At 71.3% G+C, this 43,001-nt stretch carries 37 protein-coding genes, 1 tRNA gene, 2 pseudogenes and 1 riboswitch; of the genes and pseudogenes, 10 read left to right on the top strand and 30 right to left on the bottom strand.

Translation table 11 applies throughout. From position 1 onward, the window contains the following. Positions 1 to 7: 7 nt before the first annotated feature. On the bottom strand, positions 8 to 1,189 hold the full coding sequence (locus GTR02_RS03160) for an acetate kinase (RefSeq protein WP_420814684.1): 1,182 nt from the start codon (positions 1,187 to 1,189) through the stop codon (positions 8 to 10). 104 nt (positions 1,190 to 1,293) lie between these two features. Here GTR02_RS03160 and GTR02_RS03155 point away from each other — a divergent pair, with 104 nt between their 5' ends. Continuing rightward, complete coding sequence (locus GTR02_RS03155; RefSeq protein WP_166606027.1) at positions 1,294 to 3,171, top strand: cation:proton antiporter domain-containing protein; 1,878 nt, start codon at positions 1,294 to 1,296, stop codon at positions 3,169 to 3,171. Positions 3,172 to 3,183: 12 nt separating this feature from the next. Here GTR02_RS03155 and thiD read toward each other — a convergent pair whose 3' ends face one another. The 7 genes from thiD to GTR02_RS03120 form a co-directional block, all read right to left on the bottom strand. Further along, complete coding sequence (gene thiD / locus GTR02_RS03150) at positions 3,184 to 4,011, bottom strand: bifunctional hydroxymethylpyrimidine kinase/phosphomethylpyrimidine kinase (protein WP_166606026.1); 828 nt, start codon at positions 4,009 to 4,011, stop codon at positions 3,184 to 3,186. Then, on the bottom strand, positions 4,008 to 4,640 hold the full coding sequence (gene thiE, locus GTR02_RS03145) for a thiamine phosphate synthase (protein WP_205708539.1): 633 nt from the start codon (positions 4,638 to 4,640) through the stop codon (positions 4,008 to 4,010). Before thiE ends, thiD begins: the two co-directional genes overlap by 4 nt. Further along, positions 4,640 to 5,467 carry a hydroxyethylthiazole kinase gene (gene thiM / locus GTR02_RS03140; protein WP_166606025.1) on the bottom strand — a complete coding sequence of 276 codons (828 nt, stop codon included), beginning with the start codon at positions 5,465 to 5,467 and terminating at the stop codon, positions 4,640 to 4,642. The genes thiE and thiM overlap by 1 nt, the downstream gene beginning before the upstream one ends. Next, positions 5,460 to 5,557: riboswitch (TPP riboswitch) on the bottom strand. Its footprint overlaps the gene before it by 8 nt. 20 nt (positions 5,558 to 5,577) lie before the next feature. Beyond that, a complete protein-coding gene (locus GTR02_RS03135; protein WP_166606024.1) occupies positions 5,578 to 6,552 on the bottom strand; it encodes an NAD-dependent epimerase/dehydratase family protein in 975 nt (324 codons plus the stop codon). A gap of 1 nt (position 6,553) precedes the next feature. Continuing rightward, entirely contained in the window at positions 6,554 to 7,603 is a 1,050-nt protein-coding gene (gene mgrA / locus GTR02_RS03130) for an L-glyceraldehyde 3-phosphate reductase (RefSeq protein WP_166606023.1), read from the bottom strand. Next, positions 7,587 to 8,666 (bottom strand): glycoside hydrolase family 88 protein, encoded by a 1,080-nt coding sequence (locus GTR02_RS03125; protein ID WP_166606022.1) that lies wholly within the window; start codon positions 8,664 to 8,666, stop codon positions 7,587 to 7,589. Before GTR02_RS03125 ends, mgrA begins: the two co-directional genes overlap by 17 nt. Positions 8,667 to 8,748: 82 nt before the next feature. Next, a complete protein-coding gene (locus GTR02_RS03120) occupies positions 8,749 to 9,468 on the bottom strand; it encodes an LmeA family phospholipid-binding protein (protein WP_166606021.1) in 720 nt (239 codons plus the stop codon). Between the two features lie 103 nt (positions 9,469 to 9,571). Between GTR02_RS03120 and trxA the strand changes: the two genes are divergently transcribed. Further along, a complete protein-coding gene (gene trxA / locus GTR02_RS03115; protein WP_166606020.1) occupies positions 9,572 to 10,021 on the top strand; it encodes a thioredoxin in 450 nt (149 codons plus the stop codon). Positions 10,022 to 10,054: 33 nt separating this feature from the next. Here trxA and GTR02_RS03110 read toward each other — a convergent pair whose 3' ends face one another. Next, the gene (locus GTR02_RS03110; protein WP_166606019.1) at positions 10,055 to 10,993 is read right to left on the bottom strand and encodes an NAD(P)-dependent oxidoreductase; all 939 of its coding nucleotides are present in this window, start codon (positions 10,991 to 10,993) and stop codon (positions 10,055 to 10,057) included. Between the two features lie 127 nt (positions 10,994 to 11,120). Here GTR02_RS03110 and GTR02_RS03105 point away from each other — a divergent pair, with 127 nt between their 5' ends. The 4 genes from GTR02_RS03105 (at position 11,121) to GTR02_RS03090 (ending at position 14,814) form a co-directional block, all read left to right on the top strand. Then, entirely contained in the window at positions 11,121 to 11,915 is a 795-nt protein-coding gene (locus tag GTR02_RS03105; RefSeq protein ID WP_205708538.1) for an IclR family transcriptional regulator domain-containing protein, read from the top strand. A gap of 123 nt (positions 11,916 to 12,038) precedes the next feature. Further along, positions 12,039 to 13,409, top strand: a complete 1,371-nt coding sequence (locus tag GTR02_RS03100) for an MFS transporter (protein ID WP_166606017.1) — start codon at positions 12,039 to 12,041, stop codon at positions 13,407 to 13,409. A 63-nt stretch (positions 13,410 to 13,472) separates the two neighbouring features. Continuing rightward, a tRNA-Lys gene (locus GTR02_RS03095) sits at positions 13,473 to 13,545 on the top strand. A gap of 300 nt (positions 13,546 to 13,845) precedes the next feature. After that, positions 13,846 to 14,814 (top strand): PDDEXK family nuclease, encoded by a 969-nt coding sequence (locus GTR02_RS03090; RefSeq protein WP_166606016.1) that lies wholly within the window; start codon positions 13,846 to 13,848, stop codon positions 14,812 to 14,814. Positions 14,815 to 14,899: 85 nt separating this feature from the next. Here the strand turns inward: GTR02_RS03090 and GTR02_RS03085 are convergent, their stop codons facing one another. The 7 genes from GTR02_RS03085 to GTR02_RS03055 all read right to left on the bottom strand — a co-directional run bounded on the left by GTR02_RS03085 (position 14,900) and on the right by GTR02_RS03055 (position 21,752). Continuing rightward, the gene (locus GTR02_RS03085) at positions 14,900 to 16,378 is read right to left on the bottom strand and encodes a P-loop ATPase, Sll1717 family (RefSeq protein ID WP_166606015.1); all 1,479 of its coding nucleotides are present in this window, start codon (positions 16,376 to 16,378) and stop codon (positions 14,900 to 14,902) included. Positions 16,379 to 16,516: 138 nt separating this feature from the next. Next, complete coding sequence (locus GTR02_RS03080; protein ID WP_166606014.1) at positions 16,517 to 17,650, bottom strand: site-specific integrase; 1,134 nt, start codon at positions 17,648 to 17,650, stop codon at positions 16,517 to 16,519. Next, positions 17,647 to 17,829 (bottom strand): helix-turn-helix domain-containing protein, encoded by a 183-nt coding sequence (locus GTR02_RS03075; RefSeq protein WP_240894974.1) that lies wholly within the window; start codon positions 17,827 to 17,829, stop codon positions 17,647 to 17,649. The genes GTR02_RS03080 and GTR02_RS03075 overlap by 4 nt, the downstream gene beginning before the upstream one ends. Before the next feature lie 242 nt (positions 17,830 to 18,071). After that, the gene (locus tag GTR02_RS03070) at positions 18,072 to 19,577 is read right to left on the bottom strand and encodes a replication initiator (RefSeq protein WP_166606012.1); all 1,506 of its coding nucleotides are present in this window, start codon (positions 19,575 to 19,577) and stop codon (positions 18,072 to 18,074) included. Beyond that, the gene (locus GTR02_RS03065; protein WP_166606011.1) at positions 19,574 to 21,034 is read right to left on the bottom strand and encodes a cell division protein FtsK; all 1,461 of its coding nucleotides are present in this window, start codon (positions 21,032 to 21,034) and stop codon (positions 19,574 to 19,576) included. Before GTR02_RS03065 ends, GTR02_RS03070 begins: the two co-directional genes overlap by 4 nt. A 20-nt stretch (positions 21,035 to 21,054) precedes the next feature. Further along, positions 21,055 to 21,318: a hypothetical protein gene (locus GTR02_RS03060; protein WP_166606010.1), complete on the bottom strand. Its 264-nt coding sequence runs from the start codon at positions 21,316 to 21,318 to the stop codon at positions 21,055 to 21,057. Continuing rightward, positions 21,318 to 21,752 carry a plasmid replication, integration and excision activator gene (locus tag GTR02_RS03055; protein WP_166606009.1) on the bottom strand — a complete coding sequence of 145 codons (435 nt, stop codon included), beginning with the start codon at positions 21,750 to 21,752 and terminating at the stop codon, positions 21,318 to 21,320. Before GTR02_RS03055 ends, GTR02_RS03060 begins: the two co-directional genes overlap by 1 nt. 161 nt (positions 21,753 to 21,913) lie before the next feature. Between GTR02_RS03055 and GTR02_RS03050 the strand changes: the two genes are divergently transcribed. Continuing rightward, positions 21,914 to 22,480 (top strand): XRE family transcriptional regulator, encoded by a 567-nt coding sequence (locus GTR02_RS03050; RefSeq protein WP_166606008.1) that lies wholly within the window; start codon positions 21,914 to 21,916, stop codon positions 22,478 to 22,480. A gap of 26 nt (positions 22,481 to 22,506) precedes the next feature. Here GTR02_RS03050 and GTR02_RS03045 read toward each other — a convergent pair whose 3' ends face one another. From GTR02_RS03045 to GTR02_RS03020, 8 genes and pseudogenes are all read right to left on the bottom strand, one after another. Beyond that, positions 22,507 to 23,892: an RNA-directed DNA polymerase gene (locus GTR02_RS03045; protein WP_166606007.1), complete on the bottom strand. Its 1,386-nt coding sequence runs from the start codon at positions 23,890 to 23,892 to the stop codon at positions 22,507 to 22,509. Continuing rightward, the gene (locus tag GTR02_RS24865; protein WP_420814683.1) at positions 23,885 to 24,175 is read right to left on the bottom strand and encodes a hypothetical protein; all 291 of its coding nucleotides are present in this window, start codon (positions 24,173 to 24,175) and stop codon (positions 23,885 to 23,887) included. The genes GTR02_RS03045 and GTR02_RS24865 overlap by 8 nt, the downstream gene beginning before the upstream one ends. Next, positions 24,163 to 24,459 (bottom strand): annotated as a pseudogene (locus tag GTR02_RS24860) (SLATT domain-containing protein); the annotation flags it as partial. The pseudogene GTR02_RS24860 and the gene GTR02_RS24865, both read right to left, overlap by 13 nt. Positions 24,460 to 25,186: 727 nt before the next feature. Next, positions 25,187 to 26,857: a DUF262 domain-containing protein gene (locus tag GTR02_RS03035; protein ID WP_166606005.1), complete on the bottom strand. Its 1,671-nt coding sequence runs from the start codon at positions 26,855 to 26,857 to the stop codon at positions 25,187 to 25,189. A 148-nt stretch (positions 26,858 to 27,005) separates the two neighbouring features. Beyond that, positions 27,006 to 27,818, bottom strand: a complete 813-nt coding sequence (locus GTR02_RS03030; protein WP_338073545.1) for an ImmA/IrrE family metallo-endopeptidase — start codon at positions 27,816 to 27,818, stop codon at positions 27,006 to 27,008. 144 nt (positions 27,819 to 27,962) lie between these two features. Beyond that, a pseudogene (locus GTR02_RS24855) lies at positions 27,963 to 28,133 on the bottom strand (helix-turn-helix transcriptional regulator); the annotation flags it as partial. A 7-nt stretch (positions 28,134 to 28,140) separates the two neighbouring features. Continuing rightward, positions 28,141 to 28,863, bottom strand: coding sequence for a hypothetical protein (locus GTR02_RS03025; RefSeq protein WP_166606003.1), 723 nt, complete (start codon positions 28,861 to 28,863; stop codon positions 28,141 to 28,143). Positions 28,864 to 29,146: 283 nt separating this feature from the next. Next, positions 29,147 to 30,373 carry an FAD-dependent monooxygenase gene (locus GTR02_RS03020; RefSeq protein WP_166606002.1) on the bottom strand — a complete coding sequence of 409 codons (1,227 nt, stop codon included), beginning with the start codon at positions 30,371 to 30,373 and terminating at the stop codon, positions 29,147 to 29,149. A gap of 121 nt (positions 30,374 to 30,494) precedes the next feature. Here GTR02_RS03020 and GTR02_RS03015 point away from each other — a divergent pair, with 121 nt between their 5' ends. Further along, complete coding sequence (locus tag GTR02_RS03015) at positions 30,495 to 30,965, top strand: MarR family transcriptional regulator (protein ID WP_166606001.1); 471 nt, start codon at positions 30,495 to 30,497, stop codon at positions 30,963 to 30,965. Positions 30,966 to 31,005: 40 nt separating this feature from the next. Here the strand turns inward: GTR02_RS03015 and GTR02_RS03010 are convergent, their stop codons facing one another. Beyond that, a complete protein-coding gene (locus GTR02_RS03010) occupies positions 31,006 to 31,581 on the bottom strand; it encodes a TetR family transcriptional regulator (RefSeq protein WP_166606000.1) in 576 nt (191 codons plus the stop codon). A gap of 110 nt (positions 31,582 to 31,691) precedes the next feature. Here GTR02_RS03010 and GTR02_RS03005 point away from each other — a divergent pair, with 110 nt between their 5' ends. Continuing rightward, positions 31,692 to 32,759: an alcohol dehydrogenase catalytic domain-containing protein gene (locus GTR02_RS03005; protein WP_166605999.1), complete on the top strand. Its 1,068-nt coding sequence runs from the start codon at positions 31,692 to 31,694 to the stop codon at positions 32,757 to 32,759. 71 nt (positions 32,760 to 32,830) lie between these two features. Here the strand turns inward: GTR02_RS03005 and GTR02_RS03000 are convergent, their stop codons facing one another. From GTR02_RS03000 to GTR02_RS24135, 4 genes are all read right to left on the bottom strand, one after another. Further along, positions 32,831 to 33,565 (bottom strand): hypothetical protein, encoded by a 735-nt coding sequence (locus GTR02_RS03000; protein ID WP_166605998.1) that lies wholly within the window; start codon positions 33,563 to 33,565, stop codon positions 32,831 to 32,833. A 51-nt stretch (positions 33,566 to 33,616) separates the two neighbouring features. Beyond that, complete coding sequence (locus tag GTR02_RS02995) at positions 33,617 to 35,242, bottom strand: phospholipase D family protein (RefSeq protein WP_205708537.1); 1,626 nt, start codon at positions 35,240 to 35,242, stop codon at positions 33,617 to 33,619. Between the two features lie 215 nt (positions 35,243 to 35,457). Then, a complete protein-coding gene (locus GTR02_RS02990) occupies positions 35,458 to 38,793 on the bottom strand; it encodes a PAS domain S-box protein (RefSeq protein WP_166605997.1) in 3,336 nt (1,111 codons plus the stop codon). Next, positions 38,790 to 40,802 carry a diguanylate cyclase domain-containing protein gene (locus GTR02_RS24135; RefSeq protein ID WP_166605996.1) on the bottom strand — a complete coding sequence of 671 codons (2,013 nt, stop codon included), beginning with the start codon at positions 40,800 to 40,802 and terminating at the stop codon, positions 38,790 to 38,792. Before GTR02_RS24135 ends, GTR02_RS02990 begins: the two co-directional genes overlap by 4 nt. 100 nt (positions 40,803 to 40,902) lie before the next feature. On the opposite strand from GTR02_RS24135, the gene GTR02_RS02980 reads away from it, so the two are divergent. Further along, on the top strand, positions 40,903 to 42,060 hold the full coding sequence (locus GTR02_RS02980) for a GGDEF domain-containing protein (protein WP_166605995.1): 1,158 nt from the start codon (positions 40,903 to 40,905) through the stop codon (positions 42,058 to 42,060). Here the strand turns inward: GTR02_RS02980 and GTR02_RS02975 are convergent. After that, a complete protein-coding gene (locus GTR02_RS02975) occupies positions 41,989 to 42,879 on the bottom strand; it encodes a LysR substrate-binding domain-containing protein (protein ID WP_166605994.1) in 891 nt (296 codons plus the stop codon). The genes GTR02_RS02980 and GTR02_RS02975 overlap by 72 nt on opposite strands. Positions 42,880 to 43,001 lie beyond the last annotated feature (122 nt).

The raw sequence follows: 43,001 nt of genomic DNA, 5'->3' as shown, positions 1-43,001 counted from the left end.
GGTGGGGTCAGGACGCGACGAGCTCGACGGTGTCGCGGGCGATGAGCAGCTCCTCGTCCGTCGGCACCACGAGCGCGAGCGGGCCGTCGCCCGCGACCGTGATGCGGCCCGCGGGGTCCCCTCCCCGGCCGTGGTCGGCGTTGGCCGCGGCGTCCTCCTCCAGGCCGAGGTGGCGCAGCCGGGTCAGCAACCCGGACCGGACGCCCGCGGCGTTCTCGCCGATGCCGCCCGTGAGGACCAGGGCGTCGAGACCACCCAGGGCCACGGTCAGCCCGGCCACGTGCTTGGCGGCGCGGTAGGTGAAGACGTCCAGCGCGAGCGCGGCCCCGGCGTGGCCGCTCTCCGCCGCCGCGGACAGCTCCCGGACGTCGTTGGTCAGCCCCGAGAGGGCCTGCAGCCCGCTGGCGGAGTTCAGCTGCCGGACGAGCTCGTGCACGTCCTCCCCGGTGCGCGAGGACACCAGGTCGAGCACGGCGGGGTCGACGTCGCCCGAGCGCGTCCCCATGACGAGGCCCTCCAGCGGCGTCAGCCCCATCGTCGTGTCGACGGAGCGGCCGCCGAGGACGGCGGTGGCGCTGCAGCCGTTGCCCAGGTGCGCGACGACCAGGCGCAGCGTGGCCGGGTCGCGCCCCTGGGACGCGAGCAGCTCGGCGGCGCGGCCGCTGACGAAGCGGTGGCTGGTGCCGTGCATGCCGTAGCGGCGGACCCCGAACTCCTCGTACCAGCGCGTGGGCACGGCGTAGCGGTAGGCCCGCTCGGGCATCGTCTGGTGGAAGGCGGTGTCGAAGACCGCGACGTGCGGCAGGTCGCCCAGCACGGCGCGCGCGGCCTCGATGCCGGCGGCGTTGGCGGGGTTGTGCAGGGGCGCGAGCGCCGCGAGCTCCAGCACCTCGGCGAGCACGGCGTCGTCGACGCGCACGGAGGCGCGGAACCGCGAGCCGCCCTGGACGACGCGGTGGCCGACGCCCGTCAGCGGGGGCAGGTCGGCGGCGAGGACCTCGGCGAGCAGCTGCTCCAGCGCCTCGCGGTGCGACCCGGCGGCCAGCGGCACCGTGCGACGCCCCGCGGCGGTCGTGAGGTGGGCGACGGCCTCGGGCGAGCCGAGCCGCTCGCCCAGGCAGGACAGCGACCGCTCACCCGTGACGGGGTCGACGACCGCCAGCTTCACCGACGAGCTCCCGCAGTTCACGACGACGACGCTGCCGCCGTCCGGAGCTGAGCCTTCCACGCCGTGCGGGGGGTGCGCCCGGCGGCGTGCGCGGGGCCGCCGCGGGGACGCCTAGGGTGACCTGCGTGGAGGTCGCCCTCGGCCTGGTGGCCCTGACCGTCGCGGTCTGCGTCGTCGCGGCCGCGTGCGACCGCTTCGGCTGGCCGACGCCCCTCGTGCTCGTCGCGGTCGGCGCCGTGGTGTCGTTCGCGCCGCCCGTGCCCGCGGTGGACCTCGAGGCGGACCTCGTGCTCTACGGCCTGCTGCCCCCGCTGCTGTACGCCACGACGGCGCGGACGTCGCTGTTCGACTTCCGCCGCAACAAGCTGCCGACCGTGCTGCTGTCGGTGGTCCTCGTCGTGTTCACGACGGTGGCGGTGGGCTGGACCACCTCGCTCGTCCTGCCGGGCGTGGCCCTCGCGGCGTGCATGGCGCTGGGCGCGGTCGTCGCCCCGCCCGACGCGGTCGCGGCCGCGGCGCTGGGACGCCGCCTGGGCCTGCCGCGGCGCGTCGCGACGCTGCTGGAGGAGGAGAGCCTCGTCAACGACGCGACCGCGCTGATCTCCCTCAGCGTGGCCGTCGCCGCCCTCACCGCGACCCCGTCACCGCTGACCGTCGGCGGGGAGTTCGTGCTCGCGGTCGTGGGGGCCGTCCTCGTGGGCGCGCTCGTCGCGCTGGTGCTGGTGTCCGTGCGCCGCCACGTGCGCAACCCCGTGCTGGACACCGTGCTGTCCTTCGTCGCGCCCTACCTCGCGTTCCTGCCCGCCGAGGCCGTGCACGTCTCGGGCGTCCTCGCCGTCGTCGTGACGGGCCTGGCGATGGCGCACTACTCCCCCGCCGTGCAGACCGCCGCGTCGCGCCTGGCGGAGGCCACCAACTGGCGGACGATCGCGTTCCTCCTGGAGAACGCGGTCTTCCTGCTCATCGGCCTGCAGCTGCCGCGGCTGGTCGCGGACGCCGCGCGCAGCGAGCTCAGCGCCGCGCGGATCGTGGGCGTCTGCGCCGCGGTGCTCGCCGCGACGATCCTCAGCCGCTTCGTGTTCATCGGCGGCGTCGCGGCGCTGCTGCGGGCCGTGCCCGTGGCGTCGGTGCGGCGCCTGGGCTGGTCGCGGGGCGTCACGGTCCTGGTCTCGTGGGCCGGCATGCGCGGCGTCGTGACGCTGGCCGCCGCGCAGCTGCTGCCCGAGGACGTCCCGGAGCGCGACGTGCTGCTGCTCGCCGCCTTCGCCGTCGTGGTCGGGACGCTGCTGCTGCAGGGCTCCACGCTGCCGTGGGTCGTGCGCCGCGTCGGCCTGCCGCCGCCGGACCCGGCCGAGGACGCGCTGCAGGCCGCGGCCCTGGGCGACGCCGCGTCGGCCGCCGGGCTGCAGCGGCTGGACGAGGTGCTGACGGGCGCCGAGCCGCCGCACACCGTGGCCATGCTGCGCGGGCGCTCGATCGCGCGCTCGCACGCCGCGTGGGAACGCCTGGGCCGCCCGCTCTCGGACCGGATGACCCCGTCGGTGCTCTACGCGGACCTGCGGCAGGAGATGCTCGCCGCGGAGCGCCGCGTCGTCGTGCGCGCCCGCGACACCGGGACCGCCGAGCCCGAGGTGCTGCAGGCCGCGATGCGGGCCGTCGACTTCGAGGAGGCGCTGCTCGACCGCGTCGAGGACCTCGACGCCCTCGACGAGGACCGCGCCCTGGCCCCGCACCCGGCCGGTGACGCCGCCTGCGGGCACCTGCGGACGGCGCCCGCCGCGGCCTCCGGCCCGGTGCCCGACGCCTGCCCGGACTGCGTGCGCGAGGGCACCGAGTGGGTGCACCTGCGCACGTGCCTCGCGTGCGGCTACACGGCCTGCTGCGACTCCTCGCCGCAGCGCCACGCGCGCCGCCACCACACCGCGAGCGCGCACCCCGTCATCGTCAGCGCCGAGCCCGGCGAGGCGTGGCGCTGGTGCTGGGTCGACGAGCTGATCGGCTGAGCGGGCGCCGGTTCAGCTCGGCGGCCGCGCGGCGGCGAGCCCGGAGTGGTCCAGCGGGCCGGAACCGTGGCCGATCCCGAGCCCGGCGCCGCCGGTGAGCGCGGTCTGCAGGTAGTCGCGGGCCGCGTCGACCACGACGAGGAGGTCGGCGCCGGGGTCGCGGGCGAGCAGGGCGGCGATCGCCGAGGACAGCGTGCACCCCGTGCCGTGCGTGGCCGACGTCGCGACGCGGGCCCGGCGCACGAGGTGCGTCCCGGCCGGCCGGGCGAGGACGTCGACGCTGTCCTCGCCCGCGAGGTGACCGCCCTTGAGCAGGACCGCGGTCCCGCTGCGCCGCAGCAGCTCCTCGGCCTGCGCGACGCAGTCGTCCACGCTGCGGGCGGCGGGCACGCCCAGCAGCACCGCCGCCTCGGGCACGTTGGGCGTCACGAGGTCGGCCGCGGGCAGCAGGTCGTCGCGCAGGACGGCGACGGCGTCGTCGTCGAGGAGGCGGTCGCCGCTCGTGGCGACCATCACGGGGTCCAGGACCACCGGGCCGACGGTGCGCGAGGACAGCACACCTGCGACGGCCCGCGCCGTCGCGGCGCTCGCCAGCATCCCGACCTTGGTGGCGTGCACGGTGACGTCGTCGAGCAGCACGTCGAGCTGGTGGCGCACGAAGTCCGCCTCGACGGCCTGGACCCCCGCGACCCCGCGCGTGGACTGCGCCGTCAGCGCCGTCAGGACGGCCGTGCCGTAGGTGCCCAGCGCCGCGAACGTCTTCAGGTCGGCCTGGATCCCCGCGCCGCCGCTCGGGTCGGAGCCCGCGATGCTGAGCGCGACGCGGGCCGCGGTGCTCACGCGAGCGCCCCCGCGGCGCGCAGCCCGCGGGCCGCGGCCGCCGGGTCCGCCGCGGCGCAGATCTCCGACACCACGCAGAACCCCGCGACGCCCGTGTCCCGCAGCGCCGCGACGGTGCCCGCGTGCAGGCCGCCGATCGCCACGCACGGCAGCGCGGCGGCGGCCACGACGGCCGCCACGCCCGCGGGGCCGAGCGGCGCCGCCGCGCGCGGCTTCGTCGGGGTGGCCCAGACAGGGCCGACGCCGAGGTAGTCCAGGGCGTCCAGCGGTGCGGCGCGGACCTCCTCGACGCTGGAGACGGACAGCCCGAGGAGCAGGTCGGGGCCGACGAGGTCGCGCACCTGCGCCGCGGGCAGGTCGGACTGCCCGAGGTGGACGCCGTCCGCGCCCGCGAGGAGCGCGACGTCGACGGCGTCGTCGACGAGCAGCGCGACACCGGTGTCCCGCAGCACCTCCTGCACGCTGCGGACGAGGGCGAGCAGCTCGCGGTCGGGGGCGTCCTTGGCGCGGACCTGGACGGCCGTGACGCCGCCCGCCACCCCGGCGCGGACGACGTCCGCGACGCCGCGCGTCCCGCAGAGCGCGGTGTCGGTGACGAGGTAGAGCGAGAGGTCGAGCGGGGCGCGCATCAGCCGAGCCGCCCGCCGGCGACCGCCGCGGCGAGGGCGTCGGCGTCGACCGCGTCGAGGGCGTCGATCCACGCGACGGCGAAGCTGCCCGGCCCCGCGGCCACCGCGGCGGCGCGCTCCCCCGCCAGGCCCGCGTGCAGGTGCGCCGCGACCGCGGCCAGCAGCACGTCGTCGGTGACGGCGGCGTAGGCGGCCACGAGCGCGCCGAGGGCGCAGCCGGCGCCCGTGGTGCGCGTCAGCAGCGGGTGCCCGCCCGTGACGCGGACCGTCCGGTCGCCGTGCACGACGACGTCCACCTCGCCGGAGACCGCGACCGCGCCCCCCGTGCGGCGGCTCAGGTCGCGCGCGGCCTCGAGCGCCGCCTCGACCGCCGCCGTCGAGTCGACTCCGCGGCCGCCCGCTCCGGCCCCCGCGAGGCCCATCACCTCGGAGGCGTTGCCGCGCACCACGTCCGGGCGGGCACCCAGCAGCTCGCGGGCCACGCGGGTGCGGAACTCCAGCCCCCCGACCGCGACCGGGTCCAGCACCCACGGCCGGCCCGCCGCCGCCGCGGCGGCCGACGCCAGGTGCATGGCGCGGGCCCGGTTCTCGTCGATGGTGCCGACGTTGACGAGCACCGCCGAGGCGACGGCCGCGAACGCCGCCGACTCGTGGACGTTGTCGACCATGGCCGGGGCGGCGCCGACCGCGAGCAGGGCGTTGGCCGTGATGGTCGTGACGACCGAGTTCGTGAGGCAGTGCACGAGCGGCGCCTCCCGGCGCACGGCGTCGGCGACGGCGGCGACCTCGTCCGCGCCCGGGCGTGCTGGTGCTTCGACGGCTCCCATGCCGTGACATCCCTTCGTCAGCATGACCTGAATCAGGTTCGACGGGTGTGATCTCAGCTCCGCGTCCGCGGAGCACCCCGTGTCGTGGGCGACCGTAGCACCCGGGAGCGTCAGAGCAGCGGCACCTCCGCGCCGCCCAGGTCCACCTCGCCGCGCTCGGAGAGCGAGCGCACGGCCTGCGCCGCCGCCTGCAGCGTCGTGTAGCGGGGCGCGTAGCCGAGCAGCCGCCGCGCCTTGTCGGTGCTCGCGGAGTGGCTGCGGGACAGGTGCTCCCAGCTCGCGCCGGCGTGCTCGCCCGCCGCCGCGCGGAACTCCTCCCACGGCACGGGGCGCAGGACGGCCTCGCGCCCGAACCAGGCCGCGGCCCCGCGCGCGAACCCCGTCACGGTGAGGGCCCGGTCGGAGACGACGTGGAAGCTCTCGCCCGCCGCGGCCGAGCGGTGCTCCAGCGCGCGCTGGAAACCCTGCGCGACGTCGTCGGCGTGCACGTGGTGCATCAGCTCGACGCCCGTGCCGGGCACGAGCAGTTCCTGCCCCGTGGCGAGGCGGTGCCACACGTCGGGGTCGAGGTTCCCGAGCGGGGTGATGACGGGCCAGCCGGGGCCGCTGATGTGGCCGGGGTGCAGGACGGTGCAGGCCAGTCCCCCGCGGCGCGCCTCGTCGAGGAGCAGCCGCTCGACCGCCGCCTTCTGCGTCCCGTACTCGCCGAAGGGTTCCCGGGGGTCGTCCTCGGTCAGCGGGGCGGCGATCGCCGTGCCGTGCACCCAGATCGTGCCGCAGTGCAGCAGCAGGCCGGTGCGCCCGCGCAGGGCGTCGACGAGCTGCTGCGCCGAGTCGGGCGTGAAGCACACGAGGTCGACGACGGCGTCCGCGCCCAGGTCGGCGATGCGGGCGCCGAACGTGCCGGCCGCGTCCTCCGCGTCGCGGTCGGCGACGACGCGTTCCACCTGCGCCCACGCGGGGTGCGGGTGGTAGGGCTCGCGCGTCCCCCGGCTGACCGCGACCACCCGGTGCCCCGCCGCGACGAGGCGGGGCACCAGGTAGCTGCCGACGTGGCCCGTGGCCCCGACGACGACGACGCGCACGTCAGCCGCCGGTCGCGGCGGTGTCGCCGGCCTCGCGGACCGAGGCCCACAGGTCGACGCCGGAGTCGACGGCGAACTCGTCGATCCTCGCGATCTCCTCGTCGCTGAACTCGAGGTTCGAGACGGCCGCGACGTTGTCCTCGACCTGCTTGACGCTGCTGGCGCCGATGAGGGTGGTCGTGACGCGCGGGTCGCGCAGCACCCACGAGAGGGCGAGCTGCGCGAGGGTCTGGCCGCGGCCGACGGCGATCTCGTTCAGCCCCCGGATCCGGGCGAGGTTCTCGTCGGTGAGGATGCCCGGGTCGAGCGACTTGCCCTGCGCCGCACGGGAGTCGGCCGGGATGCCGTCGAGGTAGCGGTCGGTCAGCAGGCCCTGCGCGAGCGCCGTGAACGGGATGCAGCCGACGCCCTCGGCCTCGAGCGCGTCGAGCAGGCCCGCCTCGATCCAGCGGTTGAACATCGAGTAGGAGGGCTGGTGGATGAGCAGGGGGGTGCCGAGCTCGCGGAGGATGTTCGCGGCCGCCAGGGTCCGCTCCGGGCCGTAGGAGGAGATGCCGACGTGCAGCGCCTTGCCCGAGCGGACGATCGCGTCGAGCGCGCCCATCGTCTCCTCGAGCGGGGTCTCGGGGTCCGGGCGGTGGTGGTAGAAGATGTCGACGTAGTCGAGGCTCATGCGCTGCAGTGACTGGTCCAGCGACGCGGTGAGGTACTTGCGGGAACCGCGGTCGCCGTAGGGCCCCGGCCACATGTCCCAGCCGGCCTTGGAGGAGATCACGAGCTCGTCGCGGTAGGGCTTGAGGTCCTCGCGGACGAGGCGGCCGAAGTTCGTCTCCGCCGCGCCGTAGGGCGGGCCGTAGTTGTTGGCCAGGTCGAGGTGGGTGATGCCGAGGTCGAAGGCGCGGCGCACGATGGCCCGCTGCGTCTCGAACGGCTTGTCGTCACCGAAGTTGTGCCAGAAGCCCAGGGACACCGCGGGCAGCTGCAGACCGCTGCGCCCGCAGCGGCGGTAGGGCATCGAGTCGTACCGTCCGTCGTCAGCGATGTAGGTCACCGTCCGGAGGGTAGTGCGGGTGCTCCGGACCCTCGACCGGTGGCGTCAGCCGGCCCCGTCCCGTCGCGAGGGGGCCGGCTGAGGTGCGGTGCCGCCGCTCGGCGGCCGTGGCCAGGAGGAAGAACGCCTGCGCCTCGGCCGAGACGCCCCGGTGGTCGAAGTGCGGCGCCCCGCAGACGCCCGTCACGAGGCCGTCGGCGTCGACGCGCTCGCGCGCCGCGGCCAGGAGGTCCGAGCCCGTCGCGGCGTACCCCGGCGGCAGCCAGCCGTCGCTCGCGCCGGTGAGGCACGCGTAGGCGAGCATCTGCGCGAGGTTCGCCTCGGAGAACGTGGCCGGGTCGTCGACGACGTCGGTGAAGACGCCGTCGGCGCGGCGGTGGCGCAGGCACGCGTCGACGACCGTGCGCGCGTGCGGCGCCCACTCCTCCCGCAGTCGCTGCGCCTCCTCCACCGCACCGCCGTCGCCGCAGCCGCCGAGCAGGTGCAGCGCACGGGCGAGCGCCGCGACGACCCAGCCGTTGCCCGTGCCCCAGGCCCGGGCGTCGCACCGCGCACCGGCGTCCTCGTCGAAGCGGGCGGCGTACAGCCCGGTGGTCTCGTCGAACAGCCGGCGCCGGTGCCCCTCCAGCTGGCGCAGCGCCTCGGCCACGTGACCCGCGCCGACGAGGGCCGGCACGACCATGTAGACGGTGTCCGTCCAGACCTGCCGGGACCCCTCGAGGTGGAACAGGGTGCCGTCGTCGGCGCGCGGGCAGTCGTGCAGCAGCCAGCGCAGCTGCCGCTCGTGCGCGCCCCGCAGGTCCGTGGCACCGTCCCCGGCGGCGCGAGCGGCCCACGCGACCACCTCGGCGGCGGCTCCCGAGTTGACCAGCCCGGAGTCGGAGACGTCCGCGAGCCGGCCGGCGGGGGTCTGCAGGACGACCGCCCCGCGGGCGGCGACGCGCGCGAGCGCGGTCTCCCCGAGGTCCAGCAGGGCGTGGCTGGTGACGCCCTGCTCCCAGGACTGGCGCTGCAGCGCCAGCAGCGCGCCCAGCACCCGCCGGGTCAGCTCGTCGTGCTCCACGGGCTCCTCCTGCGACTCGGCTGCGCGGCTGCGGGGCCGCAGCCTGCCAGCGGGCCGATCCGCCGGCCACCTCACCGGGGCGTCAGCCGCCCACCGGCACCTGCGAGGCGGCCACGGTCCCGTCCACGACGACGCCCGCGTCGGCGACCTCCAGGCGGGTCAGCCGGACCTCGCCGGGGACGCCGTCGAGGGACACGTCGATGCGGTCCAGCGGGGTGTCGACGCCCGCGAGGTCGGCGAGGCGGCGCAGCTGGCCGAGGCCGATCTCCCGCCCGCGCAGCGAGGCGGACTCGGGGGTCAGCTGCACGACGTCCCCGGCGAGCTGCGGGGACAGCACGAGGCCGACCTCGCCGAGCAGCGGGACGCGGGTGGTGGCCCGCAGGTCCGCTCCCGCGCGGGCCAGGCTCACGTCGACGCCCCCGACGGAGGCGCGCTCGGCGAGCGACGGGTACGGCACGCTCGCGCGGACCGTCCCGGGGGGCAGCCGGACGGTCGCGGGCCGGCCGAGCAGCACCGCCCGCGGCACGTCGGCGTGCGGGAAGCGGACGGTCACGTCGCGCAGCTCGACCTCGCCCGCGTAGGCCGGCGCCGTCAGGGTCACGTCCTCGAAGCGCCCGCGCGCGGCCTGCAGCAGGAAGGACCCGCCGGCCACCGTGACCGTCGGCGTCGACGGCAGGCGCTGCTCCTGCTGGACCTCGGCGGCCACCCGGCGCAGCACGTACGAGCGCGCCCCGAGGTCGGCCGCGACGAGGATGACGGCGAGCGCCACGAGGGTGACGAGCACCCGCACGAGCCGCTTCACCGGCGGGGTCCCAGGCGCGGCGTCATGCTCCCCACTGTGCCTGGTCGGGGCCCCGGCCGCGGGCCGCGGGAAGGCTCGCGGCACCGGTGTGGTTGGCACCCGCATGAGCACCAGTGCCCTGACCTTGGAGACGCACGACGAGACGGTGAAGGATGGGATCGTCCTCATCGACTTCTGGGCCGAGTGGTGCGGCCCGTGCAAGCAGTTCGGTCCGGTCTTCGAGCGCTCCTCGGAGAAGCACGAGGACATCACGTTCACGAAGGTCGACACCGAGGACCAGCAGGCGCTCGCCGCGCGCTACGGCATCACCTCGATCCCGACGCTCGTGGCCTACCGCGACGGCATCCCCGTGTTCGGCCAGCCCGGCGCGCTGCCCGAGCCCGCGCTCGAGCAGCTGATCGAGCAGGTGCGCGGCCTCGACATGGAGCAGGTGAAGGTCCAGTACGCGCAGGCCCTCGAGGCCCAGCAGGCGCAGGCCGCCGCAGCGGCGGCCGAGCAGGCCGCCCCCCAGCGGCAGGGCGTCCGCGCGGGCACGGACCCGGCGGCGTTCTGACCCGCACCACCCGCTGACGACGGCCCCGCCTGCTCAGGCGGGGTCGTCCCGGCGGGGGGTCGCCTCGAGCCAGGCCTGCACGACGGCCGTGTCCTGGTCGCCGTACCCCTGGGCGGTCAGGTCGGTGAACACCTGCAGCAGCAGGTCGGCCTGCGGGGTCGGCGTCGCGGTGCGCCGGGCCTCGCCGGTCGCGGCCCGCAGGTCCTTGACCATGAACTTCGCGGCCCCCGACGGGCTGTGGTCATGGGTGGCGAACCGCTCCTTCTTCACCTCGAGCACGCGGCTGCCGGCGAACCCCCGGCCGAGCAGGTCGAACAGCGCGCGCACGTCCAGGCCCGCGCGCTCGGCGACCACGGCGGCCTCGCCGAGGGCCAGCACCTCGGCCGCGACGATGATCTGGTTGCAGGCCTTGGCGACCTGCCCCGCGCCGAGCGGCCCCAGGTGCACGGCCGTGCCCATGGTGGCGAAGACGTCGAGGACCTCCGCGACGTCCGCGGCGGCGCCGCCCACCATCACCGAGAGGGTCCCCGCGACGGCCCCCTCCTCCCCGCCGCTCACGGGAGCGTCGACGACGCGCAGCAGTCCCCCGGTCCGGGCGCGCACGTCGGCGTCGAGCTCGCGCACGGCGTCGGGGGCGACGGTCGAGCTGACGGCCAGGACGGTCGGGGCGCTCACGCCCGCGAGCAGCCCGTCGGGGCCCTCCAGCAGGTCCCGCACGTCCGGGGCGTCGGGCACCATGACGACCACGACGTCCGCGACCGCGGCGACCTCGCGGGCCGTGGGGTGCCAGGTGGCGCCGTCGGCGACGAGGGACGCGGCGGCTGCGGGACGCCGCGCGGTGATGTGGACGCTCGAGCCCGGCGGGAGCCCCGCGAGCAGGTGGCCGGCCATGGGCCGCCCCATCACCCCCAGGCCGACGACCCCCACCGCGCGGGCCGGTCCGTCCTGCCGACGTCCTCCTCGACTCGTCATCCGTGCAGGCTACAGAACGTCGTTCAAGCGGCTGAACCGCCGCGCTACAGTGCGGCGAGCGTGCACCGCAGCGCGCCTCCCGCCTCAGCACTGGTGGAGTTGCAGGTCGAGCAGGACGGAGACCACGGTGGCGCAGTCCCCCGCGGAGAACGGCCTCGCGCCGGCCGTGAGCCGGGCCGTGCGCATCCTCTCGCTCCTCGCCGACAGCCGCGGCGTGCCGCAGCCGCTGGCCGACATCGCCCGCGCCCTGGGCGCCGCGAAGTCCTCGACGTCGAACGTCTGCGCCGTCCTGGAGGAGTCGGGCCTCATCCAGCGCCGCGAGACGGGCTACGTCCTCGGCCGGCGGACCGTGGAGCTCGGCGGGGCGTACCTCGCGACGTTCGACCAGGTGCGGGAGTTCTACCGCGTCTGCACCCGCTCCCCCGTCCTCAGCCACGAGCTGGTGCAGATCGCCGTGCTCGACGGCACCGACGTCCTGTACCTGGCCCGTCACGAAGGCCGTGCGCCGCTGCGCCTCACGGCGGGCATCGGCGACCGGTTCCCGGCGGCGCTGACCGCGGTCGGCAACGCCCTGCTCGCGGAACTGCCCACCGAGGAGGTCGCGGTGCGCTTCCGCGGCACGGTGGTCCCGCAGCTCACCGAGCGGTCGACGACCACGCTCGCGGGCCTGCAGGCCAAGCTCGACGCCACCCGGACGCGCGGGTACGCCCTCGACGAGGGCGAGGTGTTCCCCAACGTCGTCGGCCTCGCCCTGTGCGTGCCCGCGCGGCACAGCGGGGAGCAGACGCTCGCCCTGGGCGTCTCGACGATCGACCCCCTCGGGGCCCACCTGACGGGCGAGCGGCGCGACGAGGTCGTGGCGGCCCTGCGCGAGGCGGCCGGGCAGCTGTCCAACCCGATGGTGGCCCCGGTCCTGCCCTGACGGCCGATCCGGGCGTTCAGAGTCTTGAACGCGGTTCAGCTCCTTGGTAGGTTGGCGCGTCAGCTCGACGCCGGGTAACCCGGCGCCCCGGTTGCAGCGGTCCGATCGAAGGAGATCACCACCGTGTCATCCTCTGCCGCGACACCGCCCGTCCGAGGCGCCGACGACCCCGAGTACGCCGCGAACCTGCGCCGGGCGACGCTCGCCAGCTCGGTCGGCAGCGCCCTGGAGTACTTCGACTTCGCCCTGTACGGGCTGGCGTCGGCGCTCATCTTCTCGAAGCTGTTCTTCAGCAACCTCGACCCGTCGACGGCGCTCGTCGCGAGCTTCGCGACGTTCGGCGTCGGGTTCGTCGCCCGCCCGCTCGGCGGCCTGTTCTTCGGGACGATCGGCGACCGCATCGGCCGCAAGTGGGTGCTGATCTCCACGGTGCTGCTGATGGGCGGCGCCTCCACCCTCGTCGGCGCCCTGCCGACCTACGACACCATCGGCATCTGGGCGCCGATCCTGCTCGTCGTGCTGCGGCTGCTGCAGGGTTTCGGGGCCGGGGCCGAGCAGGCCGGGGCCACCGTCCTCATGGCCGAGTACTCCCCCGTCAAGCGCCGCGGGTTCTTCGCGGCACTGCCCTTCATCGGCATCCAGGCCGGCACCCTCCTCGCCGCGCTGACGTTCGCCTACCTCGGTGGGCTGCCCGAGGACGTGCTGCTGGGCTGGGCCTGGCGCGTGCCGTTCCTCGCCTCGGTCGTCCTCATCCTCGTGGCGCTGTTCATCCGGCTCCGCCTGCGGGAGAGCCCGACCTTCGTGGTGCTGGAGAAGCAGGAGCAGGTCGCGGAACGTCCGCTGCGCGAGGTCTTCGGGCACTCCCTGCCCAGCGTCCTGCGCGGCATCGGCCTGCGGATGGGCGAGAACGGCGGGTCGTACCTCTTCAACTCCCTGGCCGTCGCCTACGCCACCGGGACCGTGATGGTCGACCGCTCGATCGGGCCGGTCGCCGTGGCCGTCGCCTCGCTGATCGGCATGGTCTCGGTGCCCTTCGCGGGCCACCTGTCCGACCGGTTCGGCCGCGTGCCCGTGTACCGCTTCGGCGCCGCGGTGCTGCTGCTGCTGGCCTTCCCCGGGTGGTGGCTGATCTCCCTCGGACAGGCGTGGCTGGTCATCGTCGTCATCGCGGTGGCCATCGGCTTCGGCGTCAACACCATGCTCGGCGCCCAGTGCGCGATGCTGCCCGAGATGTTCGGCAACCGGCACCGCTACCTCGGCGTCGCCGTGGCCCGCGAGTTCAGCGCCGTGATCGCCGGCGGCCTCGCCGGCGTGCTGGGCGCCATCCTCATCGCCGAGTTCGACGGCTCCTGGGTCCCGCTCGCGATCTACACCGCCGTGCTCGCCGCGATCACCCTGGGTACGACCTTCCTCGCCACCGAGACCCGCGCCCGCGACCTCACCTCCGTCGAGGACGCCCTCGACGAGCACCGCCTCGCGGTCGCCGGCCGCTGACCCGCCCCGCCGTCGGGTGCCGGCCCGGGACGTCTGAGAGGATGCGCCCGGGCCTGCGCGCCCGGGCCTCTAGCTCAACTGGCAGAGCAGCGGACTTTTAATCCGCGGGTTCAGGGTTCGAGCCCCTGGGGGCCCACCCGCTCGACCTGCACTGATGCTTCCTGCGAGGCACCACTCGGACGCCGTGACGGCAACGGGTGACGGCAACCTCTGCGGTGAGCACGCCGGCGTCGCGCGGGTCCGGTGCATTCTGGAGGCACATGCACGTCGCCCGCAGCAGCCCCTAGGGTGCGCTTGAGGCCGACGACGAGGGGCGATCACTGTGAGTCCAGCTGCACACGTCTTCAGGGTGGTTGGCGCGAAGGCCACTCCCTTCGAGCGGACGCGCTTGGACAAGCAGGGGCTCTTGGAGGTGGACCACCTCGAGCCTTGGGTAGTGGAGCACCCGGAGGTCCTCGGCGGCAACGTCCGCGTGATCACGCAGCAGTTCGACCGTTGGGCGACTGCCGGCGGGCAGGTGGCCACAGAGCGCCTGGACGTCCTCGGCCTGGACTCGACCGGCCAGCTCGTGGTCGTGGAGCTCAAGCGCGACGGTGACAAGCGCGTCCACCTCCAAGCGTTGACCTACGCAGCCCTCGTGGCTCGCTTCACCAAGGAGGCGCTCGGCGCAGTGCACGCGGAGTACCTCAACCGGACAGCCGAGGAGCCGGTGACACCTGAGGCCGCTCTCGCACGGCTGACGGATCACGTCGAGGGAGAGTGGGGCGAGGAGCTCCTCACGCGACCGCGCATTGTGCTGATTGCCGAGCGCTTCCCATCTCAGGTGATGTCCACCGTCAGCTGGCTGACTGAGCTGGCCCCACAAGAGCTGGAGATCTACTGCGTCGAGCTCAGCCTGTTCGTCGACCCCAACGACGGGTCGGGCCTGTGCGCGACCTTCCAACAGATCTTCCCGATCGATGACATGGCAGATCGAGTCCTGGGTCCCACAGTCACGACGAACGCCGGGAGCGTGAGCGCCAAGATCGCACAACGCACCCGGCAGCAGCGTTCAGCGGCTGTCATCGTCGACAACTTACTGATCCCGAACGGCAGCCAACTCACTCTGCGCCTCGAGACACTGCAGAAGCCCGAGGTGGTCACTGCAGTCAACCAGTGGATCTCGGAGGATCCTGCTCGATCGGTCGCTACCTGGCGGAGTGACCGGCAGAAGCCGGTCCACTGGTTGGGAGAACCTGATGTGGACGGTTGGTCCCCCACCAAACTTGTACAGCACATCATTGCGTGTGCCACTGATGGTTCTGCGCCGACTATTTCAGGACCCGATGCATGGACGTACCAAGGTAAGAGCTTGTACGCCATGGCCACCGAGTTCCTGGCGAGTGGCGAAGCGCCAACCACCTAAAAGGTGTGCAGGTCGCCAGCCTTCGCCCAATCGCGGGGCAGCGATCCAGATCAGCCCTGAAATGAACAAAAGTCGTGCACGAAAGTCAGAGCCTCGCGCCGAAAGGAAGATTCAACGAAATCGTCAGGGCCGTATGTAGCAGGAAGGGCCCCTGCAGAGAAACGTCCGCATGACTTCGACGGTGGTAGAACCGGACATAATCTTCTCTCTGCCCAGGGATAACATTAGCCACCGCGCCAGCCAAATACAATTGCTGTAGCAACTCGTCGGCTGAAACTTCATTGGCCGTGAGCAGATCACGAAAGACATCGAGGAATTCACCTCGCGTAAATCGTCGGCTAGGCAGTCTGGACAGCGCCCCTACCGCGCCGGACGCGATGGCATCCGGGACAAGGCCAACGAGCTCATTCGCCACCTCGCCGGCGAAGTAATCCTTACAATAAGCATTAACTCCTGCCCTGACATGCCTTACGCTCAATTCGGTGACATTCGGCGCCTGCTGTTGGATTTTTTTAAGCAACATAATCATATCCCGAGGCGTGCCTCGCGTGAGCTCCATTAGGTACCGCGGCATGGGAATCCTGCGTAAATGTGTGCGTCCACCTACCTCCATGTCTTGAGGAAAGTAAGTGTCGATGAGGTTAGCGATTGGCCGGCCTCGCGCAGAGGCCTTCTTCTCTACAAGATCCCACAGGTGCGAGTCTTCTGGAGTATCCAGTCCATAGGACCAATCAAACTCTAATCCCCAACCCTGACGAATTTTATTGGAGTCTGGGAGAGGAATCTTTAGCAGGACATCACTTCGACAAAGCATAACTACTCGGATGTGACTCTGAGCGCTTCGCACCTTGCGATGCACTACCGTACAGGCCCGCAATAGCGCCGCCAATTGCTGCCAGTAACTTGTGCTGCCAATAATGGCACTATCGAGACCATCTAGGGCGAGCATGTGCTGATTGGAAGTTTCGGCCTGAGTTACTACCACTTCAAGAATATCGCGCAGCTGCGAAATATTAACTCGCGTCTCGCCACTGCTCTCACTCGTGTACTCGTAAAATTTAGGTGCCGAGAATTTATGCTGCTTTTTCCGGACAGCCTGAACAACGCTGCGAAAGTCGCCGCTCAATAGACCCGCACTGCGCAACTCGCGATGTAACCCAGCAATAGACGGATCACGATGACACGACGAACTCTGGTCCTTCATTACAGAATCGAATAGCTGAATCCACAGCCAGGTAGACCATGCCAACTCCGTGATCTCCGAGCCCGCCCTGGAAAGGGTGGAGTCGCTCTGCAGTGCGCCCCTTAGCTCCCCAAGATCTTTTTTCGTAACAAATTGCCCCACGGAGTCGGTTGACATTAACTGAACATACTCGATATAGCTGGATTTACCAGCCCCCTTTGGCCCGATAAGCAAAAATGCGTCACCATCGTTCACTTTTGCGACAACACCAGCTAGATCGTAAAAGCTGTTCTTGAATAATTCTGGGTATTTCTCTGCCTCAACTTCCGCGCCAGCCTCACCGAAGTACAAGCTGCCGAAAGAAGTAGAGCTAGCAGGCATAGAAACCTCACTGGTACTCGTTTGCTACAACGGCGGACTGCTAGCCTCTAACACGGCGGCGCCATTTGCAACAGGCGCAGTCCTATCTCGTGCAAAAAATCTGGAGGTAGAGACGGCGGCGAACGAGAGCCAGCTCCTCTAGCCTTCAAAAATCTGGTCCATGTGGGTCGCCGCTTCCTGCAACACCGTCGGTAGGACGTGGCTGTACGTGTTCATGGTCAGAGTGATGCCGCTGTGCCCAAGAACTTCCATGACGACACGGGCCGGCACGCCCTGAGCCAGCAGCAGCGTGGCGCAGGTGTGCCGCAGGTCGTGGAGCCGCGTCCGCCGCAGCCCTGCTGCCTGCAATAGATCGACGAACGCGCGACTCACATTGCGAGGCTCCATGGGAGTCCCGATCGGCGTGATGAACACTAGCGTGTCAGCAGTCATGGGCCGACCCGCCCGCAGCGCTTCCGCCGCCATCACTTGTCGATGCTCACGCAAAGCACCGCGTGCGACAGCAGGAAGAGGCACGGTACGCCGGGAGCGTTCAGACTTCGGCGGAACGAGCACCAGTCCTTCCGTCGTGCGCTGCAGCGCCTGGCGCACGTGCAGCAACCCGGCGTCTAGGTCGACGTCGCACCAGCGCAAGCCGAGCGCTTCTCCGCGGCGCAACCCCACAGCCAGCGCCACTGCCCACAGCGGGTACAGGCGATCACCTCGAGCCGCATCGAGTAGCGCTCGTGCCTCCTCGATCGACAACGGCTGCCATTCGTGGCGCGGGGCGTTCGGCACCACGACGAGGCGGGCAACGTTGCGGGGAAGCAGGTCCTCACGCACGGCGTGCTGCAATGCGGCACGCAAGATCGCGTGGACCTGCTTGACCGACGCCGGCGACAGACCAGCTGCACGGCGGTCGGCGAGGAAAGCGCGCACGTCCGCTGGCGACAGCCGCGACAGCCTCTTGCGCCCGAGGCCCGGGACGAGGTGCCGCCGGATGTACATCTCGTAGCCCCGGTACGTGGCTGGCTGCACCTTCGGTGCTGCGACGTCGCGGAGCCACGTCTCCAAGTAGGCACCCACGGTCAGCGTTCCCGACGCCTCGACCGGCACACCACGGTCACTCTCCCGCTGCAGCGCCGTCAGCTTCTCGCGCACCTCTGCGCGCGTCCGCCCGTAGACGCTGCGCCGAGCTCGGCCGCCGGATGGCAACAGCACGTAGCACGATCCCTCCCAGCGCCCGTCCTTGCGCTGGTAGATGGTGCCCTCGCCGTTGGCGCGCTTGCTCATGCCACGTCCGACGTCGTCAGCCGCTGCACGTACTGACGGAGCGCCTCGACCGGTATGCGGCGCGAGCGGCCGATCTTCACGCTCGGCAGCAGGCGCATCCTCATCAGGTCGTACACCGTCGAACGTCCCACGCCGAGCACCTCGGCCGCCTCTTCCGGAGAGAGCAGCAGCTTCTCCATCATCAACACCCCGTTCCTGACCTCGTCGCGTACGCGCCGGTCGTGGTCGCCGTTGTCTTCTGCCTCGCCTGGGGCGGCCTCCCGATGCCGCAGGGTCCAGGCCGCCCGGTGCCCGTCAAGGGCGCCTCTGGCGTCACTTCGTGATCTCGCTGCGCTCGTCCCTTGACGGGCACCGACCGACCAGGAAGGCGCTCTACATCGGGCGGACGCCCTGCAGTGGTCCCCGCTCCCCCACCACCACGTCACCTACGCAGCAGCTCACGTCGCCTCTTGGCCCGCTCATCGGTCCACTCGCGAGCCTGTGCCGCAGCAGTGGCGGCCAGCGCCGCATCCCCCGCAGTCAGCCACCCGATGCCGTCGAATGACCACGAGCTGACGACGAGCGTGGTGTCCTCACCCTCGGACGGGATGGCATCGCGCTCATCGACGGACGCCGGGCGGATGAGGCGGTCACGCAGTCGCTCGACGGCCCACCGCTTCCGAGCGGAGCGGAGCCGGCCGAGAGTGGTGGAGTAGCGGCGGGACTTCGTCGAGAAGTGACCGCGGAAGCCGATCATCGACACCCACTTGGCCAGCGCCAGGTACCTCGCCCCGCCGGTGCGTGCCAGGCGATGCACTTCTGCCAGCAGGCGGCAGACGTGCTCGGCGATGCCCATGCGCCGGGCGGCCTCGGGATCGCGGAGCTGGGGCGGCAGCCCGAAGTCGTCGCACGCCTTGGTGGCGTACTTGGCGATGTAGGCCGCGACCGTCTCCGGATGCAGGCCCTCGTCCGGATCATCGGCGCGTCCGGTCTCTCGGGTGGCGTCCGCGGTGACGGCGCGAGCATCGACCTGGGCTCCGAACCGCAGCCGGCGCAGTGGCTCGCCCGGTGCGGTGGCGGGCGCGTCGAACCACACTCGCGAGGCGGCGATGTGCACCAGCTCGCACAGCCGTTGGGCGCTCACGTCGATGAGTGGAGCTGGGAACTCCTCCGACCTCGTCGGTGGCCCGTCCAGGCGGATGAGGGCGTGGAAGTGGACCACGCCGCGGCGCTGGAACTCCGCGACCTTCGCGAACGAGACCCGCACCAGGGCGTGCGCCTCCTTCTGCGTCAGCGCGAGGGAGGCGGCCAGCACCCGGCGCAGCGTGATGGTGAAGCGGCGCCACAGCTCCGGTGCCCACCACTGCCACACCACGTGCCCGGTGTAGTCGTAGCACTGCGCGCACAACGGCTGTCCCAACCGGCGGTCCCCCTCGGCGTGCACCGTGCGGCAGCCGAGCGGCCGACCGTGCTCACACGTCGCGGAGGTGGCACGTGGCCGGCACTTCGTCGGACGTCCCGAGCGGCGCCGCACACCGTGCACAGCCCCGAAGGAGGGAGCGGTCAGCGTGGCGAACACCAGCGGGTGGGTGGCCACCGACTCTGGCACGCCCTTCATCCCCCCGGCGGCGCCGGCGGCGAGCAGGTGCCACATGTCGCCCTTGTACTCGTGGCTGCACGAGGGGCACACGCTCGCCCGCCGGTTGCCGCAGCGCGCGTACAGCACCCCGTCCGGCTCGGTGGCCGAGTCGTAGGTCGACAGGACCTCACCGGTGGCCCGGTCGACGGTAGTGGCCTGCCCGCGCAACCGGATCGGTCGGGCGCAGTGCCCGCAGTTCGCGGCCTGCTCGGCCCACCGCTCGAACGTCGGGGACAGCAAGCGCTGACCGGCCTCAGCCTCCACAGCAGCCGCCACAACATGCGATGCAGGAGCGGTCGTGGCGCTCACGCGGCCCCCTCCTCATGGGCCTGCTCGCCGGCCTGCTTGTCGTCGACGACGGAGAACACCGGCCGGCCCGTCGGCGCGTACGTCCGCGCCAGCTGCTCGATGGCGCCGTCGTCGTAGTAGGAGGCGCGCACCCGCACGGGTTCGCGGATGCCGTCGACCTTGACGTAGGCGACGCCCGGGGTGGTGTCGGGGATTTGGTGGCACAGCGCCCCGGAGTCGCGGGCCCCCTCGCCGAGGACCATGTCGACCTGCGACTTCTCATCCAGCCGCATCGCCACCTTCGTCGGGAAGAGGTTGCGCAGGCCCAGGACCTCCTTGCGCGGGTCCTGCAGGGCCGCCACCAGCACCACACCCGGTGCCCGTCCCTGCGTGGCGATCACGGCCAGCGCCTTCTCCGCCCGGTCGCGCAGCTTGCGATCCGGGGTGTACGCCGTCAGCAGCGCCACCTCGTCGACCAGGACGAGGAGCAGCGGCTCGCTCGTGGAGGGCTCGTGCTGGCGGGCGGTACCGGCCATCCGGGCCGCGCGTTCGGTCATCAGCACGGCGGCGTCCTCCAGCAGCTGCACGCCGTCCTCGACGGTGGTGGCGAAGCGGGTGAACAGGGCCCGGCCCGCTTCGAGCTCCATGCCAGCCTTGCCGTCCACGGCCCACACCTGCACCAGCCCGTCGCGGATGCCGCCGGCCAGGCCACCGAGCAGCGACCACACCACCGAGCCCTTGCCGGCACCGGTGACCCCGACGACGAGCACGTGGGTGGCGGCCAGGCGCAGCAGCCAGGGCTGTCCGTCCTCGCGCAGTCCCACCGGCACCGCCGCGGCGTCGGCCACGTCCGGCACGGGCAGCGGGGAGACGACGTGCGCCAGCGGGTCACCGAACAGCCACGTGAGGACCGCGGTGTTCGGGGACGTCTTGCGCACCCGGCACGACCACGCCCCGCACGCCGCCGCCAGGTTCTCCGCCACCGCAGCGAGGTCGTCGACGGTCTGCCCGGCGACCACCCGCACCCGCGCCGAGAGCACCAGGTGCTCACGGGAGGTCCAGCGCAGCCGGGACAGCCCCGGCGTCCACGACGAGCGGGCACCGGAGCGGTGCTCGACGACAGTCAGCGCCAGGCCGACCCGCTCGCACAGATCGGGCCAGCTGTGCCGGATCGTCCGCCGCTTGCGCCGCCGCCACGCCGGCCGCGAGACCCAGCACAGGAACGAGCTGGGCCAGGCCAGACGCCACGTCACCACGGCCACCACCACGACGAGGGCCACGATGCCGACCGCGAGCAGGTGGTCGGTGCTGTAGGCCCACCAGCCGACCAGCGCGACCCCAGCGGGGACGGGGAAGCGCCACGCCAGCCGCACGACGCCCCTGAGCAGCCACCAGGCCAGCTCGAGCAGCATCAACAGCAGGTCCGCCACCCAGTCGTCAGTGGAGGTGGTGTCCCGCTGGGCGGGCTGGCGCGTCACCACATCCCTCGGTGCGCCGATCACCGAGCCAACGCCTGGACCGAGCGGAGCCGGCTCGCCTCCTCGGCGGCCACGGTGGCGAGGTAGCGGCACTCGGCCGCTTCCTGCGGGTCGCCCTGGCCGTAGTGCTCGGCAAGGCGCCCGAACAGCTGCGCCTTGCGCTCGAACCACGTCGCACGGTCCCGATACGGCGTCTGTGAGGTGGGACGGGAACGCAGCAGTGCACCGATCTGCCCGGCGATGCTGCGTTCCGCCCGTGCATGGCGCAGGTGCGCCGCCCGCATCAGGCAGCCCGCCCCGCGTCGACCTTGGCGGTGCTCGCCGCGGTGCTCTTGCCAGGGGCGGACATGCCCGTGGCCTTCAGCGACCACGCCAGCCGGGGCCGGGCACGGTTGGTGTCCACGTACGGCGTCGCCGTCAGGCCCTCGAAGACCACCGGGCGGAACGGCAGGCCAGGCAGCGGCGCCGGCGGCACCGGCTGGTGCTCCGCGGCGATCTTGACCACGACCTCCGCCTGACCGCGGCGAGCCTCCGGGTCGGCGTCCATCACCCGCACCGCCCACAGCCGCTCCCCGGTGTTCTTGTCGCGCGACTGCGTGTCCACCTCGCCGGCCTGGCGGCGGTCGAAGTCCTGCACCTGCTCGACCTCGCCCACCACGTACGCCCCGTGCGGGAACACCAGGTCCTGCCCCAGCGGGATCGCACCCTGGATCGCCATGTCGTCCTCCTCGTTGTCAGCGGCTCGTGTCCGCGGCCTGCCTCAGCGGCTCCTCGCCGTGATCCCGAGTCCACCGGTTTCGTAAGGACGTTCGAACGTCACTGTGGGACGTTTTGGGACGCCCTGGGATAGTGTCAAAACGTCCCAGCGAGGAGGGTGACGTGGAGAACGAACGCCTGCGGCGCGCGATGGTGCGTGCGACCGTGACCGTCGAGGACGTCCATAAGGTGACCGGCGTGGACGAGAAGACGGTGCAGCGCTGGCTCAAGGGCCGGGTGCCGCACCAGCGGCACCGCTGGGCGGTGGCCAAGCTCGTCGCCGAGGACGAGGCCTACCTGTGGCCCACCAGCGAGGCTCGGCTCGACAGCAGCGCTGGCAGCACCGCCGAGGTCGTCGCCGCCTACGCCCACCGCGCCGACGCTCCTAGCTCGCTGTGGACGCGCCTCATCGACGACGCCCGCCACGCCGTGGACGTGCTCGGCTACGCCGTGCAGTTCCTGCCCGAGCTCTACCCCGCCCTGGGCACTCGACTGGTCGCCAAGGCCGGCGACGGGTGCCGGGTGCGCATCGCCGTGGCCGACCCCGACAGCGCCGAGGTGGCCGCCCGGGACGCCGAGGAGCGCTTGGACGGCGGCATCGCCCCGCGCATCCGCTCCTCGCTGCGCCACCTGGACGCCTGCGTGCGCTCCGAGCTCACCGAGGTCCGCTACCACCGCACGGTGATGTAACACAACCCAGTAGCTAAGCTTGACCGTCAGGAGACTGACGCAACATCACGTTCTAGTTCGGTTACCATTCTGTCAATATGAGTTTTGAAACGCCTCTCAACCTCAATTGGCTCGATCTCGTAGGCGTCGTTCTCTCCAAGTACTTCAGACAGGTGTTTGCGCATTCTGTCAGTCGAGTACGCGTCGAAATCAGGAACGTAGCCGGCAGGGGAATTTTTAGGGTTCCGGATAGCCCAGTAGGTTCGCATGAAGGTTTTTGGCTCAAAGGTATTAGGCATGCGGAAGCGCTTATGAAATCGCCGCAGGGTCGCGTCCAGCCTTTTTACTAGGACCAAATCGTCCATCTGCCTAAAATAATGCATCCACCCTCGCGCTGAGCGCTTGTAGATGCACCCCGAGACGGTAACGTTCACGGTCCAGAGGCAGCGATTCAAAATCTGTTCGCGCTGCAGCGCTCCGTTCGACTCGGCTAGGTCTTTTTTGTACCGCGTGAAAGCGCGAGCTAGCGTTGACTCGACGTTGTAAATGCTGGACTTGCGGACCGATGTGTGTCCGCCGCCGAATAGATAGCCAAGGTAATCGAATCCATCACTGACGGCACCCACCGTTGATTTGCTGCCTAGTTCATTTACGGGATGGGTCTCAAGGCCAATGGTTGCGAATCTAGACCGGGCTTCCTCTGCTAGTTCGCTAGCCAGGTTTCGGTCACACAGAATCAAAACGTCATCGACGAATCGGAAGTAGTGCAGGTCAGTCCGAGATTTGAAGTAGGAATCGATAGGGTTTACGACAATCTCGGCCAGCACGTTCGATATGGACAGTCCCTGGGGAATCCCTACCAAGTTTGCTAGCTCTCGACGAGGCGAACGGTCAGCCACAGTTGGTGTACTAACGGCCCGAGAGAGGACGTCGATCAGCGAAGCAGTATGGATGCGCGTCGTGAGAGCCCGTTGAATCTCAGATAGAGGTATGGAGGGATAGAAGTTTTTGACGTCCAGCCGAACAAAAGAGTCGAACATGCCCTCACTTAGGGCTGTCGACACCTCGCGCACTCGAACCTGAGGTATAACGCCCGATGCTTCCGGAAAGACCCTAATTAGGGTCTGCGATAAGGCTTTGAGTGCAATTCGATCCCGCGCGGTGGGTATGGACAGCACTCGAGGCGCCTTGCCCGCCCCCTTCGATGCCAGCAGTTCTCGATACTGTGTGAACTCCTGCATGCCGGAGCGCAAGGAAAAACTTAACTGGCGGCAAAGAGGGTGCAATCCACTAAGTAGGTGCTCTCCAGCGAGACCATCACGCCCTCGGGCCCGGCTATCCGCGACGTGATGGTGATAGATCTCGCGCAGGTTCCTCTGTGTTGTAGCCGAACGGAACGCCTCGCTTGCGCTAATTCGCTCAAGTTCAGCCATCGAGAAGCCAGAGAATGTAGGGAGTAATGAATAAGGCGGCAGCCGCTACGGAAAGGTAGGGGGCGTACGTGAGTGCGGCTTGGCGGCCCGCAATGCGCTTATGACGCTTTTCTGAGGCGGCAGTCAACTGGACGGACGCGTCTCGAAGCAGAATGCGACTGTAATCGCCATCACTATGATTCTCTGATCCGTCAATAGCTGCGTAGTAGTCGGCAAAAACCACTCGATACTCTTCTTCGGTGGCCCGAGCGCCAGATCCCTCAAATTCTCGGCCTGAACCGATATCTTTTGGATTCTTTTGTAACTTTCTTCCATTCGCGCGCTGCGCGATCCATAATTCGCGCTTGAGATGACGAGCGATACTATTAGCATCAAGATTGACACCGAAACAATAAGCGAATCGCCTTTGGGTCCATAGATGTTGGAATCGCTAAGCAGTCCCACGGAGGCGATAACGGTACTTAGAGAAAGAGCGACGAGAGCGGTGTTCCAGGCGCTTCCGCGAGCACTCAAACGCTTGTGAGCCTCAAGTCGACCTTTGTAGGTGTCATATGACCGCTTGGCCAAATTGCTGATGGCCTCAAGCAAGCCCTCGGGTTGTAGCAGCGGTTCGGCTGCTGACCGTTTCCGGTCAAATAACAAATCAAGTCACCACCCGTGAAATCGAGTCTCCCGAAGGAACGGCTTGCGCCGCAGATTATCAGTTCTGCCCAATCGAGCAAGCAACCGAACCGCCAACGCTCACCCTACAGGCAAATCGTGGCCGTGTGAGTACTTCGGGTAACTTCGGCTGTCTTGCGCTGGGGCTGTGACGCTGACAACGCTGAGGGCAGCGCACAAGTGCGGACACAGTGACCGAGCTGCGGCCGCAGGAGACTCGACATCGGTCGCGCAGGCGCCGGCGTGCTGACCGCTGGTGGAGAGTCTTAGCCTGCGTCTCCATCTGCGTGACTACGGGTTCGCACGAGCTAGGAGGAGTGCGTACTCGTCCAGAGGAGCGAAGAGAGCGACAGTGGGGCGCCCAGTGTCTCCGCGAAGCTTCGGGACGAAGAGGCCGGCGAAGTAGTGGACGTGGCCACCCAGCGATGGCTTCCACCTATGTCGGTGATCGTTACGGGTTGACGGCAACTGCAACGGCAACACGACGGCAGCTGCCTCGCCCCACCCGCACGCCGGCGCTCTGTCAGCATAGGTTGGCCGCCCTCTGCGAACCTCCTCTCCGCTCTCTCTACTTCGTCAAGGGGGTGGTGCCGGCCTGCGGCACTGCGCGCCGGTTTCGGCCCCACCCAGCGCCTCAAGGACTGAACGGCATGCCCTCCGTTAGTTGCTTCATGGCTTCCTCGACCAATTCACGACGTTCGTCCAAAAATGCCTTGTAGTCGTTAGCCAAAAGCGGCGCTGACGGAATAGCGTGCGTCTTCAATCGGTAGAGAATCTCTTCGTCACCAAGGCTACTGGCCTCCGACCGTTCCTTCATGTACTGCAACGGCTCTTTGTCGCTGATGGTTCGATTTGTGCGCCATGTAATCAAGGCACAATTTAAAGCGAGCGAAGACGGAGTCTTTTCGCCCAACTTCTTGAGGTACCCTTCCGGGAAGACGTGATGGTACTCGCGCCGGCCCAGGCTGGCGGCGCTGACGCTTGAGCCGTCAGCCAAGTCAATTGCTGAGCCATAGAGGGACACAGCCAACACGCTCCGCGCCAGGCGGTCCCGCTTCTTTGGCCAAGCCGCCGTTGCTAGTTCATCGCTGGCGGGCAAGGGCAGGTTGAAGATGTCAACCTTATCGGCCGACCTCTTGCCGTGAAGCAGCTCTCCAAGCTCACGCACATCCTTAATCACTTGCGTATGAGCAGAGCTCTCGTACCTCTCAGTAAAGAACGCACGCCAGAGGTACTTCCGCAAGTTGGTGCGGGCAGCACCCACCGCATCTGGCTTCAAATCATTTGTTTGGGACCAAAGGGCAATGAGCGCCGGAACCGGCGTGACGATAGGCAAGCGCGCCGCATCGAACAAACGCTCCTGCTCCAAGAATTCGACGGCTTTGAGTGCTCCATCGACCAACAAGGGCCACTCATCCACGACTCGATTCCAGTTCAGATCTAGAATGCTGGGCCGGTCCGGAGTTTGATTCTGCATGAGCGCAGCAGTTCGCAAGACGATGTCTTGAACATCGCCATACCGACTCAAGCCCGCCACTGTCCCCGTAAGTGTGTCGAGTAGGTCATGAAGGGATGCGCCTACTGCCTCTTCAACATCGGTGGTCACGATATCGAAGGCACTGAGCGGCGTGTGGCCGGTGTTGATGCGAGTGAATACTTCTAGGACGGTTGCCTTCGACGTACCTACTGGAAGGGAAATTGCCGGCAAATTGAACGAGCTAACCTTACCTCGGAGCTTAGTCAACAATTCCATAAGCTCCATGCCTTGAGCGGCGTCACCGCTAGTCGCCGCCTTGATCCAATCCTGAAGTGGCGGCCCCCCAACCGTTTCCGGCAGCAAGAGTGTCGCCGGCACATAGCCCTTAGCAAGGCACTGCACAGGGTCATCAGCCCATAAGGGGTACTTCTTCCCCTCTTTGTAAGTGCGCTTAACTGCCGCAACTGCCCTGCCGCCGTAGTCTGTACTACTTTCCTCATTCAACAGGATGTAGTACGTCCGATCCTCATAGTCACCCGTAAGACTGCGCCAAAGCGCGGTAAGGCGCTGTTGCCCATCGAGAAGCAATTCATTGAGCCGCTCCTTTGATTCTGGAGCTCCCGCCAACTCGCGATGCTTGAAGGGCGGGTTATCACCGACCTCAAGAACCGTTACAGCGCCGGCGGGGAGGTCATTGATGATGCTCTCCAGGAGAGCCTTGACCTGGCCGTAACCCCATGCTTCAAAGCGCTGGAACCGGGGCAGTTGGACTTGTCCACTCCGAAGTCTAGGTAACCAGTCAGCGACCGAGCGATTGCGGGCGTCCATGTGTGCGTCCCTTCGTTATGCACCGAAGTACGAGAGCTTGAGGCATCTAGAGTGGAAGTCAAGAATAAAGCAAGTGCACATTGGCCACTACTTGCGCACTTTTGAGCGGAAATTGCTGAGCCAAACAGCGCGTCGGGGCTTCAGTAGATCAGTGGCCAACGGCCTTTAGCTTCGGACGAGGCCACGCCGAGCTCACTTCGTCCATCCGCTTCGCGCTGGGGCTTGCCGCCCCCAAGGAGGGCACGGTAGTCGGCTCAACACTGAACGTAAGTTCTCCAAGCACCCCTAAGGGAAGTCCCGTCTCGCTCGACATTTCTTTGATTACAGCACCACGTCCGCTAGCCGCAAAGACCTTTTGGAAGAGAAGCGATCTTTCGCGCTCCATGCCCGCCGGCTCACCCGTCCTATAACCCAAGCGCCCCAAGGCAATAATATTACTTCTATAGGACCAATCGGACAGCAACCCAAGCGCATGCAGCCGATAGGCCATGGCCATGGCCGCAACACGCCAATACGATTTTTCTTGCAGTATTCGATCCAAGGTGATGCTCGAACGCACGCGACGGTTAATTCCTGTCGCTGGGATTAGGAAGCTTGAAGCAAATTCATTGGCTTCTCGCTCAATGTCACGTCCGTTGAGCCGGGTGGTATCTCGATGCAGCACGAGATGTCCCAGCTCGTGAGCCGCGTCGAACCGACCCCGCTCGGCGCTCTTCTGCAGGTTTAGTAGCACGAACGGTTCGTCATTACGCCAGAACGCAAAGGCATCAAGGTGCTCACCGAGTGGCGGCAGCGAGAACACTGCCACGCCCTTTGACTCCAACAGATGCACCATGTTGGGTGCAGGAGCATGACGGTCCAAACCCCAGCGCGAACGAACGTAGTCTGCGGCAAGGGCGGGTTCCATGTCCTGCTCGATATAGGGCACATCGACCGACGGAACTTTGAAATTCGACAGCACGTAGTCCCGTACTTCGACAGCAAGTTGGGCGGAACATATCGCCATGCCTCGAACACGCGACGCCATCTTAGTTCGCGCACGGAAAGAGACTTCATCCGCTGTTATGTCAGAGACAGGGCCTAGACGAAAGAAGCTTTCCGGAAGCGTCAAGGCGCCCGCAATGCGGCCCAACGTCTCTTCACTAGGACTTTGACGCCCCGCCTCATAATTGTGAATGCTTTGCGGTGTAACATCCACGAGCCGAGCAAGGGCCGATGCCGTGAGCCCGGCGCGCTTTCTAGCAAGAACTAGGCGCGATGGCTCGATCAATTTCACTCCCCACTTACAGAGGGTCAACCGGAAAGTTAACTTCGGTCTCTCCGCCACGGATTTCCTCAGGCCCAATAGGATACGCGGAGATCAAGTTCCGCTCGAGCCAAGACTTCACATACCCGTCTCCTTGCCGTGGGCGAGGCAATGAAATCTCATGGCGAATCTGCATGGTGTGCAGATCAAAATGCATGAGGTAGACATAGACCTGTAGCTTTTCCAATAGCTGACTGATCTCCTCGCTCCGCCTCTCGTAATCCGAGCGGAGAGCCTCGAAGGAGACGCTCGAGCCAAGCACATCCTGACCAGGACGACGGTTACCCTGGATCAACCGGTGCGTAACCCCGCCCTTGGGGTACTTCGTCGAAGGCGCCTGTCCCTTGACGACAGTGCCCGTCAGCTCATCGCCAGAGGTGAACAGCATGGCCCGTCCGAGATCCTCGTTGATGAAGACGGGAAGATTCAGGACGTCATCACGCAGGTATCCAACATCTTCGAGCTGGTCAGTCAGCTCTGAGAGCCCGCCCTGGTAGGCGTAGGTCCCAGGCCCATTGGCTGAGCCGCGCGAAGGTGCACTCCGGTACTCGACGAGTGCCGCCGCACAGACCTGATGGCACATCTCGGTGGTGAGACGGAATGGCGACAGACGCCTCCGCTCAGATTCCCGCCTCGCGCGGTCCTCCTGCTGACGCTGCCATTCGTCATCGCGCCCACCTTGCGAATCACTGACCGTCATGCACACTCCCGAGCTTATGAGATCGGCACCTCACTTGAGGTACCAAAACCATAAGTGCTCGTTGGTCCGGGGGCAAGCAGACACGCCGCCAAGCTCAGGCGGCTGCGGGCGCCTGTCGCAGGCACCCCCCTTCCCCCATCAGAGCAGTCGCCGCCGACACGGACTCCACGTGCGTGATCGACACCGTGACGTCAGTCTGATCAGCGGACGGCGACGCTGCTGACCTGACACTCGCTCGACGCACCGCGGGTGACATCCGTTGCCAGACAGGCCTTCTTACCCATCAGCGGACCAGCAGGTGCCCGTAGTCGGGCAAGTCGATGGCGTCGGCGGGGCGGGAGGCGAAGCGGTCGCCGAGGGTCCGCAGCGGCCGGGTCGAGATGACCCTGACGGCCGCGGCGAAGGCCGCGACGCCGAACCGGGTCACGGGCGTCGCGAGCCGGGGGCCGAAGGGCGGGAGCTTCTGGGCCTGCTCGACGAAGGGGCGCATCCGCCGCTCGTAGGCGGCGAAGGCGTCGGTGTGGTCCTCGCGGGCGGCCAGCTCCCCCGCCAGCACGTACGCGCCGGTGAGCGCGAGCGTCGTGCTCATGCCGCTCAGCGGGGACGCGCAGTGCGCGGCGTCGCCCACCAGCACCGCCCGCCCCCGCGACCACTGCGGCGCCTTCACCTGGCCCAGGTGCTCGAAGTACAGGTCCTCGGCCGCGTCGAGCCCGTCCAGGACCCGCGCGGTCTCCCAGCCGGCGTCGGCGAACTCGGCCCGCAGGTGCGCGACCTGCTGGGACCGGCTGCGGCGCGGGGCGTTCGCGGCGACGGCCGCGGGCACGAGCGAGGACAGCACGGCGCGGATGCCGCCGTAGGGGTCCGGCCGGAGCTGCACGGAGCGGCCGCGGCCCGGGTTGTACCAGCGCCACCAGTCGTCGTCCTGCGCGGTCCGCGCGATGGTGAAGTACGAGGACTCCAGCCCGATGTACCGCACGCCGGAGCGGAAGCCGAGCACCTCCCGCGTGCCGGAGGACAGGCCGTCGGCCGCGACGACCACGTCGGCCCGGCGGGTCTGACCCGACTCCAGGTGCACCGTGGCGCGCTCGGGCGTTCCCCGTGCGCCCGGGTCGTCGACGGCGACGACGCGGTCGCCGTACACGAACTCGACCTGACCCGCGGTCGGTTCGACGAGGACGCGGGACAGGTCACCGCGCAGGATCTCGAGCTCAGCGGTGGCGCCGTCGACGCGGCTGCCGTCGGCGGGGAACGCGCCCACGACGCGGCCGCCCGGGCCGATGAAGGAGGCGCCGACCTCCCCCGTGCGCAGCGCCGCGACGGCGTCCCGGACGCCCATGCGCTCGAGGACCACGGCGCCCACGCCGCGGACGTCGATGTTCTGCCCCGCCGTGCGGGGGGCAGGGGCGCGCTCGACGACGGTGACGTCCCAGCCGTAGCGGGACAGCCAGTGGGCGAGGGCGGGGCCGGCGATGCTCGCGCCGGCGATGAGGGCGGTGCGGGAGGAGGGCATGGCAGGACCATAAACTCGGTTGTCAATCCGTGCAACTAATGAGCGGAGGTGAGAGGCTGACGCCGATCACGCGGGTCGGTGCGGCGGAGTCGGTCGCGCCCGAGAGGACGGGGGTGGTCAGGTGGCCGCGGAGGACGCGCAGGTGCACGAGCTGATGGAGCTGCTGCAGCGGATGTCGGTGCGCCAGCAGCGCTTCGAGCGGGCCGTGGCGGACGGACTGGGCATCGACCGCACGAGCCTGGACGTCGTCTACCAGCTCATCGCCCGCGGCCCGAGCACGCCCACCGAGGTCGCGAGGGCCGTGGGGATCTCGACCGCGGCGACGACGCAGGCGCTCAAGCGGCTCGACGGCGCCGGCCACCTGCAGCGCACGCAGCACGCCTCCGACCGGCGCAAGGTCGTGGTCTCCGCGGCCGAGGCGACGGCCGCGGAGGCCGACCGCCGCTTCCGCCCCCTCCTCGACGCGGTCGAGGAACTGCTCGGCGGCGCCACCGCCGAGGACCTGGAGCGGATCGCGTGGTTCCTGCGGTCGATGGCCGACCTCTACGGCGCGGAGGAGGACCGGCAGCGCCGCGCGACGTCAGGCGGCTGAGACCCGTTGTCCTGCAGGCGAGCGCGCTCCGAGGCTCCCGTCACGACCCGGTCGTGACGGCCCGGCGCACCGCGGCCGCGAGGGCTTCGCGGCGACGGTCGTGCACCGCCGCCGCCTCGTCCGGCCCCGCGGCGAGCAGGATGCTCGCCGGGCTCCACGTCGTCGCCATCCCCACGACGAGGGACAGGACGTCGCCGGGGTCGAGCGCCGGGTCGACGTGGCCGTCGCGCTGGGCGGCCGCGACGACCGCCACCTTGGGAGCGCCGTGGTCGACGCCGTCCGCGAACAGGTCCCCCACCGGGTGCCGTTCGAGCCGGGACCAGGTCGCGAGGCGGACCACCTCGGGGTGCGCGAGGTAGGCGTCGTACAGGGCGACCGCGTACCCGGGCAGGTCGGCCCCGTCCAGCGGTGCGGCGTCGACGATCAGCTCGAAGTGCTCGGCCAGGACGGCGTCGAACAGGCCGTCCTTGCTGCCGAAGAAGCCGTACATCTGCGCCTTGTTGGAGCGCGCGGCCGCCGCGATGCGGTCGACGCGCGCCCCCGCGATCCCGTGGGCCGCGAACTCCGCCGTCGCCGCCTCCAGCAGCCGTCGTCGTGTCGCTCCTGCATCCCGCACCGCCACAGCCTAGCCGCTACCAACCGGTTGGTTGCTCCATACCCCGAGGCAGGTTATCGTCGGGCTACCAACCAGTTGGTTGCCTCACCGAGAACCTCAGGAGCAGACCCGTGCGCACCACGACCGCGTACCGAGCCCCGGCCCCCGGCGTCCCCCTGGAGCGCGCGGAGATCGTCCGCCGCGACCTGCGCCCCGACGACCTCGCCGTGGCGGTCACGCACTGCGGGGTGTGCCACAGCGACCTGCACGCCCTGCGCGACCCCGCAGGCACGTTCCCCCTGGTGCCCGGCCACGAGTTCGTCGGCCACGTCAGCGCGACGGGGTCGGCGGTGCGCGGGTTCGCGGTCGGCGACCCGGTCGCGGTGGGCAACATCGTCGACTCCTGCGGGACGTGCGACATGTGCGCGGTCGAGCAGGAGAACTACTGCCGCCGCTTCCCGACCCTCACCTACGGCGGACCCGACCGGCACGACGGCACGCTCACGCAGGGCGCCTTCGCGGGCGAGTACGTGGTGCGGGAACGGTTCGCCCACCACCGCCCCGCCCACCTGGATCCGGCCGGCGTCGCCCCGCTGATGTGCGCCGGCGTGACGGTGTGGGAACCCTTGCGGCGCTGGGGCGTCGGGCCCGGCACCCGGGTCGGCGTCGTCGGGCTCGGCGGGCTGGGGCACCTGGCGGTCAAGCTCGCCGCCGCCCTGGGCGCCGACGTGACCGCCGTGACGACGTCCGCCGCGAAGGCCGCCGACGCCCGCCGGCTGGGGGCCCAGCGCACCCTCGTCTCCGCCGACCCGGCCGCGATGGCGGCCGCCGAGGGTTCGTGCGACCTGGTCCTGGACTGCGTCCCGGCGCCGCACGACCTGGCTCCCCTGCTGCGGCTGCTGGCCCTCGACGGGACCCTGTGCTCGCTCGGGCACCTGGGCACGACGACGGTCGAGACCCTCGACCTGCTGGTCGGGCGGAAGTCGCTCGCCTCCGCGGGCAGCGGTGGGCACCGCGGGACGCAGGACCTGCTGGACTTCGCCGGTCGCCACGGCATCACGGCCGACGTCGAGGTCCTCCCGTCAGCGGAGGTGAACACCGCCCTGCGACGCCTGGCGGCGGGGGACGTGCGCTACCGCTTCACCCTCGACCTCTCCGACCTGCCGGCGCCCGGCACGCCCCGGGGCACGGTCGGCTGAGGAGGTCGCGGCGGCAGCGCAAGGGGTCCGCGACCGCTGAGACGACTCCCCCGCGTCGCTGTGGACGCCGGCTAGCGCAGCAGCTTCGCCGTCTCCTTCGAGGCCTTGCGGATGCCGCCCCGCTCGTCGAGCCACCCGCCGGCGATCCCGACGACGGGCAGCTTGCCGATCGCCCGCGTGAGCAGGCTGCCGCGGGGGCGCTCGTCGAGCAGGCCCTGCACGCCGAACAGGGCGCGGGCGAGCTGCCACACCGTGCGGGCGGCCCGCTGGGCCCCCGCGAGGGCGCCGTCCTCCGCGGGCGCCTGGTCGCGCGCGAGCTCCTGCTCCAGCTCCTCGTCGCCGGGGACGGGCGCGGGCGGCAGCTCGCGCTCGAACAGCACCCGGGCCAGCAGCGGCACCCAGTCGGCCGGGGCCGTGCGTCCGTGCTCGCGGGCGGTCGCGCAGACGGCCAGGCCGGCCGCGGAGGCACCGAGGGCGGCCTGCAGCGGGATCCGGTCGCTCAGGGCGCCGGCGAAGCGGGGGGTCGCGGCGGCGAGGCCCGCGCTGATGCCGATGCGCGTCACCCACCAGTCGACGCGCTTCTGCACCGGCTGGCCGCCCCAGCCCGCCGACGCGGGGGTGACGTCACCCAGGGCGCGGTCCTTCAGGGCGTCGAACGCCTTGCGGGGGAAGGGCGCGGACGGCGGCGGGTCCTCGTCGAGGCCCAGCCACCGCTGCGGGTCGGTCAGCACGTGGGCGACCATCCCGGCGTAGACGCCCAGGGCGCGGCTGATCTGGGCGTCGGTGACGGCGGGGCTCCTGGCCACGGCGTGCTCCCTCGTGGTCGTGTCGTCGCGGACCGGACGTCGGCGCGCGGGTCAGCGTAGGGGCGCCGGTGGGCGCGCGCCCGCGGCGGCCGCCGTCGGGTCCAGGACGAGGCGCTGGACGGGCGCGGCGAGCAGCGACGGCCCGCGCCGCAGGACGGGGTCGCGGTGCCGGCGCAACCGGCCGGGCGGCCGCGGGCCGCGTCGTCCCCCCTCGTGCCAGCCGTCCAGCGCGGCGGCACTGCGCCGCAGCACCTCCACGGCCGCCACGGGGTCGAGGAGGTCCGCGTCCCCGCCACCCCCACCGCTGCGTCCCAGGTGCTCCCGCAGGAGTCGCAGCCGGAGGTCGCGGGCGAACACCCGGGCCCCGTCGCCCAGGCCCGCGGGGTCGACGGGCTCGCGGTGGTCGACGTCCTGGTCGAGCACGGCGACGGACAGCTCGGAGTCGTGGCTCGTGGAGCGGCGGTTGAGGTTGTCGCTGCGCACGCAGGCCCACACGTCGTCGACGACGGTGACCTTGGCGTGCACGTAGATCGGCTCTCCCCGCTCGTTCTCGAGGTCGAACACCGAGACCCGGTCGCCGCCGGCGGCGCGCAGGACGCGCAGCGCACGCACCTGCCCGTGCAGCAGGGGAACCGCCGCGACGCCACCCCGCTTCGGGTGCCGCGGCACGAGCACGACCAGGTGCAGCCCGGGCGTGCGGCGCAGCGCCGCCGCGAACGGCCGCACGGCCTCCTCCGACCAGAGGAACTGCTCCTCCAGGTAGACCAGCCGCCGGGCCCGGCGCAGCGCCTTGGCGTGGCCGGCGGCGATGCTCCGCTCCCCGTCGGGCGCGAACGGGTACCGGGGTCGGCGCGGGGGGTACGTCCGCAGCAGCTGCACCGCCGCGGCGGACGGTCCGGCCGTCGTGACCGAGGGGGGCCGCGGCCCCTCGGCGGGCGTGGTGGCGGGGCCGTGGACGACGCGGCGCAGCGTCCGCCGCACCACGTCGGAGACCACCTGCCACGGCAGCAGGGACAGCGGCGCGGGGTCCTCCCACCGTTCCCGGAACACCGTCTCGACGTCGGCCACGGCCGGTCCGCGGACCTCGGTGTGCACGTCGTGCCAGGACGGGTGCCGGCCGTAGCGGCCGCCGAAGGACATGCGCTGCCGGTCCCCGCGGTGGTCGGCGTCGTCGCGGCGGCTGTGCGCGAGGTCGAGGCTGCCCACGAAGGCCACGTCGTCGTGGGGCCGGTCGGCGTGGCGGACGACGACGAACTTCTGGTGGTGGCTGCCGAGGCTGCGCACGCGCTGGTCCAGCAGCACCTCCGCGCCGCCGCGCACCCGCTGGGCGAGGTGGCGGTTGCGGGACGGCACGAGGCGCTGCCAGTCCCAGGGGGACCTCCACACCAGGCCCTCGACGACCGCGCCGCGACGGGCGGCGGCCGTCAGCGCGTCCGCGATGGTGGGCCCGTCGTCGGTGAGCCGCTCGTCGGGGTCACCCTGCCAGTCCGCGAAGAGCACGCGGTCGCCGCGGCCCGCGTCCGCCAGCGCGGCGGCGAGCGTCCCGAGGTACTCCGCGCCGTCGACGAGCGCCCGCACGCGGTTCCCGGTGCTCCAGGCCGGCAACCGCGTGGCGTCGTTCCCCCGCTCGCGGGCGGTGAGGAACCAGTGGGCGGCGCGGTCTCGCCCCACGCTCACCGCACCACGCTCATCGCCTCGGGTGCGCACGGGACGAGGACCCCGGCACCGGCGGAGCGGGCGCCGCCGACCGGCGGGTGTGCGCGCGGGAGCGGTCTGGGGCGAGGGACACGGGGGCGGACCTTCCGCGGGGTGCGTCGGCGGGGGTCTCCACTCGCGCACCACCGTGCCACGTCGCGCGCGGCCCGGCTACTCGCGCCCGTCGCCCGGTCCCCTCACGGCCGCGCGGCCTCCGCCGGCGTCCGGTCGAGGAGCCCGCCACCGGAGTTCCCGACCGGCCCCGCAGCGGTCAGGGTCAGGGTGAACCACGCGGCACCCGAGGCGGCCGCGCGGTGGGTGAGGTCGCCGCCGCCCGCGACCGCGAGGGCGCGGGCCACCCCGAGGCCCAGCCCCGTGCGCCCCTCGTGCGTCCCGGCGGACCGGCCGGAGCGGGCGAAGAGCTGCGGGACGTGCTGCGGCGCAACGCCGTCGCCCGCGTCCACCACCTCCACCGCGACCTCCTCGCCCCGGCGGCGCGCGAGGACCCGCACGGGTGGGCGGCCGTGCTCCAGCGCGTTGCGCAGCAGCGTCGAGACGATCCGCTCGACGTGCCCGCGGTCGGCGAGCACGGTGACGTCCTGCACGGCTGCGGTGTCCACCGCGCCGGCGTCGGCCCCGAGGCGGTCGAGGAGGTCGGCCACGAGGGCCGGGACGTGCACGCGCTCGGGACCGGGGACGGGGTAACCCCGGTCCAGCCGGGCCGTGGTGAGGATGTCGTCGAGCAGGTCGTCCGCCCACTGCCCGGCCCGCCGGATGCGCGTCAGGTGGTGCCGCTTCTCCTCCTCGGACAGCTCGTGCCACGTGTCCAGCAGCAGCGCAGCCAGTTCCGTCGTGGTGGACAGCGGCTGCCGCAGGTCCCGGTCCAGGCTCGCCACGAGGTCGTCGCCGGCGCGCGCCGCGAGCCCGAGCTGCTCGCGGGTCGCGGCCAGCGCCGCCTGGTCGCGCACCCGACCCGACAGGTCGCGCACGATCGTCAGCGTGGCGTCACCCGCCTCCGCGAGCCGGACGGTGCTGGCCTCGACCGGCACCGTGCTCCCGTCCGGGCGGCGCAGGGCCGTCACCACGGGGCCGGCCGACCCCGCTCGCGGCTCCTTGCGGGCCGTCCACGCCTCGTGCTCGCCGTCCGGCACCAGCAGCAGCGACGTCGGCAGCCGCAGGAGCGTCGCGCTGCTGCGGCCGCTGAGCCGGGCGAAGGCGTCGTTGACGTAGGTGACCTGCTCGCCGTGCTCGACCAGGACGCCCTCGCCCAGGTCGCTCAGGGCGCGCAGCAGGCGGGCGTAGACGTCGCGCTGACGGCGCAGGGTGTCCTCCGCGGCGACGCGGGCGCTGACGTCGACCAGCTGGCTCGCCGCGTGCAGGGGCCGGCCGTCCTCGTCGCGCACGACGACGGTGCTGACCTGGCTGTGCACGGTGCGCCCGTCGCGGTGCCGGTGACGCACGAGACCGGTGGCGGCCTGCTCCTCGCCGTCGAGGACGGCCCGCACCGCGGTCCGGCGCGCCGGGAGGTCGTCGGGGTGGATGAACCGGGCCCAGTCGCGGCCCACCACCTCCTCGGGCGTCCTCCCGAGCACCGCGGCCCCGGCCGCGTTGATGCGCAGGACGGTGCCGTCGAGGGCGAGGTGGACGTTGCCGACGAGCGAGGCCTCGAACGCCCGCTGCAGCTCCGCCTCGCTGCGGCGCAGCGCCTCACGCTGCCGCGTCTCGCGCGTGACGTCGCGGAACACCGCGACGGCACCGCGCGGGCCGTCGGCCCCCGGCAGCGGACGTGCGGAGATCGACAGCACCGCACCCGCCGGGCACAGCTCGTTGCGCACCACCATGACCATGTCGTCGACGGGGTCACCGCTCATCGCCCGGACCAGCGGGAGTTCCTCCCGGGCCACGGGGCGCGCGCCGTCGGCGTGGAAGTAGCCGTAGTCGGGGCCCCAGGCGGACGTCCCCCCGGGCCCCGGCACGAGGAGCATGCGCTGCACGGCGGCGTTGTTGAGCCGGATCTCACCGTCGCGGTCCAGGACCCGGATGCCGTCGCTCACGTTGTCGAAGATCAGCTGCAGGAGTTCCGCCTGCTCGGCGGCCTCGCGGCGCGCGGCCTCGAGCGCGCGCTGTGCCTGCCGCTGGGCGGTGACGTCGGTCATGGCCACGACGGCGCCCAGGGGGGTGCCGTCGGCCCGCGTCATGCGGCGACCCGAGCACGTCACGATGATCGGCGGCCGGCCGCTCGGCGCGATGACGATCTCCGCGCCCGCGAAGGTGCGGTGGCGCAGGACCATCGCGAGGGGGACCCGCGAGGGCGCCAGCGGCGTGACCCCGTCGGCGTCGAACAGGTCGTAGCGGCCGGCGTGCTCGGCCGGGTCGAGGTCCGCGTCGGCGTCGAGCCCGTGGAACTCCTGCGCGGCCCGGTTGAACATCAGCAGGCGTCCGTCGGCGCCCGCCACCACGATGCCGACGTCGACGGACTCCAGCACCGCCTGCGCGAGTTCCCCGCGCGCCTCGGCGTCGGCGGCGGCGGCCTCCGCGCGCTCCTGCTGCTGCTCCGCGCGGGCCTGGGCCGCAGCCGCTTCCGCGGCCAGCCGCCGGCTGACCGCGGCGACGTCGGCCATCCGGGCCAGCAGCGCGTCGCGCTCGTCGCGGCCCAGGGCGAGGGCCAGGCCGACCGCCGTCAGCACGCCGACGTAGACCTGCACCACGACGGCGCGGGTGGGGTCGTCGACGACGAGCGCGAACGGACCCTGACCGGCGAGCGTCAGCAGCACGGCCGCCGTGCCGACGACCAGCCCGTGCACGAGGACGACGGTGGTGTCGAAGCGCAGCGCCACCCACGCGGTCAGCGCGATGAGGGGGAACACGACGGGGAGCCCGTCGAGGACGCCGAACACCAGGCCGTAGCCGAGCACCGAGCAGACGAGGACGGCGGTGGACTCCACGGCCCGCCACCCGCGCGGCCACCCCCGCGGCCGGCTGCGGCCCGCGGCGAGGAGGTACCCGATCCGGAACGCCGTGCCCGCGATCAGCAGGATGCTCACGGTGTTCCGGGTCATCCAGACCACCGCGCTCAGCCAGGACCAGGTGCCGGTGACCGCCCACACCGCCGTGGGACCCACGAGGGCACCGGCGCCGGTCGCCAGGGTGGCGGCGGTGACCAGGCGCATCAGCTGCGCGGCACCCGTGAGCGGTGCCAGCCCGCCCGCACCCCACGCGTCCGGGCACCACCGCCGGAACAGGGCCTCGAACACGAGGACCTGCACGACGTTGGCCAGGACGAACGCGCCCCCGAGCACCGCGGGCGCCCCGGTCACGACGTTGAGGGTGAAGGTGGCCGCGGCCAGCAGCCCGAGGTCGAGGACGCGCGTGCCGGCGCTGCGCTGCACGCAGAACCAGACGACGGCCACCCCGGCCGCCGGCCACACGAGGCTGAGGCTGGTCCCGTCCATCACCGTCAGCCGGCCCAGGAGGACCGCCGCGCTGAACACCGCGGCGAAACCCGCGCTGCGCAGCACCGCCGCCGCGCTCACGCGCCGACCCCGCTCACCGCGGCCGTGTGCACGACGGTGACGTCGCGCCCGGACTGCTTACCGCCGTAGAGCGCCTGGTCGGCGCGCGCGATGACGTCGGCGGCCTGCAGCCCCGGCGCCCACTGCGCGATCCCGACCGTGCAGGTCTGCCCGTGCGGCACCACGGCCCGGATCCGGTCGGCCACCTCCCGGGCGTCGGCGGCGACGCAGTTCGGCAGCGCGACGACGAACTCCTCGCCGCCCCAGCGCGCGAGGGTGTCGATGCCGCGCAGGCAGGAGGTCGCCGCCGTCGCGAACTCCCGCAGGAGGGCGTCCCCGGCGAGGTGGCCGTGCGTGTCGTTGTAGCGCTTGAAGTGGTCGAGGTCGACGAGTGCCAGGGTCAGCGGCGCACCGGTGCGCTCGGCGCGCTGGATCTCCCCGGCCACGGCGGCGTCCCAGCGGCGGCGGTTGGCGAGGCCGGTGAGGGCGTCGACCTCGGCGGCCTCGGCCAGCTGCCGCAGGAGTTCCGCGCGCTCGATGGCGTGCGCGGCCTCGCCCGACAGCGTCTGCAGGACGGGCAGGACGTGCGGGGGCGGCGACGTGAGCGGGGTCGTGAAGAAGACGCCGAGCACGCCGACGCAGCGACCGCCGGCGAGGACCACCGGCTGCCAGACGCCCGAGCGGGCGGCGGAGCCCGTGTCCGCGACGAAAACCGTCTGCCCGGAGGCGAAGACGTCCGCGCAGGGGGCCGGCACGTCGACCGAGGACGCGCCGGCCGGGAGGGGCAGGCCGGCCCGGGCACTGGTCCGCAGGCGGCCGTCGGCGTCGGGTTCGAGCAGGACGGCGGCGTCGGCACCGGTGAGCCCCAGCACGGCGTCGCAGACGGCCGCGCGGGGTTCCTCGGCGCTGGACAGCGCGCGCGAGGCCTGCGCCAGCGCCTCGACCCGGGTGGCGTGCGCGGCCAGCGCGTCGTGCGCCTCGGCGAGCGCCGCCTCGCGGACGCGGGCCCGGGTGACGTCGTTCATGGCGACGACGGCGCCCAGGAGCGTGCCGTCGGGGCGGTGCATGGTGCGGCCCGAGCACACGACCGTGCGCCGGGGCTGCCCGTGCGGGGCGATGACCATCTCCAGGCCGTCCACCGACCCGTCCCGCAGCGCGCGGTGGACCGGCACGTCCGCCGGCGCCAGCGGGGTCACGCCGTCCGCCGCGAACAGCGCGTACACCCCCGCGTGGTCGGCGGGGTCCACGCCCGCGTCGGCGTCCAGCCCGTGCCACGCCCGCGCGGTCCGGTTCAGCATGCTCAGCCGGCCGTCGGGCCCGACGACCGCGAGACCGACGTCGACCGTCTCGGCGATGACCTCGCTCAGCTCCCAGCGCTCCTCGGCCTCACCCATCACGACGGCCATGAGCTCCCGGGCCTCGGCCGCCTCCTGCGCCTGCCGTTCGGCGGAGCGGGCCTGCCGGCGGCGCTCGAAGAGGCTGACGAGGACGCCGGCCAGGTCCCGCAGCACCGCGGTCTGCGCGTCGGTGAGCCGCCCCGGGACGGTGTCGAAGACGCAGAGCGAGCCGAGCGCGTGACCGCCCGGGCTGACGAGCGGCGTCGAGGCGTAGAAGCGCACGGCCGCCAGCCGGCCGTCCACCCACGGGTTGCCGGCGAAGCGGGCGTCCCGGCCGGCGTCGGGGACGACGACGGTCTCACCGTCGAGGAAGTGCAGGGCGCACATGGAGTCCTCGCGGGCGGAGTCGCTGCCCTCGAAGCCGACGGTGGTGAGCTGGCACTGGCGGTGCTCGTCGATGAGGTTGAGGGTCGCGTGCGGCACCCCGGCCACCAGGGCGGCGGCGCGGACGACCGCGGTCAGCTCGTCGTCGACGGGGGCGTCGAGCAGCCGGTACTCGTGCAGGACGGCCAGCCGGGCCGCCTCCTGCGGCGGTGCCGTGACCCCCACGGGGCGCGTCCGGTGCAGGCCCGGGACCTCCACGGGTGCACCGGCCGCCTCGGCCGCGACGGCGAGCCAGTCGTCCTTGTCCACCCTCCCCCATCGGGACGCCCGGGGCGGCACTTGAGAGAACAACCGCCGCGGACCGGTCCTGGGGCCTTCAGCTCGAGGCCCCCGCCGTCGATGACCCGCCATGGCTCATCGGTCGCCCCCGCCCGGACGCGTCGGCGCGCTGCTGCGCGACGCGTGGGTCGTCGCGCGGCAGATGCTCACGGTGTCGGCGCTGCTGACGGTGGGCTGGTACGCGATCGTCGCGGCCGGCGGGCCGGAGCAACCGCTGCTGCCGCAGCTGCTCGCGTGGTCGCTCGCGACGTCGATGTCCGCCCGGCCGGTCGTCGCGCTGCTGAACCGCGGCAGCACCGCGGGGCGCCCCGTCCTGCGCCTGGTGCTCGTGGGCGTGCTGAGCGCCGCCGGGGTCGCCAGCTCCGCCCTGCCCAGCCTCTACCCCGTCATCATCGCCGGCACGTCGCTCATCACGCTGCCTCGCTCGCCGGGTCGGCGCACCGAGGCCGCGGCCGCGGTCGTCATGGTGGGGGGCTCGGTCGCCCTCCTCGCCGGCGTGCAGGCGGGCGTCGTCCCCACGGCGCTGCCCGTGGGCGCGGGCACCACGGTGGGCGGCGCCCTCGTCATCGCGGGCCTGGTCTTCCTGCGCTACGCGGGCGCCCTGTCGACCGAGCTCGCCGCGAGCCGCACGGCCCTGGCGGCGGAGCAGCACCTGCGGGTGGAGCAGCTGCACGAGGCGTCGACGCACGACCCCCTGACGGGCCTGCTGAACCGGGCAGGCCTCGAGGAGGTCGTGCCCGACGCCCTCGCGGAGGGCGCTCCCGGCCACGGGACGGCCCTGCTCTACCTGGACCTGGACGCCTTCAAGCCCGTCAACGACACGCACGGCCACCCCGTCGGGGACGCCCTCCTCGTCGGCGTCGCCCAGCGCCTGCGGACCGTCGTGCGCCCGGGCGACCACGTCGCCCGCGTGGGCGGCGACGAGTTCGTGCTGCTGCTGCGCGCGGTCGCCGACGAGGCCGACGTCGCCGCCGTGGCCTGGCGGGCCCGGCAGGTCGTGGGCGAGCCGGTGGCCGTCGGGGAGGTCCGCGTCGTGGTCGGCGTCAGCGCCGGGTGGGCGGTGTCGCACGACGCCTCGACCGCGTGGGAGTCGCTCGTCGTGCGGGCCGACCAGGCGATGTACGACGCGAAGCGGGCCCGTGCCGCCGCACCCCCCTCAGCCGCGGGCGCGGTCCAGGACGTGGGTGCGGAACCGCTCGGCGGCGGGCAGCAGCCGGCGCTGCGGTGACCAGGCCAGCCCGATCTCCCGGGTCGCCGCGGGGTCGCTGATCGCCACCGTGCGCACGCCCGCCTCCGCCGGCACGGCCGTCCCCGCGACCGCGACGGGCACGACCGCCACGCCGAGACCCGCGGCGACGAACCCGCGCACGGTCGGCAGGTCCCCGCACTCGTGGGCGACGACGGGCCGGAAGCCGGCGGCCGCGCAGAGGTCGTCGAACCGGCCGCGCAGCTCCGAGGTGGCCGGGAGGACGACGAAGGGCAGCGCGGCCGCCTCGGAGAAGGCCACCGAGCGGCGGCCCGCGAGCGCGTGGTCCCGGCCCACCGCGAGGTGCAGGGGCTGCCGCAGCAGGCGCTGCCAGCGCAGGGCGCCCGCGGCCGGGCGGACCGTGGTCAGCTCCAGGTCCACGTCGCCGTCCGCCCGCACGGCGCCGACGACCTCGTCGCGCAGCGGCCGCAGGTCGAAGCGCACCTGCGGGTGCCCGACCTGGAAGGTGGCGAGCAGCTCGGGGACGAGCCAGGACCCCAGCGAGGGCTGGAACGACAGGGTCACGGTGCCCGTCTCGGGGTCGAGCACCTGGTCGACGGCGGCGAGCCCGTCGTCGAGGGCGTGCAGCACGACGTCGACGTGGTGCTTGAACGCCGCTCCGGCCCGGGTCATCCGCAGCGAGCGCCCGGAACGGCGCAGCAGCGGGGTGCCCACCTCGTCCTCCAGCCGGGCCAGCGCGCGGGAGACGCCCGACTGGCTGACGCGCTCGAGCGCGCTCACGTCCGTGACGCTCGTCCCGTCCGCGACCTGCTGGAACCAGCGCAGCACCGTCGTGTCCACCGCAGGAGTCTGCGGCATGAGTCGGCGTCATGGGAAGCATGCCCGACATTCATTGGACGCATGGGGACCGCCGCCGGAGACTGGAGCCATGCCCACCACGACGAGCACCCCGACGGCCCCCT

Source organism: Kineococcus siccus (assembly GCF_009906795.1).
Taxonomy (GTDB): Bacteria; Actinomycetota; Actinomycetes; order Actinomycetales; family Kineococcaceae; genus Kineococcus; species Kineococcus siccus.
This window is presented reverse-complemented; position numbering and strand designations above follow the sequence as displayed.

What these genes read in the sequence shown, in the direction of transcription:
- thiE (WP_205708539.1), bottom strand. Translation starts at nt 4,640, where the DNA reads ATGCGCGCCCCGCTCGACCTCTCGCTCTACCTCGTCACCGACACCGCG.
- thiM (WP_166606025.1), bottom strand. Translation starts at nt 5,467, where the DNA reads ATGGGAGCCGTCGAAGCACCAGCACGCCCGGGCGCGGACGAGGTCGCC.
- trxA (WP_166606020.1), top strand. Translation starts at nt 9,572, where the DNA reads ATGAGCACCAGTGCCCTGACCTTGGAGACGCACGACGAGACGGTGAAG.
- GTR02_RS03110 (WP_166606019.1), bottom strand. Translation starts at nt 10,993, where the DNA reads ATGACGAGTCGAGGAGGACGTCGGCAGGACGGACCGGCCCGCGCGGTG.
- GTR02_RS03085 (WP_166606015.1), bottom strand. Translation starts at nt 16,378, where the DNA reads ATGCCTGCTAGCTCTACTTCTTTCGGCAGCTTGTACTTCGGTGAGGCT.
- GTR02_RS03080 (WP_166606014.1), bottom strand. Translation starts at nt 17,650, where the DNA reads ATGAGCAAGCGCGCCAACGGCGAGGGCACCATCTACCAGCGCAAGGAC.
- GTR02_RS03075 (WP_240894974.1), bottom strand. Translation starts at nt 17,829, where the DNA reads ATGGAGAAGCTGCTGCTCTCTCCGGAAGAGGCGGCCGAGGTGCTCGGC.
- GTR02_RS03060 (WP_166606010.1), bottom strand. Translation starts at nt 21,318, where the DNA reads ATGCGGGCGGCGCACCTGCGCCATGCACGGGCGGAACGCAGCATCGCC.
- GTR02_RS03055 (WP_166606009.1), bottom strand. Translation starts at nt 21,752, where the DNA reads ATGGCGATCCAGGGTGCGATCCCGCTGGGGCAGGACCTGGTGTTCCCG.
- GTR02_RS03045 (WP_166606007.1), bottom strand. Translation starts at nt 23,892, where the DNA reads ATGGCTGAACTTGAGCGAATTAGCGCAAGCGAGGCGTTCCGTTCGGCT.
- GTR02_RS03035 (WP_166606005.1), bottom strand. Translation starts at nt 26,857, where the DNA reads ATGGACGCCCGCAATCGCTCGGTCGCTGACTGGTTACCTAGACTTCGG.
- GTR02_RS03025 (WP_166606003.1), bottom strand. Translation starts at nt 28,863, where the DNA reads ATGACGGTCAGTGATTCGCAAGGTGGGCGCGATGACGAATGGCAGCGT.
- GTR02_RS03020 (WP_166606002.1), bottom strand. Translation starts at nt 30,373, where the DNA reads ATGCCCTCCTCCCGCACCGCCCTCATCGCCGGCGCGAGCATCGCCGGC.
- GTR02_RS02980 (WP_166605995.1), top strand. Translation starts at nt 40,903, where the DNA reads ATGGCTCATCGGTCGCCCCCGCCCGGACGCGTCGGCGCGCTGCTGCGC.